Source organism: Cedecea sp. P7760 (assembly GCF_013386425.1).
Lineage (GTDB): Bacteria > Pseudomonadota > Gammaproteobacteria > Enterobacterales > Enterobacteriaceae > Cedecea > Cedecea selenatireducens.
In genome coordinates, this window is sequence record NZ_JACARU010000012.1 from 1 (window position 1) to 55,945 (window position 55,945).

The 55,945-nt window shown below is 54.5% G+C and carries 57 protein-coding genes, 1 pseudogene and 1 riboswitch (1 of these 59 cut by a window edge); of the genes and pseudogenes, 33 read left to right on the forward strand and 25 right to left on the reverse strand.

All coding sequences use genetic code 11. The annotated features are described in order from the left end of the window. Nucleotides 1-71 precede the first annotated feature (71 nt). On the reverse strand, nucleotides 72-1,250 hold the full coding sequence (gene purT, locus HX778_RS04810; protein WP_176981405.1) for a formate-dependent phosphoribosylglycinamide formyltransferase: 1,179 nt from the start codon (nucleotides 1,248-1,250) through the stop codon (nucleotides 72-74). A 136-nt stretch (nucleotides 1,251-1,386) separates the two neighbouring features. On the opposite strand from purT, the gene HX778_RS04815 reads away from it, so the two are divergent. From HX778_RS04815 to ptrB, 3 genes are all read left to right on the forward strand, one after another. Further along, nucleotides 1,387-1,737: a YebG family protein gene (locus HX778_RS04815; RefSeq protein ID WP_176981406.1), complete on the forward strand. Its 351-nt coding sequence runs from the start codon at nucleotides 1,387-1,389 to the stop codon at nucleotides 1,735-1,737. A gap of 119 nt (nucleotides 1,738-1,856) precedes the next feature. Continuing rightward, nucleotides 1,857-2,534 (forward strand): tellurite resistance TerB family protein, encoded by a 678-nt coding sequence (locus HX778_RS04820; protein ID WP_038481860.1) that lies wholly within the window; start codon nucleotides 1,857-1,859, stop codon nucleotides 2,532-2,534. A 123-nt stretch (nucleotides 2,535-2,657) separates the two neighbouring features. Further along, entirely contained in the window at nucleotides 2,658-4,715 is a 2,058-nt protein-coding gene (gene ptrB, locus HX778_RS04825) for an oligopeptidase B (RefSeq protein WP_176981432.1), read from the forward strand. Here ptrB and exoX read toward each other — a convergent pair. Together exoX and HX778_RS04835 are read right to left on the reverse strand one after the other, a co-directional pair. After that, a complete protein-coding gene (gene exoX / locus HX778_RS04830) occupies nucleotides 4,712-5,383 on the reverse strand; it encodes an exodeoxyribonuclease X (protein WP_038481862.1) in 672 nt (223 codons plus the stop codon). The two genes, ptrB and exoX, sit on opposite strands and share 4 nt — an antisense overlap. Before the next feature lie 143 nt (nucleotides 5,384-5,526). After that, nucleotides 5,527-5,757, reverse strand: coding sequence for a DNA polymerase III subunit theta (locus HX778_RS04835; protein ID WP_167549833.1), 231 nt, complete (start codon nucleotides 5,755-5,757; stop codon nucleotides 5,527-5,529). A gap of 141 nt (nucleotides 5,758-5,898) precedes the next feature. On the opposite strand from HX778_RS04835, the gene yobA reads away from it, so the two are divergent. The 6 genes from yobA to HX778_RS04865 all read left to right on the forward strand — a co-directional run bounded on the left by yobA (nucleotide 5,899) and on the right by HX778_RS04865 (nucleotide 11,615). Next, entirely contained in the window at nucleotides 5,899-6,273 is a 375-nt protein-coding gene (gene yobA / locus HX778_RS04840; protein ID WP_038481868.1) for a CopC domain-containing protein YobA, read from the forward strand. A 5-nt stretch (nucleotides 6,274-6,278) separates the two neighbouring features. Next, the gene (gene copD, locus HX778_RS04845; protein ID WP_038481871.1) at nucleotides 6,279-7,154 is read left to right on the forward strand and encodes a copper homeostasis membrane protein CopD; all 876 of its coding nucleotides are present in this window, start codon (nucleotides 6,279-6,281) and stop codon (nucleotides 7,152-7,154) included. A gap of 28 nt (nucleotides 7,155-7,182) precedes the next feature. Further along, complete coding sequence (locus HX778_RS04850; protein ID WP_038481874.1) at nucleotides 7,183-7,527, forward strand: YebY family protein; 345 nt, start codon at nucleotides 7,183-7,185, stop codon at nucleotides 7,525-7,527. 540 nt (nucleotides 7,528-8,067) lie between these two features. Further along, nucleotides 8,068-9,564 carry a SulP family inorganic anion transporter gene (locus HX778_RS04855; protein ID WP_176981407.1) on the forward strand — a complete coding sequence of 499 codons (1,497 nt, stop codon included), beginning with the start codon at nucleotides 8,068-8,070 and terminating at the stop codon, nucleotides 9,562-9,564. 255 nt (nucleotides 9,565-9,819) lie between these two features. Then, nucleotides 9,820-11,067 (forward strand): MFS transporter, encoded by a 1,248-nt coding sequence (locus HX778_RS04860; protein WP_176981408.1) that lies wholly within the window; start codon nucleotides 9,820-9,822, stop codon nucleotides 11,065-11,067. A gap of 14 nt (nucleotides 11,068-11,081) precedes the next feature. Next, nucleotides 11,082-11,615 (forward strand): GNAT family N-acetyltransferase, encoded by a 534-nt coding sequence (locus HX778_RS04865; protein ID WP_176981409.1) that lies wholly within the window; start codon nucleotides 11,082-11,084, stop codon nucleotides 11,613-11,615. 17 nt (nucleotides 11,616-11,632) lie between these two features. Here the strand turns inward: HX778_RS04865 and HX778_RS04870 are convergent, their stop codons facing one another. From HX778_RS04870 to yebS, 5 genes are all read right to left on the reverse strand, one after another. Then, nucleotides 11,633-11,824 carry a YebW family protein gene (locus HX778_RS04870; RefSeq protein ID WP_176981410.1) on the reverse strand — a complete coding sequence of 64 codons (192 nt, stop codon included), beginning with the start codon at nucleotides 11,822-11,824 and terminating at the stop codon, nucleotides 11,633-11,635. Between the two features lie 239 nt (nucleotides 11,825-12,063). Then, nucleotides 12,064-12,303 carry a YebV family protein gene (locus tag HX778_RS04875; RefSeq protein ID WP_038482028.1) on the reverse strand — a complete coding sequence of 80 codons (240 nt, stop codon included), beginning with the start codon at nucleotides 12,301-12,303 and terminating at the stop codon, nucleotides 12,064-12,066. Between the two features lie 105 nt (nucleotides 12,304-12,408). Then, nucleotides 12,409-13,857: a 16S rRNA (cytosine(1407)-C(5))-methyltransferase RsmF gene (gene rsmF, locus HX778_RS04880; RefSeq protein WP_176981411.1), complete on the reverse strand. Its 1,449-nt coding sequence runs from the start codon at nucleotides 13,855-13,857 to the stop codon at nucleotides 12,409-12,411. 79 nt (nucleotides 13,858-13,936) lie between these two features. Then, nucleotides 13,937-16,570: a PqiB family protein gene (locus HX778_RS04885; RefSeq protein ID WP_038482034.1), complete on the reverse strand. Its 2,634-nt coding sequence runs from the start codon at nucleotides 16,568-16,570 to the stop codon at nucleotides 13,937-13,939. Then, on the reverse strand, nucleotides 16,539-17,783 hold the full coding sequence (gene yebS, locus HX778_RS04890) for a membrane integrity lipid transport subunit YebS (protein WP_370527347.1): 1,245 nt from the start codon (nucleotides 17,781-17,783) through the stop codon (nucleotides 16,539-16,541). Before yebS ends, HX778_RS04885 begins: the two co-directional genes overlap by 32 nt. A 146-nt stretch (nucleotides 17,784-17,929) precedes the next feature. Between yebS and HX778_RS04895 the strand changes: the two genes are divergently transcribed. From HX778_RS04895 to htpX, 4 genes are all read left to right on the forward strand, one after another. Continuing rightward, entirely contained in the window at nucleotides 17,930-18,418 is a 489-nt protein-coding gene (locus tag HX778_RS04895) for a GAF domain-containing protein (RefSeq protein ID WP_038482040.1), read from the forward strand. A 104-nt stretch (nucleotides 18,419-18,522) separates the two neighbouring features. After that, on the forward strand, nucleotides 18,523-19,206 hold the full coding sequence (proQ, locus tag HX778_RS04900) for an RNA chaperone ProQ (RefSeq protein ID WP_038482043.1): 684 nt from the start codon (nucleotides 18,523-18,525) through the stop codon (nucleotides 19,204-19,206). A gap of 20 nt (nucleotides 19,207-19,226) precedes the next feature. After that, nucleotides 19,227-21,275, forward strand: coding sequence for a carboxy terminal-processing peptidase (prc, locus tag HX778_RS04905; protein WP_038482046.1), 2,049 nt, complete (start codon nucleotides 19,227-19,229; stop codon nucleotides 21,273-21,275). A gap of 194 nt (nucleotides 21,276-21,469) precedes the next feature. Continuing rightward, the gene (gene htpX, locus HX778_RS04910) at nucleotides 21,470-22,351 is read left to right on the forward strand and encodes a protease HtpX (protein ID WP_038483477.1); all 882 of its coding nucleotides are present in this window, start codon (nucleotides 21,470-21,472) and stop codon (nucleotides 22,349-22,351) included. 45 nt (nucleotides 22,352-22,396) lie between these two features. Here htpX and HX778_RS04915 read toward each other — a convergent pair whose 3' ends face one another. Then, the gene (locus tag HX778_RS04915) at nucleotides 22,397-23,770 is read right to left on the reverse strand and encodes an MFS transporter (RefSeq protein WP_176981412.1); all 1,374 of its coding nucleotides are present in this window, start codon (nucleotides 23,768-23,770) and stop codon (nucleotides 22,397-22,399) included. Between the two features lie 175 nt (nucleotides 23,771-23,945). Here HX778_RS04915 and kdgR point away from each other — a divergent pair, with 175 nt between their 5' ends. Further along, on the forward strand, nucleotides 23,946-24,737 hold the full coding sequence (gene kdgR, locus HX778_RS04920) for a DNA-binding transcriptional regulator KdgR (protein WP_176981413.1): 792 nt from the start codon (nucleotides 23,946-23,948) through the stop codon (nucleotides 24,735-24,737). Between the two features lie 40 nt (nucleotides 24,738-24,777). On the opposite strand, the gene HX778_RS04925 is transcribed toward kdgR, so the two are convergent. Next, nucleotides 24,778-25,017 (reverse strand): YobH family protein, encoded by a 240-nt coding sequence (locus HX778_RS04925; protein WP_038483480.1) that lies wholly within the window; start codon nucleotides 25,015-25,017, stop codon nucleotides 24,778-24,780. Nucleotides 25,018-25,176: 159 nt separating this feature from the next. On the opposite strand from HX778_RS04925, the gene mgrB reads away from it, so the two are divergent. The 7 genes and pseudogenes from mgrB to rlmA all read left to right on the forward strand — a co-directional run bounded on the left by mgrB (nucleotide 25,177) and on the right by rlmA (nucleotide 29,849). Continuing rightward, on the forward strand, nucleotides 25,177-25,320 hold the full coding sequence (gene mgrB, locus HX778_RS04930) for a PhoP/PhoQ regulator MgrB (protein WP_008454016.1): 144 nt from the start codon (nucleotides 25,177-25,179) through the stop codon (nucleotides 25,318-25,320). A 54-nt stretch (nucleotides 25,321-25,374) separates the two neighbouring features. Continuing rightward, nucleotides 25,375-25,656, forward strand: a complete 282-nt coding sequence (locus HX778_RS04935; protein WP_176981414.1) for a YebO family protein — start codon at nucleotides 25,375-25,377, stop codon at nucleotides 25,654-25,656. Nucleotides 25,657-25,672: 16 nt separating this feature from the next. After that, nucleotides 25,673-26,668, forward strand: coding sequence for an MBL fold metallo-hydrolase (locus tag HX778_RS04940; protein WP_176981415.1), 996 nt, complete (start codon nucleotides 25,673-25,675; stop codon nucleotides 26,666-26,668). Between the two features lie 551 nt (nucleotides 26,669-27,219). Then, nucleotides 27,220-27,363, forward strand: a complete 144-nt coding sequence (locus HX778_RS04945; protein ID WP_008454022.1) for a DUF2627 domain-containing protein — start codon at nucleotides 27,220-27,222, stop codon at nucleotides 27,361-27,363. A 12-nt stretch (nucleotides 27,364-27,375) separates the two neighbouring features. After that, nucleotides 27,376-27,585: a transcription antiterminator/RNA stability regulator CspE gene (gene cspE, locus HX778_RS04950; RefSeq protein ID WP_001062678.1), complete on the forward strand. Its 210-nt coding sequence runs from the start codon at nucleotides 27,376-27,378 to the stop codon at nucleotides 27,583-27,585. 3 nt (nucleotides 27,586-27,588) lie between these two features. Next, a pseudogene (gene ftsI / locus HX778_RS04955) lies at nucleotides 27,589-28,983 on the forward strand (peptidoglycan glycosyltransferase FtsI); the annotation flags it as partial. Nucleotides 28,984-29,045: 62 nt separating this feature from the next. Continuing rightward, entirely contained in the window at nucleotides 29,046-29,849 is an 804-nt protein-coding gene (gene rlmA, locus HX778_RS04960) for a 23S rRNA (guanine(745)-N(1))-methyltransferase (RefSeq protein ID WP_176981416.1), read from the forward strand. On the opposite strand, the gene mntP is transcribed toward rlmA, so the two are convergent. From mntP to manX, 5 genes are all read right to left on the reverse strand, one after another. Beyond that, nucleotides 29,850-30,422 carry a manganese efflux pump MntP gene (mntP, locus tag HX778_RS04965; RefSeq protein ID WP_038482077.1) on the reverse strand — a complete coding sequence of 191 codons (573 nt, stop codon included), beginning with the start codon at nucleotides 30,420-30,422 and terminating at the stop codon, nucleotides 29,850-29,852. A 6-nt stretch (nucleotides 30,423-30,428) separates the two neighbouring features. Then, a riboswitch (yybP-ykoY riboswitch) is annotated at nucleotides 30,429-30,617 on the reverse strand. Between the two features lie 198 nt (nucleotides 30,618-30,815). Beyond that, nucleotides 30,816-31,274 carry a DUF986 family protein gene (locus tag HX778_RS04970; protein ID WP_176981417.1) on the reverse strand — a complete coding sequence of 153 codons (459 nt, stop codon included), beginning with the start codon at nucleotides 31,272-31,274 and terminating at the stop codon, nucleotides 30,816-30,818. A 60-nt stretch (nucleotides 31,275-31,334) separates the two neighbouring features. Then, on the reverse strand, nucleotides 31,335-32,186 hold the full coding sequence (locus tag HX778_RS04975) for a PTS mannose transporter subunit IID (RefSeq protein WP_038482083.1): 852 nt from the start codon (nucleotides 32,184-32,186) through the stop codon (nucleotides 31,335-31,337). 12 nt (nucleotides 32,187-32,198) lie between these two features. Beyond that, nucleotides 32,199-32,999 (reverse strand): PTS mannose/fructose/sorbose transporter subunit IIC, encoded by an 801-nt coding sequence (locus HX778_RS04980; protein ID WP_038482086.1) that lies wholly within the window; start codon nucleotides 32,997-32,999, stop codon nucleotides 32,199-32,201. Between the two features lie 63 nt (nucleotides 33,000-33,062). After that, complete coding sequence (gene manX, locus HX778_RS04985) at nucleotides 33,063-34,025, reverse strand: PTS mannose transporter subunit IIAB (RefSeq protein ID WP_038482089.1); 963 nt, start codon at nucleotides 34,023-34,025, stop codon at nucleotides 33,063-33,065. A 475-nt stretch (nucleotides 34,026-34,500) separates the two neighbouring features. Here manX and yoaE point away from each other — a divergent pair, with 475 nt between their 5' ends. After that, nucleotides 34,501-36,063: a CNNM family cation transport protein YoaE gene (gene yoaE, locus HX778_RS04990; protein ID WP_176981418.1), complete on the forward strand. Its 1,563-nt coding sequence runs from the start codon at nucleotides 34,501-34,503 to the stop codon at nucleotides 36,061-36,063. A 1-nt stretch (nucleotide 36,064) separates the two neighbouring features. Here yoaE and HX778_RS04995 read toward each other — a convergent pair whose 3' ends face one another. The 4 genes from HX778_RS04995 to pabB form a co-directional block, all read right to left on the reverse strand. Next, nucleotides 36,065-37,663 carry an EAL domain-containing protein gene (locus HX778_RS04995; protein WP_176981419.1) on the reverse strand — a complete coding sequence of 533 codons (1,599 nt, stop codon included), beginning with the start codon at nucleotides 37,661-37,663 and terminating at the stop codon, nucleotides 36,065-36,067. Nucleotides 37,664-38,007: 344 nt separating this feature from the next. After that, nucleotides 38,008-39,372 (reverse strand): L-serine ammonia-lyase, encoded by a 1,365-nt coding sequence (gene sdaA, locus HX778_RS05000; protein ID WP_038482098.1) that lies wholly within the window; start codon nucleotides 39,370-39,372, stop codon nucleotides 38,008-38,010. A 183-nt stretch (nucleotides 39,373-39,555) separates the two neighbouring features. Further along, complete coding sequence (locus tag HX778_RS05005; protein WP_038482101.1) at nucleotides 39,556-40,152, reverse strand: CoA pyrophosphatase; 597 nt, start codon at nucleotides 40,150-40,152, stop codon at nucleotides 39,556-39,558. Nucleotides 40,153-40,155: 3 nt separating this feature from the next. Next, nucleotides 40,156-41,523, reverse strand: a complete 1,368-nt coding sequence (gene pabB, locus HX778_RS05010; RefSeq protein WP_176981420.1) for an aminodeoxychorismate synthase component 1 — start codon at nucleotides 41,521-41,523, stop codon at nucleotides 40,156-40,158. A 62-nt stretch (nucleotides 41,524-41,585) separates the two neighbouring features. On the opposite strand from pabB, the gene HX778_RS05015 reads away from it, so the two are divergent. Then, nucleotides 41,586-41,786 (forward strand): YoaH family protein, encoded by a 201-nt coding sequence (locus tag HX778_RS05015; RefSeq protein ID WP_038482107.1) that lies wholly within the window; start codon nucleotides 41,586-41,588, stop codon nucleotides 41,784-41,786. Between the two features lie 21 nt (nucleotides 41,787-41,807). On the opposite strand, the gene HX778_RS05020 is transcribed toward HX778_RS05015, so the two are convergent. Continuing rightward, nucleotides 41,808-42,152 (reverse strand): RidA family protein, encoded by a 345-nt coding sequence (locus tag HX778_RS05020; RefSeq protein WP_038482110.1) that lies wholly within the window; start codon nucleotides 42,150-42,152, stop codon nucleotides 41,808-41,810. A 128-nt stretch (nucleotides 42,153-42,280) separates the two neighbouring features. On the opposite strand from HX778_RS05020, the gene HX778_RS05025 reads away from it, so the two are divergent. From HX778_RS05025 to rnd, 5 genes are all read left to right on the forward strand, one after another. After that, the gene (locus HX778_RS05025) at nucleotides 42,281-44,191 is read left to right on the forward strand and encodes an ATP-dependent DNA helicase (RefSeq protein ID WP_038482113.1); all 1,911 of its coding nucleotides are present in this window, start codon (nucleotides 42,281-42,283) and stop codon (nucleotides 44,189-44,191) included. Nucleotides 44,192-44,259: 68 nt separating this feature from the next. Next, on the forward strand, nucleotides 44,260-44,955 hold the full coding sequence (tsaB, locus tag HX778_RS05030; RefSeq protein ID WP_176981421.1) for a tRNA (adenosine(37)-N6)-threonylcarbamoyltransferase complex dimerization subunit type 1 TsaB: 696 nt from the start codon (nucleotides 44,260-44,262) through the stop codon (nucleotides 44,953-44,955). 42 nt (nucleotides 44,956-44,997) lie between these two features. After that, nucleotides 44,998-45,588 (forward strand): Slp family lipoprotein, encoded by a 591-nt coding sequence (locus HX778_RS05035; RefSeq protein ID WP_038482119.1) that lies wholly within the window; start codon nucleotides 44,998-45,000, stop codon nucleotides 45,586-45,588. Nucleotides 45,589-45,788: 200 nt separating this feature from the next. Next, nucleotides 45,789-47,474, forward strand: coding sequence for a long-chain-fatty-acid--CoA ligase FadD (gene fadD, locus HX778_RS05040; RefSeq protein ID WP_176981422.1), 1,686 nt, complete (start codon nucleotides 45,789-45,791; stop codon nucleotides 47,472-47,474). Between the two features lie 69 nt (nucleotides 47,475-47,543). Continuing rightward, nucleotides 47,544-48,665, forward strand: a complete 1,122-nt coding sequence (gene rnd / locus HX778_RS05045; protein ID WP_176981423.1) for a ribonuclease D — start codon at nucleotides 47,544-47,546, stop codon at nucleotides 48,663-48,665. Nucleotides 48,666-48,807: 142 nt separating this feature from the next. Here the strand turns inward: rnd and minE are convergent, their stop codons facing one another. From minE to minC, 3 genes are read right to left on the reverse strand one after another with little or no spacing between them, the layout of a single operon-like run. Beyond that, the gene (minE, locus tag HX778_RS05050) at nucleotides 48,808-49,083 is read right to left on the reverse strand and encodes a cell division topological specificity factor MinE (RefSeq protein ID WP_008454068.1); all 276 of its coding nucleotides are present in this window, start codon (nucleotides 49,081-49,083) and stop codon (nucleotides 48,808-48,810) included. A 3-nt stretch (nucleotides 49,084-49,086) separates the two neighbouring features. Then, the gene (gene minD, locus HX778_RS05055) at nucleotides 49,087-49,899 is read right to left on the reverse strand and encodes a septum site-determining protein MinD (RefSeq protein ID WP_176981424.1); all 813 of its coding nucleotides are present in this window, start codon (nucleotides 49,897-49,899) and stop codon (nucleotides 49,087-49,089) included. Between the two features lie 24 nt (nucleotides 49,900-49,923). Beyond that, a complete protein-coding gene (gene minC, locus HX778_RS05060; protein WP_038482134.1) occupies nucleotides 49,924-50,634 on the reverse strand; it encodes a septum site-determining protein MinC in 711 nt (236 codons plus the stop codon). Between the two features lie 126 nt (nucleotides 50,635-50,760). Between minC and HX778_RS05065 the strand changes: the two genes are divergently transcribed. The 5 genes from HX778_RS05065 (at nucleotide 50,761) to HX778_RS05085 (ending at nucleotide 54,029) form a co-directional block, all read left to right on the forward strand. Next, entirely contained in the window at nucleotides 50,761-51,036 is a 276-nt protein-coding gene (locus HX778_RS05065) for a YcgL domain-containing protein (RefSeq protein ID WP_038482137.1), read from the forward strand. A gap of 75 nt (nucleotides 51,037-51,111) precedes the next feature. Next, on the forward strand, nucleotides 51,112-52,239 hold the full coding sequence (locus HX778_RS05070; RefSeq protein WP_176981425.1) for a lytic transglycosylase domain-containing protein: 1,128 nt from the start codon (nucleotides 51,112-51,114) through the stop codon (nucleotides 52,237-52,239). Nucleotides 52,240-52,262: 23 nt separating this feature from the next. Then, a complete protein-coding gene (locus tag HX778_RS05075) occupies nucleotides 52,263-52,922 on the forward strand; it encodes a fumarylacetoacetate hydrolase family protein (protein WP_176981426.1) in 660 nt (219 codons plus the stop codon). Nucleotides 52,923-53,010: 88 nt separating this feature from the next. Then, on the forward strand, nucleotides 53,011-53,457 hold the full coding sequence (locus HX778_RS05080) for a YcgN family cysteine cluster protein (RefSeq protein WP_016536875.1): 447 nt from the start codon (nucleotides 53,011-53,013) through the stop codon (nucleotides 53,455-53,457). Nucleotides 53,458-53,789: 332 nt separating this feature from the next. Next, a complete protein-coding gene (locus tag HX778_RS05085) occupies nucleotides 53,790-54,029 on the forward strand; it encodes a DUF333 domain-containing protein (RefSeq protein WP_176981427.1) in 240 nt (79 codons plus the stop codon). A 48-nt stretch (nucleotides 54,030-54,077) separates the two neighbouring features. Here HX778_RS05085 and dsbB read toward each other — a convergent pair whose 3' ends face one another. Beyond that, nucleotides 54,078-54,608, reverse strand: coding sequence for a disulfide bond formation protein DsbB (gene dsbB / locus HX778_RS05090; RefSeq protein ID WP_038482151.1), 531 nt, complete (start codon nucleotides 54,606-54,608; stop codon nucleotides 54,078-54,080). A 145-nt stretch (nucleotides 54,609-54,753) separates the two neighbouring features. Further along, a protein-coding gene (nhaB, locus tag HX778_RS05095) for a sodium/proton antiporter NhaB (RefSeq protein WP_176981428.1) crosses the window boundary here: on the reverse strand, nucleotides 54,754-55,945 show its 3' portion. 374 nt of this gene lie beyond the right edge of the window; the window shows 1,192 of its 1,566 coding nt (coding positions 375-1,566); the start codon falls outside the window, past its right edge; it ends in the stop codon at nucleotides 54,754-54,756.

A 55,945-nucleotide genomic window follows, 5' to 3' on the forward strand; every position in this document is an offset into this window, starting at 1 on the left:
ACTTTTGGGGTGCAGTCCAGTTTAGCGGGGCTCAATGATTAAATTGCTCTCACCTGGGGGCGATTTTTTTTTTAGCCTTCTACCTTCACCTGCGCGGCAGATGCCACGGCGCGGGCGATAGCTTCATCGACGTTGTTCCCGGTTGCCAGCGCCACGCCCATACGGCGTTTACCGGCGATTTCCGGCTTGCCAAACAGGCGAACCTGTAAACCCCCGCCCAGCGCAGCGCCCACGTTGCTGAACTTAACGTTGTCGCTATGCAGTTCGGGCAGGATCACCGCCGACGCAGCCGGACCATACTGGCGAATCTCTCCGACGGGCAGGCCGAGGAAGGCGCGAACGTGCAGGGCAAACTCAGAGAGATCCTGCGAAATCAGCGTCACCATGCCGGTATCGTGCGGGCGAGGGGAGACTTCGCTGAAAATCACCTCATCACCGCAAACGAACAGCTCAACGCCAAACAGACCGTGGCCGCCCAGCGCGGTGACCACTTTCTCCGCAATCTCTTTCGATCTTGCCAGCGCGATATCGCTCATCTGCTGTGGCTGCCATGACTCGCGGTAGTCGCCATCTTCCTGACGGTGGCCTATAGGCGCACAGAAATGCACGCCGTCGACGGCGCTGATGGTCAGCAGGGTGATTTCAAAATCAAAATTGACCACGCCTTCAACGATCACGCGGCCTTTACCGGCGCGCCCGCCAAGCTGCGCGTACTCCCATGCTTTCGCCAACTGGTCGGCGGTGCGAATAAAGCTTTGGCCTTTACCGGATGAACTCATCACCGGTTTGACAATACAAGGCAGGCCAATCTCCTGGACGGCCTGCTGGAAAGCCTCTTCGCTATCGGCAAAGCGGTAGGAGGAGGTTGGCAGCTGAAGCTCTTCTGCGGCCAGGCGGCGAATACCTTCGCGGTTCATGGTCAGCTTAGTCGCACGAGCGCAGGGCACCACGCGCTGACCCTGCGCTTCAAGTTCCAGCAGGGCATCGGTGGCAATGGCTTCAATTTCAGGAACGATAAAATCGGGCATTTCGGCGGCGACGATCGCTTTTAATGCAGCGGCATCCAGCATATTGATGACATGGCTGCGGTGCGCAACGTGCATCGCAGGGGCATTCGCATAGCGGTCAACGGCGATAACTTCAACCCCGAGACGCTGACATTCAATGGCCACTTCTTTACCCAATTCACCGGAACCCAGCAGCATAACTCGCGTAGCTGCCGGGCGCAGAGCTGTTCCCAACGTTGACATGTGATTTAGCCTTAACAAAGAAAAAGACCGCGGCAGTATAAACGAAAACGTTTGCGTTGGCAGCGGCTTTACGGCTTGTGTGATAAAATGATTGGCGATATACTGGATAAATAAACAGGTAAAACGGAGCTGCAAAATGGCGGTCGAGATTAAATACGTGGTGGTGAGAGAGGGACAAGAAAAAATGGCCTTTGCCAGTAAAAAGGACGCTGACGCTTACGACAAAATGCTGGATCTGGCCGAAGTGCTTGGCGAATGGCTGCAGCAAAGCCCGCTTACGCTTGAGGAAGGGCAAAACGATACCCTGGCAATGTGGATGGCGGAAAACAAGGATCTGCTGGCGGGCGTGCTGAAAAACGGCAAGCTACCGGAGCCACAGTTAAATCCGGCTGAGCCTGAAACAGAAGCTACTGAGGCTGAGCAAGCGCCGGCTGCGGAAGATAACGTCAGCGAACACCCTGGACGTAAACGGACTAAAGCAGCGTAATTTTTGCTGCATGCGCCGGGCCGCCGGCGCTATTCTTTTCCCATCTTTAGCGCTGACCGACGTTTCTTGACGTCCCGTGACCTACTCTCGACGAGTTAAGCCAACAAAAGGTACCCGTCATGAATAACTGGTTACAGCAGCTTCAGTCTTTACTGGGGCAATCTACCTCCTCCCAACACTCTTCGCAGCCTGCGGCCGGTGCTGGCCCGGAAGGGCTTAGCAAGCTTCTGGTGCCGGGGGCGCTGGGCGGATTAGCCGGGTTACTGCTGGCAAGCAAATCCTCGCGCAAACTGCTAACTAAATACGGCACCAGCGCCTTATTGGTTGGCGGCGGGGCCGTCGCCGGTAGCGTGCTATGGAACAAATACAAAGAGCGGGTTCGCCAGAATCAGCCTGCTACTGCGGGTTATAGCGAGCCGCACTCGTCGGTTGATGTTCGAACTGAACGGCTGATCACGGCTTTGGTCTTTGCCGCCAAAAGCGACGGCCATATTGACGCGAAGGAGCGTCAGTTTATCGAACAGCAGCTGCGTGAAGTGGGCATCGAGGGTGAAGGCAAAGCGCTGGTCGAGCGGGCCATCGACAGGCCTTTAGATCCACAGCTGCTTGCTCAGGGCGTTAGAAACGAGGAAGAGGCGCTGGAGATTTATTACCTGAGCTGCACCGCCATCGATATCGATCACTTTATGGAGCGCAGCTATCTGAGCGCGTTGGGTGATGCGTTAAACATTCCTCAGGATGTCCGGGCAGGCATCGAGCAGGATCTTCAGCAGCAAAAACAGGCGCTCCCGGTTTAATCCCTCTGATTCCCAATCTGCCGGGTTCTGCCCGGCTTTTTCTTTTAATCCTTCAGGTTCCGCTTGCAAGCTCGGCTGAATTTGCCACCCTTACTGGGTGTTAAACGGAAAATGTTGAAAGTGATGCCACCCAAAGCCAAAAAAATTCCTCACGCTATGACGCTTCATGGCGATACCCGCCTGGATAACTACTATTGGCTACGTGATGATGACCGTGCCGATCCCGAAGTCCTGGCGTACCTCGAACTGGAAAACGACTACGGCAAAAAAATCATGGAGAGCCAGCGAGCCCTGCAGGATCAATTGCTCAAAGAGATGATAGCTCGTGTTCCACCTCACGATGTTTCTGCGCCCTATGTGAAAAACGGCTTCCGCTACCGTCAGGTTTACGAGAAGGGAAATGAGTACGCGATTTATCAACGGCAGTCTGCGGTTCGCGAAGAGTGGGAGGGCTGGGAAGTTCTGCTGGATGCCAACCAGCGCGCCGCCCACAGCGAGTTCTACACCATGGGCGGGCTTGCTATCACGCCGGATAATACCGTTATGGCGCTGGCGGAGGATTACCTGTCTCGCCGCCAGTTTGGTCTGCGCCTGCGCAATTTAAAAACCGGAAACTGGTATCCTGAGCTGCTTGAAAACGTCTCGACCAGTTTTGTCTGGGCAAATGACTCCGTCACGCTTTACTACGTGCGAAAACACCCCAAAACCTTGCTGCCTTATCAGGTCTGGCGGCACACGCCTGGCCACCCGGTTGCCGACGATCAACTGGTGTATGAAGAGAAAGATGACGCTTTTTACGTCAGCCTGCATAAAACGACCTCGCAGCATTTTGTTGTCATCCATCTTGCCAGCGCGACGACGAGTGAGGTTTTGTTGCTGGATGCAGAGCTTGCTGACGCCGAGCCTCACGTGTTTACGCCTCGCCGGAAAGATCATGAATATACGGTCGATCACTATCAGCACGGTTTCTACATTCGCTCTAACAAAGACGGCAAAAATTTCGGTCTTTACCGCAGCACCGTCCGGGATGAGAAGCAGTGGGAAACGCTTATTGCCGCGCGGGAGCAGGTCATGCTCGAGGACTTCACGCTGTTTCGCGACTGGCTGGTGGTTGAAGAGCGACAGCAGGGGCTAACCAGCCTGCGCCAGATTAATCGCCATACGCGCGAGTCCACCGGTATTGCTTTTGACGATCCGGCCTATGTCACCTGGCTTGGCTACAATCCCGAGCCCGAAACTTCTCACTTGCGTTACGGCTACTCCTCAATGACTACGCCGGATACGCTCTTCGAGCTGGATATGGACAGCGGTGAACGGAAGGTCATCAAACAAACCCATGTTGCCGGTTTTGAGGCCAGCAACTACCGCAGTGAACATCTGTGGGTGACGGCCAGGGATGGGGTGCAGGTGCCGGTTTCGCTGGTTTACCACCGCAAGCATTTTCGCCGGGGGAAAAGTCCTCTGCTGGTCTATGGCTACGGGTCTTACGGCAGCAGCATGGATGCGGATTTCAGCGGCAGCCGTTTGAGCCTGCTGGACAGAGGTTTTGTGTATGCGATAGCCCACGTTCGCGGCGGCGGCGAGCTGGGGCAGCAGTGGTACGAAGACGGTAAGTACCTGAAAAAAAATAATACCTTTAACGACTACCTGGACGTGTGTGACGAGCTGCCTAAGCAGGGCTATGGCGATGCGAAATTGCTTTATGGCATGGGCGGGAGCGCAGGCGGCCTGCTGATGGGGACGGCAATCAATCTGCGTCCTGAATTATTCCATGGCGTGGTGGCTCAGGTGCCGTTTGTCGATGTTGTGACGACGATGCTTGATGAGTCGATCCCGCTCACAACCGGTGAATTTGAAGAGTGGGGCAATCCTCAGGACGAAGAGTATTATCACTACATGAAGCAATACAGCCCTTACGACCAGGTTCACGAGCAGGCTTATCCTCATCTGCTGGTGACGACCGGGCTGCATGATTCACAGGTGCAGTACTGGGAGCCCGCGAAGTGGGTCGCCAAATTGCGAGACTACAAGCGGGGCGATACGCTATTGCTGCTTTGCACGGACATGGACTCCGGGCACGGCGGCAAGTCGGGGCGCTTTAAAGCTTACGAAGGCGTGGCGCTGGAGTTTGCTTTCCTGATAGCCCTGGCGCAGGGGACGCTGCCAGGGCGGGCACACTAGTCAGCCGCGTTGGCGGCAAGATAATGTTTTAAGGTCATACGAAGATCCGGCGTTAGCTCCTTGATGTTGTTGAGCATCCAGCGCAGATAACCCGGATCGTCTTCGGCGATTTCCGCGATAGGCTTACCGCGGTATTTACCAAACATCATAGTGGTCACCAGCGCCGGACGGCCGGTTATCGTGACCATTTCTTCCGGCGTCCAGCCGGACACGTCCATAATTCTTAACAACAGGGCTGCGGTGATATAGCAGTCGAACAACGCTCGGTGATGATGCAGCCCGGCGGGCGTGTCCACGTGCAGCTTCAGCGACTTATACAGGCCCATGTTACTGTATTTAATGCCCGGCCATAGGCGACGCGCCAGCTTCACGGTACAAATCCAGTCTCCCTGCATTTCAGGCAGCATGCGGCTATCAAAGCTGGCGTTGTGCGCAACATAATAACGGCTACCGTGATAGCGGGGGATCACGTCTTCAATCCAGGGTTTATCGGCCACCATCTCTTCGGTAATTTTATGGATGGCCATCGCCTGATGGCTAATCGGGCGGTCTGGGCGAACAAGGTCGCTCATCGGGTTCACAATCTGGCCGTCGAGGATATCGACCGACGCCACTTCCACCACGCCACCCTGCAATCCACAGGTTTCCGTATCTATAATGCGCAGCATTTCGGGCTCCGTTAACAGGCTTCAGGCACTAGCGTAAAGCAATGAACTTGTCATGCCAACCTCTTGTTCCGACGGATGGGCTAAAGCTAGTGGTGAACTGAGCAGGAATTACTTTTATAAGCAGCGAGGGCAATATTAAGCTTTTATTTTTGCTTCGGTTCGTACGGCAAGCGGGATAAATTTACCGACGCCAGACGATGGGCAATCAGCCTTTCACGAAACCAGCCGCGAAGATGCTCCGGCTGTTCACGCTCTACCATTTCAGCCACGACGGGCATGTTATAGCGCTCTTTAAACGCAACCCCGGCGGCGGCGAGATCGACGTTAACTTTATCCATTTCTTCCTGGGGTAAATCGGCGAGATTGTAGCTCATCATATCCTCCTGCAATGTCAGCGCAGAAGTTACTGTTTTGCGCCCCGGATGACAAGTAACAATAGCTTTTCCCGTCTCGACTTGATAACGGGCCGGGGTTATCCTTTCCGCCTTATCACATAACAAAAAGGAATAGTTAATATGGCGTTCATCTCCTCCCGCATCGCAACCGTCGCGGCATTTGTCGCTGCTATGGCCGTTTCTCCAGCCGTTTTCGCTCACGCTCACCTGAAGCAACAGTCTCCGGCCGCTGATTCTGCCGTGACCACGTCCCCACAGGCGCTGACCCTGAGCTTCTCCGAAGGCGTTGAGCCTGGCTTCAGCGGCGTGGCCGTGACTGGCCCGCAGAAATCAGCGGTGAAGACCGGGAAAGTGAAGGTTGCCGAAGCCGACAATAAACAGCTGATTGTGCCGGTAGAAGAGGCCTTAAAGCCGGGTGACTATTCTGTTGACTGGCATGTCGTGTCGGTCGACGGGCACAAAACCAAGGGTAACTATCACTTCTCCGTGAAGTAAGCGCCATGCTGTCGGCGTTTTACATCGCGCTGCGTTTTGTCCATTTCACCGCATTGATGGTGCTGCTTGGCAGCGCCATCTGCTGTTCACTGCTGGCTCCGCAACGGTTTAAACCCATTCTTGTACGCCGACTCAGGGCGCAGTGGCGGCCTGCCGTTTGGCTGTCGCTGGTCAGCGCTTGCCTGCTGTTTATGGCCCAGGCCGGGCTAATGGGCGACGGCTGGCGCGACGTGATTTCCCCGGACGTATGGCAGGCTGTACTGTCCACCCGCTTTGGATCCGTCTGGATATGGCAGCTGTTGCTGGCCGTGGTGACGCTGGCGGTGGTGCTTATTGGGCCACGCGCGATGCAGGGATTGCTGCTGCTGTTTGCCGCCGCACAGCTGATCGTTCTGGCCGGAGTAGGGCACGCCGCGATGCATGATGGCGCCCTTGGCGCGTTCCAGCGTATCAACCACGCCATTCACCTGCTGAGCGCGGCCTGGTGGGTTGGGGGCCTGCTTCCGCTGTTGGTGTGTATGCATATGGCGCACAAGCCGCGCTGGCGCGGCCCGGCAATTACGGCGATGATGCGCTTTTCACGCTACGGGCACCTTGCCGTGGCGGCGGTGCTGGTGACCGGGGTTGTTAACAGCCTGCTGATTCTGGGCTGGTCGCTGCCGCTGGAAAGCGGCTATTTACGATTACTGGCGCTGAAGGCTGGGCTGGTGCTGGTGATGGTGACGCTGGCGCTGATCAATCGCTATATGCTGGTACCTCGTTTTGACGCTGCGCAAGCCGGGGCGCAGCGGCGCTTTATTCAGCTGACCTGGCTGGAAGTGATTTTGTCGGTAGCGGTACTGCTGCTTGTCAGCATATTCGCCACCTGGGAGCCGTTCTGACGGCACAAATTGGTTATATGAGAGACTCATGAAAAAGAGCATTTTGACTTTACTGCTGCTGGCCTGCGCGGGCTCTGCGCTGGCTGCCCCGCAAATTATCACCGTTAGTCGGTTTGAGGTGGGTAAAGACAATTGGGCATTCAACCGTGAAGAGGTGATGCTGAGCTGCAGGGCGGGGAATGCGCTGTTTGCCATCAACCCAAGCACCCTGATGCAGTATCCGTTGAACGCCATTGCCGAACAGCAGATTAAGAGCGGTAAAACGAGCGGGCAGCCTATTAGCGTGATTCAGGTCGACGATCCGCAGCATCCTGGCCAGAAGATGAGTCTCGAACCCTTCATTGAACGTGCGCAAAAGCTGTGTAGCGAATAAAAACCACACAAATTTTTATCATAAAAAACAGCAATAGCCTCAACGGGATATTGCTGTTTTTGCATAAACAGTCACCTGAAACGCGGCTTTTTTCTGACCACTTTTGTTGCGGACTGGAAAACCTGCGTCGGTAATCTATTCTTAAGAGGCAAGGCGACTTAGCCTGCATTAATGCCAACTTTTAGCGCACGGCTCTCTCCCAAGAGCCATTTCCCTGGACCGAATACAGGAATCGTGTTCGGTCTTTTTTTTATTCGGGAACTCGTCAGCCCGCTTGCGCGTAAAGCGTTTCCCATAACGCTTTGGCTCGACCAGTGCGCTAAAACCATACCACACCTTGATAGCTCGCCGTCCAGCGTTTTTTGCTTAATTTGTTAATTATTTGTTGCGCAAACGACGGGGTCAGGCCATGGCTGGCCTGTAACAGGTGATGTCGGTCACAAAAATTCGCATCAGTATGGCGACAAGGCTACAATTCCGGCCTCTTTGACCGCGTTCCGTGAGAGACGCGGCATCCATGACAATAAGCCTGCATCCACTATGACAAATCAAACCGAGCCTGCCGCTCAACATGCCCACGAGAATAGCCTGCGCGCCGTGCTCCGTTCACCCCGGCTGTTCCAGCGCGAAGTGCTTGCCGGGGTCGTAACCGCGCTGGCGCTGATCCCCGAAGTTATCTCCTTTTCGCTGATTGCGGGCGTCGACCCGAAAGTCAGCCTGATCGCCTCCATCGTGCTCTGTTTTGCCATGTCTGTCCTGGGCGGCCGCCCGGCGATGGTCACCGCCGCGGCAGGATCGGTAGCTTTGGTGATTGGGCCGATGGTTCACCAGTACGGCATCGGCTATATCCTGCCTGCGGTGGTGCTGGCCGGGGCGATCCAAATCCTGTTCGGCGTGACCGGGCTGGCGCGTATGATGCGTTATATACCGCTTTCGGTGATGACCGGTTTTGTTAACGCCCTGGGCATACTTATTTTCTTCGCTCAGGTGCCTCATGTCTGGGGGCAATCGCCGTTGGTTTGGGGGCTGTTTGCCGTGACGCTTAGCGTGGTGGTGCTGCTGCCGAAGGTGCTGAAATCAGTGCCTTCACCGCTGGTGGCTATCGTGCTGGTGACCGGCCTGAGTGCTGCCATGGGCTGGACGTTGCCGACGGTCGGCGACAGTGGGCCAATGAAGGCAGGGTTGCCTGGATTAACGGAGCTAATGGTGCCGCTGAACCTTGAGACGCTGCAAATTATCTGGCCCTGTGCGCTGAGTATTGCCTTCGTTGGGCTGATGGAATCGCTGCTGACCGCGAAGCTGGTGGATGACCTGACCGACACGCCGTCCAGTAAGCGCCGTGAGTGCTGGGGGCTTGGCGTTTCAAATATCTTCGCCGGTTTTTATGGCGGTATTGCCGGCTGCGCAATGATCGGGCAAACCATCGTTAACGTCGAGCTGGGAAGAGGGCGTACGCGGCTTTCGACGGTGGCGGCTGCGCTGGTGTTATTGCTATTGGTGACCGCGCTGAGCGAGGTGATGGCCAAAATCCCAATGGTGGTGCTGGCCGGGATTATGATGATTGTGGCGGTGAAAACGTTGAACTGGCACAGCATCTCGCCCGCCACGCTGCGACGCATGCCGCTTCCGGAAACGCTGGTGATGCTCACCACCGTCGCCGTAACGGTTTATACCGATAACCTGGCGCTTGGCGTGCTCGGCGGCGCTATCTTCGCGATGATGCTGTTTGCTCGCCGCATCGCCCACGTAGTGCGCGCCGAACGGCAGCTTGCTGAGGATGGGAGCGAAGTGACTTACCTGGTGCGCGGGCCGCTGTTCTTCGCCAGCAGTAATGACCTCGTGGAACATTTTCACTATGCCGACGATCCGCCGCGGGTGATTATCGATCTTACCTATGCGCAAATTTGGGATGCCTCCACCGTTGCCGTGCTCGACGCCATTGAAACGCGTTATCAACGTTACCAGACGCGCGTTGAGATTGTTGGCCTGGATACCCACAGCGCGGATTTCCATCAACGATTGAGCGGCAAACTTTAGTCTTTTTTCCGGCAGCGTCAGGCTGCCGGCTACTGCCGATCTCTCTCAGCATGAAATGCCGCTTTTTGAGCGCGCGATCACAATTTCCCACTACTTTACGCTGCCCGGCTGGCTGTTTAAATTATAAGCTGGGGAAATAAACATTTCTGCAACATTTCCGTTGCCAGCCATTACGGAATAACTTATTACTATTTAACCGCTTAGTGATATTGAGCGGCCCCGCCTCCACAATAACGATAAATAACAGGACACTTTATGACGACAAACGATGCCGTCCGGGAGGACGCTGCGCGCGGTTTTTGGCCGACGGTCAAAACCTTCCCGGCGACGGTGATTGCGCTGCTGTTTTTCACCCTGGTCATCCGCTTCAGCTATTTTATGGCCTGGCCGTTTATGACGGTGATCATGACCCGTAATTACCATCTTTCGCCTATCTCGGTTGGGATAGCGATGACCAGTAGCGCGCTTTTAGCCGTAATGCTGGGGATGTATGGCGGACAGCTGTCGGATAAATTAGGCCGCCGGGGCGTGCTTTCCCTTGGCTGCGCGCTGTCGTTCGTGGGATATGCGCTGCTCGGGCTGGCGACAGGAATGACGTTGTTTATCATTGGCCTGATGATCGTTGGCGTCTGTTTTGCGTGGGTTGAGCCGCCAACTCGTGCCCTGATGAGTGACCTCCTGGGCGATCGCCGTCGCCGCGCCCTGGCGCTGCAGATTCGTTACTATCTGGTGAACGTCGCGGCGGTTACCGGGCCGGTGGTCGGCATTGCTTTTGGGCTGACGTCGCAAAAAGGGACGTTCGTGATAACCGCCATCAGCTATTTGCCGCTGCTGGTTTATACCTTACTGTTTATTCCTGCCGGAAAGCTGGTGGCCAATGGAAGCGAACATAAATCGGCAGTGAGATTGCGCGACGTTATGCTGATTATCGCTCGCGATAAACTGTTTGTCGCGGCACTGTTGTGCAGCACGTTGTGCGCCGTGGTCTTCGTTCATTATGAATCCGTGGTGCCGCTTTATTTGCTGACCCTGGACGCGGAAGCCGCGGTGAAACTGATTACGCTGATTCTGGTGTCCAACGCCTGTACGGTGTTGATAGCCCAGCTGTTCCTGGTTCGCTTTCTGGCGCAGGTTAGCCTGCCTGACCGTATTTTGCTGGGTGGCGCTATTTTTGCGATTTCACAGCTTCTGTTCTGGTCCGTGCGGACGCCGGATGCGCTGCTATGGGTGAGCGTCACGATTATTTTCAGCATCGGTGAGGCGATTCTGTTGCCTAACCTGAATATCCTGTTGGATCAGCTTGCGCCGGATGAGCACCGGGGAGCTTATCTTGGGGCTTCTACGCTGACCACGCTGGGCGTTGCGCTGGGGCCGCTGATTGGCGGTGTAATGCTGACCCTGACGGGAGCCGGCGTCTTTTTGGCCACAATGCTGTTTAGCCTGCTGCTGTGCGCTATTATCTACGCCTGCAAATCCGGCCTTACACAACGATTACAAGAGTAAAACTGAGCGGAGTCATGATGGTTACTGAAGCACCACGCCTTGAAACGGAACGCCTCGTTCTACGCCACTTCACGCTGAGCGACTACGAGGCGCTGGTCGCCTGCTGGGCCGATCCGGAAATGGTCAAATTTATCGGCGGCGGGAAGCCGCAGGACGGCGAGATGAGCTGGGGACGGCTGATGCGCTACATCGGCCACTGGCAGGCGCTGGGCTATGGCTACTGGGCTTTGTTTGAGAAACAGAGTGGGCGATTTGTCGGTTCGTTCGGTTTCCAGGAAGCTAAACGCAACCTCACGCCAGCGCTGGAGCACCCTGAGGCGGGCTGGTCGCTGATTCCGGCCGTACACGGTAAAGGGTATGCGGCTGAAGCGCTCAGCGCGGTTTTAGGCTGGGCGGATGAAAACTTCGACGGGCCGGTGTGCTGCATTATCGACGACGGTAATCAACGTTCCATTGGGCTGGCGGAACGTTTCGGCTTTGTTTTCCAGCACTATGTGGAGTACCACGGTAAACCGATCAGAATGTTGGTGCGCCCGCTTAGCCGCTAGTCTTCACTGGCTCCTGCTCAGAAGTCGCTGTACTGCCGGGCAGGCTGCCAGAACCCATCGATAAAATCTTCTACCGGGTAACATCCACCGTGGCGCATGCGCTGTTCACTCATCGCGCTCAGGCACTGGCGTTCGCTGGTAAACACCTCAAGCACCAAATCGTCGCAGCCGCCGTCCAGGTAACAAACAAATAAAACCAAAGCAAACATTAGCGCCTCAGAACCGCTTCGTTTGGTTTAAGTGTAGGGGAGCAAAAGGGAGTGGGGGAAATAAATAATCCGTCCCGTGGACGGAGAACGTGCTGGCAAAAATCATTGATTTAAATAATGCACTTTGGTCTAAGAAAACAATGAATGATGTTCTCTGGTTTACTCCAAACAGCTGAAAACCACGTTTTTCGGCTGTTTGTCATCTATGTAACCCGTCTCGTGGACGGGTTCATCTTGAGTTATGCAAGACGCATCACCCAGGCATCACGGTGCTGGTCGTAATGTTGTAGGTAAAGGACGGAGTGTTCGCCGTCCAGCACGGCGGGAATCGAGGTTTCGTCATCCCAGGCATCAAGCTGCATGCACAGGTCAGGGTCGGACTTGCAGGGGATGCTTAACGTTCGATCCCCCTGTTGTTCACCGTGTAATTCGGCATCGTCAATTTCGAAGATGCCGATCCGGACGTTGGTTTTTGTCATCTTTGGCTCCTTGTTATCTGCGGCAGGTGGTATGACCAGTAGGTCACCCCATTTTCAGCGTAGTCAAGGCAGCACAAATTGCCAACTTAAAACGTGCTTATTTCTTCAGCCAGCCTGCGGCGCGGCGAAAAGCTTGCCGTCACGGACCAGCTCTCTCGGATAGCTGTTCTTCAGGCGTGAGCCGACTTTACGCGCGAGGCCAAGCGGTTGCCCCTGGAAAGTGACAACAACCTCATCACGTGACGGTGTCACTTCTGGGTAGATATCTCGCCCACGGTACCACTCTTCGGCCTCTGCTTCGCTCAGCGGGAAACAAAGCGAGTTGTCACTTTTTACCAACGCGACCACGGCTTCATGCTGCCAGCGGAAGCCTTTGTTGTGCTGTTCGGCAAGCTTCAGGCCAATACGGGAGAAACGAACTTTGCCGATAAGGGGTTCTATTTCGGTCGGGAACAGCCAGATTTCTTTATCACGCTGCCACAGACGGAGTTCATCGCCCCAGGTAAGACCCGATTTTTCCGCGGCGGCGGTGACTTCTGCCGCCGATTTTCCCTTCATAGGCACGAAGGGGAATTTTCCCACTTTATAGCCGGGAGCTGGAAGCGGCTCGATGGAGGCCGTTTTGCGTAAACGTGCGACGAAAAAGCCTTCACAGTCGTAAATCTGCGGGAAGACGTGCAGGAAGCCTTCCGGCGTCAGCGCGCGAGCTGCTTCAGGGAAAAGCTCGTCGAGAGGCGCAATTTCTACCGCGTCCGGCCAGGTATCCAGCAGCCACTGGCAGATTTCCTGATTTTCCTGGCGATTAAGCGTGCAGGTTGAGTAGACCAGGGTGCCGCCTGGGCGCAGAGCGTGAAAAGCGCTTTCGATCAGTTCACGTTGGGTATTGGCTATCTCAGCCGTGCTTTCAGGTGACCAGTTGCGCAGGGCGTCCGGATCTTTACGCACCACGCCTTCGCCCGAGCAGGGCGCATCCAGCAGAATGGCGTCGAAGGATTCCGGCAAGGCGGCACCAAATACGCGGCCGTCAAAATGGGTAAGTGCCACGTTGCTGATACCGCAACGGCTGATGTTTGCGTGCAGGACTTTCACCCGGCTGGCAGAGTATTCGTTCGCCAGAATTGCGCCAGTATTACCCATACGAGCGGCTATCTGGGTCGTTTTTGAGCCTGGGGCGGCGGCGACGTCCATCACGCGCTGCGGTTCATTGCCGTCGGCAAACAGGGCGGCGACGGGCAGCATCGAGCTGGCTTCCTGAATGTAGAACAGGCCGCTCAGGTGTTCGGCCGTACTGCCCAGCGGCAGGGTTTCTTCATCATCTCGCTCAATCCAGAAACCTTCTGCACACCACGGCACCGGCGTCAGGCGCCAGTGATAAGGGGCGACGAGCGTGAGAAACTCGGCCACGGAGATCTTCAGCGTATTTACGCGCAGGCTGCGGCGCAGCGGCAGCTGGCAGTATTCGATAAAGCTTTCCAGCGTCTGGTCTGCGGGAAGCGCATCGCGAATAGCGTCGAGGAAAGGTTGCGGAAGATAAACGGCAGTAGATTGAGCCATGAAAAACGCCCCTGGAAAAATTAAGGGGCGCAGTTTAACACGGAATTGCCCGGGCGGCGCACCGCTCCGGGCTTGAGGGTTAGCGTGGCAGGGCGGTTCCCCACTGGCGCCACTCTTTCGGCTCGCTTTCCAGCAGCAGGAAGTGTTTGCCCGTTTCGGCCTTCGGCGAGAGCGGGATCCCCGGTGGGGTGGCAAACGCAATGCCGCCGCGAATAAACTGGTTAAAGGTCCCGGTTTTGACCACGCCACCGGTTAAGCCAAAGTCCAGGCTGTAGCCGGAAGCCAGCCAGAATACCGAACTCTCACGCACCAGATGCTGGTAGCGCTTGCTGATGCGCAGGCCAACCATTACGCGATCTGAGAGGTTGCCAAGCGTCATGCCGGTCACCGTACCAACTTCAATCCCTCGGAACAGCACCGGAGTGCCGATGCTCAGAGAACCGGCTTCCGGCACCTCGAGCACGATGTTCAGGCCGTCGGAATAACGGGAGTCGGTGATTGACGCCTCCTGTAGCTCGAAATCACGGCGTGGGTTGCCGTTGCCTGGCTCAACGTTGATGTAAGGCTGGAAAATCGTATCAAGATGATCGACGCCCGCCGCCGAGATTTGCGGCGTCACAACGGAGAAGCGGGTGCCGCCCCGTGCAAAGGTGGAAACATATTCCGGGTACAGGACCGCCTTCGCCTCAACTTCGTTACGCGACTGCGTCAGGTTCAGCGACTCAAGCTGACCAATATCGATACCCAGATAGCGGATTGGCATGCCTGCTGAAAGCTTCCCGGCATCAAACGTGTGCAGCGTTATCTGGCTGCCTACCGCCCGCGCTGCGGTTTCTGAAGCATAAAGTACGCGTTTTTCGCCTTTGACCTGGCCCACGCTCGCACCGCTCATATTGTCAAAGCTGATGGCACCTTTCAGGGCACGAGAAAGCGGAGAAGCCTGAACGGTAAGCCCGCTGCCGTTAAGCTGCACGCGCGCACCGCCTTCAGCCCAGAACACGGTGTTTGGCGTCAGCAGCTTGCGGTATTCCGGCTTGATATGTACATCAATATCAAAGTTATTGGCGCGAGGGCGAATGGAGATAATTTCCCCCACCTGGAATTTGCGGTACAGCACCACGGAGCCTGTCTGGATATCGGGCAGGCTGGAGGCGGTGAGCGTTAAGGTGGTGGTGGGGATGTCGCTCAGGCTGTTTTCGATGGCCTTTTCCATGTTGGCGTAAAGCGGATAGCTGCTTTTCATCTCGCCTTTGCTGCCCGGCAACACGCGGATACCGCCGTTTACCCATTCACTGGCGCTGGCACCAAGTAACTCAACGCCGTCCATGCCGAGCTTCACGTCAATGCGGCTGTTGACGACAAACTTGCTGTCGCCCTGCAGCAGGTGGCGATACTGCGGTTCAATGGCAACGGAGAAGGTGACACCCTTCGCCGACAGATTGCGCTCGACCACCTGGCCGATTTGTATTCCGTGCAGGATAATGGGCTGCCCGGCGTCGATGCCGTAGCTCTCCGGCGCGCTCAGGGAAAGCGTCAGCACGTCAGGCTGCTGTAGCGGCGTTTTGTCGCTTGGTACTACGGTAAATTTAGCCTGCGGCTCGCCCTCGCCTGGAACGAGCTCAAAAGTGCTGCCCGTCAGCAGGCTACTGATGCTCGGATTATCGAGCGAGATTTTAGGGCTGCGTAGCTCGATACGCGTTCCACTGCGCATCAGGCTAACAACGCCAGGGTCTACGGTCATCTCACCGGTGACGGCGCCGCCTGGGTTAAGGTTTAGCTTAGTTAATGAGCCAACTTCCAGCCCCTGATACATCAGCTTTGTCGAGCCAGCCTTGAGGCCATCGCCGCTCGGGAGGTCAAGATTAATGATGACGCCGCGCTGGCTGTGGGCCAGGTCTTCATACAGCCCAAATTCGTCATCCGCTTTTGCGGGGGCAGAGTTATCGGGGGAGTCGAAGGCTATCGCACCATTCACCAGGGCTGCCAGGCTTTCAAGCTGAACTTTCGCCCCGCTCAGGCCTACATCCGCCTTAACGCCGGACACGTTCCAGAAGCGGCTGCCTTTTTTCACCAGGTTCGTGAAGCGGCGATCGATCAGCACGTCGACGGTCACGCCCTGTTTGTTCTGATTGATGGCGTAGTCGTACACGCGGCCAACCGGAATCTTACGGAAATAGACCAGCGAACCGCTGTTCAACGAGCCCAGATCCGGGGCATGCAGGTGTATCATCAACTCGCCGTTATCAAGGCGATATTTAGGCTGGGTATCGAGCGCGGTGAAATGATCGCTCGGCTCGCCTTTGCCCGGCATCATGCCGATATAGTTCCCGCCAACCAGTGCATCAAGCCCGGATACGCCGGCGAGAGAGGCCTTCGGCGTGACCAGCCAGAACTGAGTATCCTCCCGCAAAGCGTCCTTCATGTCGCTTTTGATGCTGACTTTGACTTCGATTTTACGCAGATCGTCGCTCAGGCTAATGTTCTGCACGGTACCGACTTCAACCCCCTGGTAACGCACGGGCGTACGGCCGGCAACAATGCCGTCGGCAGAGATAAAATCGATGGTAACGGTGTTACCGCGCTCCTGATAAGTCGTCCAGATCAGCCAGCCGGCGATCAGCAACGCAATAATAGGTAACAGCCAGAAAGGGGAGATCCGGCGTTTTGTTTTAATTCGCGCCTCAGTCGGTGAAGCGGGCGTTTCCTGACTCATGTGCGTCCCAAAGTAGTCGGCTATCCAGCCATTCGACGGCAAGAATAGTTAATATAACCGCCGCGCCAAAGAAGACCGCGGCGGGACCCATCGTAAAAGCTAACAGCTGGTCACGATTAACCAGTGACATCATCAATGCAATGACAAACAGATCGAGCATAGACCAGCGGCCAATCCAGGTGACAAAGCGCAGCAGCAAAATACGGGTTCTTAGTCCCTGCTGGCATTTGAAATGAATGCTGATAAGAAGCGTAATCAATACAATAACTTTAGTAAACGGCACCAGGATACTGGCAATAAATACCACCGCGGCGACGGCAATATTGCTGTGCGCCAGAGAGATAATGCCCGACATAATGGTGTCTTCCTGGCGTGCTCCGTTCACGTAGATAATCGAAATAGGCAGCAGGTTAGCCGGCAGCAGAAAGACCAGGGAAGCAATCAGCGCCGCCCAGGATTTTTGTAAGCTTTGTTTACGGCGATGGTACAGCGGCACGTGGCAACGAGGGCAGCGGCCTCGCTCGTCCGGCACGCCGGTGAAATGGCAGCCGAGGCAAACTCGCAGCTGGGCGTTAAAGGCGCGCGCCGGGCGCTGCGGATAGAAACGCTCCCAAAGCTGCTCAATATTCAGGTGGATCATCGTCAGCAGGCTCAGGACCACCAGAACGATAAAGGCGATGAGGCCTGGACCTGGCTGTATAAAAGCGTACTCGCGAACCTTAATACAGGCCACGCCAATCCCCACCAGGTAGATATCCAGCATTACCCATTCTTTGAGCTTATCCAGCATCAGCAGCACCGGGCGAAGGTTCATCCCCAGAATGTTGCCAAAACAAAGGTAAGCGATAGCCGCGACCAGCGTCGCCGGGGCGCCGACAACGCAGAAGAGCACCACGGCGGCGGTAAGCACGTCCCCCTGGCTCGCCATCTGCCAGATCCCCTGCATAACGTTCGCATCAATCTTTGAACCCAGCAGATAAATGCGCAGCAGCGGATCGGAGAAGGCGACCGGCATCAGCACCAGCATCGCCACGGCCATTGCCCCCAGGCGAGTTAATGACCAGTCGCGGCCATTGTGTACTTTTGCCTCACAGCAGGGGCAGTAGGCGCTTTGTGTCGATTTGACCGGCGGCAGTGAGAAAAGGGTATCGCATTGGGGACAACGCTGATAACGTGCCTGAGGCAGGGCCTGACTAATGGCGTGTATTTTCATAGTGCGTCGTAAGCCGGGAGCATTGTTATCTGAATTATTCATTTAGCCTATCGTAATTCATAAAATGATACACCTTGTGGCACGGCGCATTTAATGCTTATTTTAGTATGCTACGAAGTAAAGTAAGACAACATAACGGTTATTTAATGAACAAAGAACAATTTTACGCGGATCTCAACCGCGATTTTAGTGCGTTAATGGCAGGTGAAACCAGCTTCCTCGCAACGCTGGCAAATACCAGTGCTTTGCTGTTTGAACGTCTGGACGGTGTTAACTGGGCAGGATTCTATCTTCTTGAGGCACAAACGCTAGTCCTGGGACCCTTCCAGGGCAAAATAGCCTGCGTGCGTATTCCTGTAGGTAAGGGCGTATGCGGTACTGCTGTCTCCACAGGAACGATCCAACGTGTCGAAGACGTGCACGCCTTTGATGGGCATATCGCCTGCGATGCAGCCAGCAATTCTGAAATCGTTTTGCCGTTGACGGTTGATGGTCAGACGATCGGCGTCCTGGATATCGACAGCACCGAGTACGGCCGTTTTTCAGAAGAAGACGAAATCGGTTTAAAAACCTTGGTTTCGCGGCTTTCAGACGTGCTAAGCGGCACTGATTTTAAAAAATTCTTCCCTCGATAGCATGATAAGCAACGGATAACGTGGCATTTAGCGATGGCGTCATTATAATGTCGCCTGTTCATGCCTGCGACTTATTGGCAACTCCGTTGTAATCAGGAAATTTCATGGAAAATCAACCTAAGTTGAATAGTAGTAAAGAAGTCATCGCATTTTTGGCCGAGCGTTTTCCACGCTGTTTTAGCGCTGAAGGTGAAGCCCGTCCGTTGAAGATTGGTATCTTCCAGGATTTAGTTTCTCGTGTTGAAGGCGAAATGAGCCTCAGCAAAACTCAGCTTCGCTCGGCATTACGCCTTTATACATCAAGCTGGCGTTACCTGTACGGCATCAAAGCTGGCGCGACTCGCGTAGATCTTGATGGCAACCCGTGCGGTGAGCTGGACGAACAGCATGTAGAACATGCTCGCCAGCAGCTTGAGGAAGCAAAAGCCCGCGTTCAGGCCCAGCGCGCTGAACAGCAGGCGAAGAAACGCGAAGCAGCCGCCGCCGCTGGCGGAACGGAAGAGGCTCCGCGCCGCGAACGTAAACCTCGCCCGGCCGCAGCACCTCGTCGTAAAGAAGCCGCTGAGCGCAAACCTCGGACGGAAAAACCGGCACCTAAGGCACCTCGCGAAGAGCGTCGAACCCCGGTTACGGATATTACCGCTCTGCAGGTTGGACAGGCCATTAAAGTTAAAGCCGGTAACAACGCAATGGATGCTACCGTACTGGAAATTACCAAAGATGGCGTCCGTGTACAGCTGACTTCTGGTATGGCAATGATCGTACGCGCAGAACACTTGCAGTTCTGAAACGGAGGCCTGACTCAGGCATGAACAAACTCTTTAAGCTTACGGCTATCGCCAGCCTGCTGTTCGTGGCAGGCAGTGCCCTGGCCCTGGACAACATTACTCGTGCTGACCAGATTCCGCAGTTGAAGGAAGAAGCTCAGCACGCAACCGTAAGCGAGCGCGTGACGTCTCGCTTTACGCGCTCGCACTACCGTCAGTTCGATCTTGACGCTAACTTCTCGGCAAAAATCTTCGATCGCTACCTGAACCTGCTGGACTACAGCCATAACGTGCTGCTGGCAAGTGACGTTGCGCAATTTGCCGCGAAGAAAGGGCAGATTGGTGACGAGCTGCGTAGCGGTAAGCTCGACGTATTTTATGATTTATACAATCTGGGTCAGAAGCGCCGTTTTGAACGCTATCAGTACGCGTTGAAGGTGCTGGCGAAGCCAATGGACTTCACCGGCAACGACACCATTAATCTGGATCGCAGCAAGTCGCCGTGGCCGACAAGCGTTGATGAGCTGGACAAGCTCTGGGACGCAAAAGTTAAGTACGACGAGCTGAGCCTGAAGCTGGCCGGTAAAACCGAGCAGGAAATTCGTGAAACGCTGACCAAACGCTATCAGTTTGCGATCCGCCGTCTGGCGCAAAGCAACAGCGAAGATGTGTTCTCGCTGGCGATGACCGCGTTTGCGCATGAGATAGATCCTCACACCAACTATCTTTCCCCGCGCAGCACCGAACAGTTCAACACCGAAATGAGCCTTTCTCTGGAAGGCATCGGCGCGGTTCTGCAGATGGACGATGACTACACGCTGATCAATTCGATGGTTGCGGGCGGTCCTGCGGCGAAAAGCAAGGCCATTACCGTAGGCGATCGCATCGTTGGCGTAGGCCAGACGGGCAAACCGATGGTTGACGTTATCGGCTGGCGTCTGGACGACGTCGTGGCGCTGATTAAAGGGCCAAAAGGCAGCAAAGTTCGCCTTGAGATCCTGCCTGCGGGCAAAGGGACCAAAACGCGTACCGTGACGCTGACCCGTGAGCGTATCCGTCTGGAAGACCGTGCGGTCAAAATGTCGGTGAAAACGGTCGGTAAAGATAAAGTCGGCGTGCTGGATATTCCTGGCTTCTACGTTGGCCTCACCGATGACGTGAAGGTTCAGCTGCAGAAGCTGGAAAAACAGAACGTCAAGAGCGTGATTATCGATCTGCGTTCTAACGGCGGCGGCGCGTTGACCGAAGCGGTTTCTCTGTCCGGCCTGTTTATCCCAAGTGGTCCGGTAGTTCAAGTTCGCGACAACAACGGTAAAGTCCGTGAAGATAGCGATACCGACGGCGTGGTTTACTACAAAGGCCCGCTGGTCGTGCTGGTTGACCGCTTTAGCGCCTCGGCCTCTGAAATCTTTGCTGCGGCAATGCAGGATTACGGCCGTGCGCTGATTGTCGGCGAGCCGACCTTCGGGAAAGGCACCGTCCAGCAGTATCGCTCTCTGAACCGCATCTACGATCAGATGCTGCGCCCTGAGTGGCCAGCGCTGGGGTCCGTGCAGTACACCATTCAGAAGTTCTACCGCATCAACGGCGGCAGTACCCAGCGTAAAGGTGTAACTCCAGACATCATGATGCCGACCGGGACCGAGCAAACGGAAACCGGTGAGAAGTTCGAAGACAATGCGTTGCCTTGGGACAGCATCAATGCGGCGACCTACGTGAAGACCGGTGATTTAACGCCGTTCGAGCCGGAGCTGCTGAAGCTGCATCAGGAGCGCATCGCAAAAGATCCGGAGTTCCAGTACATCATGAAGGACATTGCGCGTTTCAATGCCCTGAAAGAAAAACGTAATATCGTTTCCCTCAATTACGCCCAGCGCGAAAAAGAGAATCAGGAAGACGATGCTACGCGCCTGGCCCGAATCAACGATCGCTTCAAACGTGAAGGCAAAGCGCCGATTAAGAAACTCGACGACCTGCCGAAGGACTATCAGGAAGCCGATCCGTATCTGGACGAAACGGTTCACATTGCCGTCGACCTGGCCGGCATAGAGCAGGACAGGCCGGCGGAGCAGCCGGCTCCGGCGAAATAACTCTCCCGGATGGGCACCCGAAACGGTGCCCATTTTTTTACCTGTCTCCAGCGATGTAAGACAAATGCATACAAAATGTAAAGTTATGTATTATTAATCACTTGGCGGCGTCAGATGCTTGAAAATAGGCGGCGCGCCCCTACGATGTTGTGGAGCGCAAAGAGCGTGTTTTTAACCGAGGTAAAAAGAAAATTATGATGCGTATCGGGCTTTTCCTGCTGACCAACCTTGCGGTAATGGTCGTTTTCGGGCTGGTGCTAAGCCTGACGGGGATCCAGTCAAGCAGCGTTCAGGGTCTGATGATCATGGCGGTGCTGTTTGGCTTTGGCGGCTCAATTATTTCCCTGCTGATGTCAAAATGGATGGCGTTACGTTCAGTAGGCGGTGAGGTGATTGAGCAGCCTCGTAACGAAACTGAGCGCTGGTTAATCGAAACCGTGCGCCAGCAGTCGCAGCAGGCGGGGATCGCGATGCCGCAGGTGGCGATTTATCATGCGCCGGACATCAATGCGTTTGCTACCGGGGCGCGACGTAACGCTTCTCTGGTGGCGGTCAGCACGGGTCTGTTGCAGAACATGAGCCGTGACGAAGCCGAAGCGGTTATCGCCCACGAAATTAGCCACATCGCCAACGGCGACATGGTGACGATGACCCTGATTCAGGGCGTGGTGAACACCTTCGTTATCTTTATTTCCCGCATCATCGCTCAGGTAGCTTCCGGCTTCCTGTCCGGGAACCGTGATGAAAACGAAAGCAGCAACGGTAACCCGCTGATTTACTTTGCGGTCGCTACGGTGCTGGAGCTGGTGTTTGGTATTCTGGCGAGCATCATCACCATGTGGTTCTCACGTCACCGTGAATTCCACGCCGATGCCGGTTCTGCGAAACTGGTGGGTCGCGAGAAGATGATTGCTGCGCTGCAGCGTCTGAAAACCAGCTATGAGCCGCAGGAAGCCAGCAGCATGATGGCGTTTTGCATTAACGGTAAGGCTAAGTCAATGAGCGAACTGTTCATGACCCACCCGCCGCTGGACAAACGTATCGAAGCGCTGCGCAGCGGTGAATACCTGAAGTAACGGGAACATTGAACTGAAAAAGCGTGCCCTCGCGGCACGCTTTTTTTATGCCTGTACCCGAGGCTGGGACATTCTGAGCCCGCTGACAACGGCGGCCACGGTGGCAAAGATCCCCGCCAGTATCAGCGAGGCATGGGTGCCGCTCGCGCCAAACAGGTTAAACATTAGCGCCACCAGCGCGGCCCCGCAGCTTTGGCCCAGCAGGCGGGCGGTGCCCAACATGCCGCTGGCACCTCCGCTGCGATGACGGGGCGCGGATGAGATAATGGTGTGGTTGTTTGGCGACTGGAAAAGGCCAAAGCCTGCGCCACAAAGCACCATACGCCAGATGATGTTGATATCGGACGGATCGTGCGGCAGCATTGCCAAAGCAAAAAGGCCGCAGGCCATCACGAAAAGCCCCACGGCACCCATCAGGCCGGCGTGAACCCGCTCGATCAGGTAGCCCGCCAGCGGAGCCATCACCATGGTCGCCAGCGGCCACGGCGTTAACAGCAGCCCGGTTTCAACTTCACTCCGCCCCAGCACGGTTTGCATAAAAAAGGGCAGGGAGACCAGCGCCAGCATCTGGGCGCCAAACGAGCATATTGAGGTGCCGATAGACAGCGAAAAAATCGGGATCCTCAGCAGGTCAACCGGCAGCAGCGGGAACGGAAGGCGCAGCTGGCGACGAATAAAGAAATAGCCGATTATCACCAGCGCGGCCAGCTCACCAATAATGACTGAGCCAGGCTGGCCTTGCGAAAAGCCGCTGATAGCCGAAATCAGCAGGCCGAAGGTCAGGGCGTTCATTATCGCGCTCGGAATATCAAAGCGTTGACCCTGAGATTTCTGCTGATTAGGCGGCAAATAGCGCAGGGCCAAAACCAGCGAAACAATGCCAATCGGCACGTTGATCAAAAACAGCCATTGCCAGGAAGCGACGGAAAGGATCGCCGCGGCAACGGTAGGGCCAGCGGCTGAGGAAACGGCCACGATAAACGAATTGACGCCCATACCCCGGCCAAGAAAACGCTGAGGGTAAATAAGGCGAATCAACGCGGTGTTGACGCTCATCAGCGCCGCACCGCCAAATCCCTGCAGCACACGGGCAAACGTCAACATTGGCAGAGAGGTTGAGGTGGCGCAAAACAGCGACGTCAGGCAGAACAGCACCAGGCCGCACTGATAGATACGACGGTAGCCAAAAATATCGCCGAGAAATGAAAGTGACAGCAGCGAAACGATGATCGCTATCTGATAGGCGTTAACCACCCAAATAGACTCCGCCGGGCTGGCGTTTAAATCATGAGCAATGGTAGGCAGGGCGACGTTAGCGATAGCGCCGTCCAGAACGGCCATCATAATGCCGAGCGCGATGGTGAGAATGGCACCATAACGTTGAGGCGCAGGTAAGCCGTCGGACACGAATTTATCCATACTTGAAATGTGCTGTCTGAAGTCGTTAGGAGGGTAATGATTTTATCATCAATTAATCTCGTGAATGCCGCAGATTTGTAACGAATCAGCAGGCTTTAATTGCGGCTCCCGCGGGGCATCCATATACTAAAAAGCAGTTCCGATTTTTATAAAACAACAACGCCCGAGGTGATACATGGCACTCTCAGATCCCGATAAACAACCCGATTCAGTTTCTTCCGTGCTGAAAGTTTTCGGCATCTTGCAGGCGCTTGGTGAGGAAAAAGAAATTGGAATAACCGAACTGTCTCAGCGAGTGATGATGTCCAAAAGCACCGTGTATCGCTTTTTGCAGACCATGAAATCCTTAGGCTATGTTTCTCAGGAAGAGGAGTCGGAAAAATATGCGCTCACGCTGAAGCTTTTTGAGCTGGGCAGCGGCGCGCTGCAAAACGTCGACCTCATCCGTAGCGCGGATTTACAGATGCGCGAACTGTCCCGGCTGACCAGAGAAGCCATTCACCTCGGCGCGCTGGACGAAAGCAGCATTGTTTATATTCATAAAATTGACTCGCTCTATAATCTAAGAATGTACTCCCGCGTAGGGCGTCGCAATCCGCTTTACAGCACGGCTATTGGCAAGGTATTGCTGGCGTGGCGGGAGCGCGGGGAGGTTCTGGATATTCTCGGCGACGTTGAATACGTCCGCAGCACGGAACGCACTATCGTCAGCACTGAAGCGCTTCTCCCGGTGCTTGAGCAGGTTCGTAAACAGGGTTACGGGGAAGATAACGAAGAGCAGGAAGAGGGCATCCGCTGCGTAGCGGTGCCGGTGTTCGATCGTTTTGGTGTGGTCATTGCTGGAATGAGCATTTCATTCCCAACGTTACGCTACACTGAGGAAGGGCTGGCTGAATACGTGAAGATTCTGCATGAGGCAGCCCGCACGCTGTCACGGCAGATGGGCTACCATCACTATCCTTTCTGATTCGTGAAAGCGGGCCGCGTAAAGCCACGGCCAGGTCTGTCTACCCATTATCAATAGTTTTATCGACTTTACGCAGCAGCGGGCAGTCGGTCAGGCCAATAATCCCGCTGTCGGTATGAATAAACTGTGCAGTCACGGTATTACGTGCCGTGAGGTACTTACACTGCAGTCCTAGCCCGGCTGCATTTTCTTTGCTGCCAATCAACACGCCGTACCCGGAGAGCAATAAACCTGTCCAGACGATGGCGATAACAATTACCGTACGAATAATCACGCGCATACTTACCTCAAACATCAATCAATCTTTGTAGCAAGCTTATCCTGGATTACAGATGTCACAATCTGATGATTCTGAAATGAAAAAGCAGGAAACGTTACTTATGGTTTAGTTGGATAGTGGTAAATTATCGAAATTCTATGGTCAAGAGGTGGCGTTGTAGTGAGAAAGTACAGATGGGTGATTGTTTTAGTGATTGTGGTTACCTGCCTGCTGTTATGGACTCAAATGATAAATGTGATGTGCGACCAGGATGTGCAATTTTTCAGCGGCATTTGTACCATTAATAAATTTATCCCCTGGTAGTGATGCTTCTCTCTCTGCCTCAGGTGTAGAATGCATTTTTTTTGAGGTGGTAAGATGAACGAAATGGGTTTTAGCGCTCTGAATATCATGCCGCTGGCTATCTCGCTGGTGACGTTGATTGTGGGCCTTGTATTGTGGTTTTTTGTGAACCGTTCCAGCAGCCGTGCAAACGATCAGATTGCCTTGCTTGAAGAGCTGGTGGATTTACAAAAGCGTCAAAACGCTTTGCTGCGCCGTCTGTGTGAAGCAAACGAACCGGAGTCGGAGCAAAAACCGGCTGTGGCTGCGCAAGAAGATAATGACGACGACTTTGTGCGTCTGGTAGCTGAACGCTAAACAGGCTGGAGGTGGGATGAGCTGGAAAAACCCCTGGTACAACCCGCAATTATCCCACCATCTGCCCGACGGATTTCGCAATGCGGAACCGGCTGTACGGCAGCCCGGCGACGTCAAACGGTGGCGTCAGGAGCGTAAAGCGCAGCAGCTCCCGCATCCTCCCGTCGAAGGGTATTCAACGTTTATTGAACGCTGGTGGCAGCGCGCAGACCTGAGCGGCAGCGATGACCGCGTGTGGTGGCTGGGGCATGCCAGTTTGTTACTGCGGCTCCATGGCTACTTTTTACTGACCGACCCCGTTTTTTCTCGCCGTGCATCCCCCGTTTCTTTTGCTGGACCCTCCCGGCGCACCGAAGTGCCAATCGATCTTAAACAGCTCCCCCGGCTGGATGCGGTACTTATTTCACATAACCATTACGACCATCTGGACAGCAAAACCGTACGCAGGTTGGTCAAACGTTTCCCGGACGTGCATTTTTTCGTGCCGCTTGGCCTGAAGGCGTGGTTCAGCAAGCGTGGAATAGAGCAGGTGACGGAGCTGGACTGGTGGCAAAGCTTTAACTGGTGCGGCATGGTTTTCACCGCCGTGCCGGCCCGCCACTGGAGTATGCGAACTTTTTGGGATCGTAATCGCTCGCTGTGGTGCGGCTGGGTTGTCGAGCACGGCTCGCTGCGCTTTTGGTTCAGCGGCGATTCCGGTTACACCGAGTCTCTGGCAGAGATCTCCCGGCGATTAGGTCCGTTTGATATGGCGGCATTGCCTATCGGCGCCTATGAACCTCGCTGGTTTATGGGGGATCACCATATGGATCCTCAGCAGGCCGTTGCGCTATGGCAAAAGATGGGCAAACCCACGACGATTCCTATTCACTGGGGAGTATTTGAACTTGCCGATGAGTCGCTCGATAAACCGCCCCGGGAATTGCGTGAGGCATTGGATGAGCAGGGGGAAAGCGATGATGTGTTTTCTCCGCTGCGTATTGGTCAAAGTTTGCCCTTAACGAAAAAATAAGAATTTATTATTATCACTTCTTGTGATGATTCTATTTCTATTTGTGTCCATTAAATCAGCGGTCAGTCTCTCTTTTAATTCATCGAAACGTTTTTATTGCCTTATCCTGGGGCAATTTGTCATTAAACTTTCATTATTTTGGTGCATTATAATCGGTCTGCTGTACAAGCTTTATTCTGCAGTGCATTTAAAAGGCCATGGCGAAAGCCGTTATCCTGACGTCCTGACTGGCCTTAGGTTAATTTGTGCATAGATATGCATAAAAAATCATAAAGATATATCCTCAAAAGTGGATTTTATTAAACGGATATCTGGACGAAAAGTAAGGTTTACGCTAAGGTTCCAAAGTTGCCGGAATGTTGTTGAAACACAATCTCTTGCGGTAACTTTACGTGGCGAAAATTTACGTCAATAAGCGCAGATTACTTTCTTAAAGTAATCGTGTAATTTTCTGAATCTGTGCGGCAGATCGACACATGCTTAAAAATGGCTTGCCATTGTTTACGTTGTGTGTGATAACACGTTGGGTTAAACGAGGTACAGTTCTGTTTATGTGTGGCATTTTCAGTAAAGAAGACCTGAGTAAACACGTTGTCGTTGAATACCGCTTCTCTGCCGAGCCTTATATTAGTGCCTCATGCAGTAATGTCTCTGTTTTATCTAAGTTATGCCTGCGGGCGAAGAATACAATCTAAGGAATTTGCAAAATGGCAAAGATTAAAGGTCAAGTTAAGTGGTTCAACGAGTCTAAAGGTTTTGGTTTCATTACTCCAGCTGACGGCAGCAAAGATGTATTCGTACACTTCTCTGCAATCCAGGGTAACGGCTTCAAAACTCTGGCTGAAGGCCAGAACGTTGAATTCGAAATCCAGGACGGCCAGAAAGGCCCTGCTGCAGTTAACGTGACTGCCATCTAATTTGCCGCTCGTATTCACAGCAACGAACGCGGCCGTTTTATCTATCTCGCTCGGCAGCTGGATCCCCAACAGGCACAGTACATCGACAAACTGAATATTCCCGGCATCGCGCTGCGCGATGAATCACGTCGTTTTTATCCCGCCGGGCGGGTGGGTGCCAACCTGATTGGCTTCACCAACATTGACGATCAGGGTATTGAGGGCATCGAGAAAAGCTTTAACCAGCAGCTCACCGGCAAAGAAGGTGAACGTCTGGTGCGTAAAGACCGCTATGGTCACGTGGTAGAAAATATTACCGAGAACCCGGCCAGTCCCGCGCACAATATTCAACTCAGTATCGATGAACGGCTGCAAACCGTCACCGAAGACGCGCTGAGCAACGCCGTGTCGTGGAACAAAGCAGAATCCGGTGCGGCGGTGGTTATCGACGTACAAACCGGTGAAGTGCTGGCGATGGCCAACTATCCCACCTTTAACCCGAACAATCGTGAGGATGCCACGCTTGATGACTTCCGTAACCGTGCAATAAGCGACACCTTCGAACCCGGCTCTACGGTAAAACCGATGGTGGTGATGACGGCTCTGCAGCAGGGAATAGTCCGGCCGGACAGCGTGATTGATACCCATCCGTTTACGCTTGACGGGCACCATATCCGCGACGTTGGTTTTTATCCGCAGCTGACGCTGACCGGGGTGCTGCAAAAATCAAGCGATACCGGGGTTTCACGCCTTTCGCTGGCGATGCCAGTCCAGCATATCTGGGATACCTACCATAAATTTGGTTTCGGCGTGCCAACGTCAATTGGGCTGACGGGGGAAAGTCGTGGCCTGCTGCCGGTACGTCAGCGCTGGGGCGAGCTGGACAGAGCGACTTTTGCGTTTGGCTATGGCCTGATGGTAACGCCGCTCCAGCTTGCTCACGTCTATGCGACTATCGGCAGCTTTGGTATTTCCCGCCCACTCTCCATCACGCGTGTTGATCCGCCGGTCGAAGGGCAGAGAGTCATGCCGGAAGAGATTGTTCATGAAGTGGAACACATGATGGAAAGCGTCGCGCTGCCCGGCGGCGGCGGTGTTAAGGCTGCGGTGCATGGCTACCGCGTGGCGGTGAAAACAGGGACGGCGAAAAAAATCGGCCCGGATGGTAAATATGTCGATCAGTACATTGCCTATACGGCAGGCGTGGCCCCGGCCAGCAATCCTCGCTATGCGCTGGTGGTGGTGATTAACGATCCTTCAAACGGTAAATACTACGGCGGTGCGGTGTCGGCCCCCGTGTTCAGCCAGATCATGGGAGATGTTTTACGCCTCGAAAATATTGAGCCCGACGGGCTGCCGGCCGGAGACAACAGCATGATGGTGTTGAACAAAATGGAGAATGACCACGCCGCCATGTAGCGGTTTCGCAAAAGGGGCGTTTGGCGTTACACTTGCGCCCTTTATTGCCTCCGGAGTTCTCTATGTCCTGGCTTTGCCCACTCTGCCATACCGTGCTTGCCGCTGGCGCGAACGGTTATCGCTGCCCCCAGGGGCATCAATTTGATGTAGCCAAAGAAGGCTATGTTAATTTGCTGCCCGTTCAGCATAAACGTTCGAAAGATCCGGGTGACAGCGCGGAAATGATGCAGGCTCGCCGGGCTTTTCTCGACGCCGGGCACTACCAGCCTCTGCGGGATGCTATTTGCCAGATTTTAAAGACGATAACGCCTTCTGCATTACTGGATATTGGCTGTGGTGAGGGCTATTACACGGCGGGATTTGCTGGCGTGGTGGCAGAGAAGGGCGGAGAGACCAGGGGGCTGGATGTTTCAAAAGTCGCTATTCGCTACGCGGCGAAACGCTACCGTGAAGTTAAATTCTGCGTGGCATCCAGCCACCGCCTGCCGTTTGCCGATGAAAGCATGGATGCGATTGTGCGCATTTTTGCTCCCTGCAAGGCCGAAGAGTTGGCGAGAGTGGTGAAGCATGGCGGCGTGGTGATTACCGCCACGCCTGGACCACGCCATTTGATGCAGCTCAAAGGGCTGATTTACCAGGATATCGTATTACACAGCGAAGAAGTGGAAGCTATGCCGGGCTTTACCCTGCAGCAAACGCTGCAGCCGGGCTGGACAATGAGCCTGCGCGGCGATGAAGCCGCAGCCCTGCTGCAAATGACGCCGTTCGCCTGGCGCGCCCGCCCGGAAGTATGGGAAGCGTTGAAGGCAGAAACGGCGTTTAGCTGTGAAACAGATTTTGTAGTACGGGTCTGGCAGCGCGATTAATCAGTTAAACGCGGTGAAATGGCTGTACATAATCTGGCAGCCAATGCCTATCAGGACAATACCGCCGAGGATCTCGGCGCGTTTCCCCAGTATCGGGCCGATAAAGCGGCCTACCATAATACCCAACGTTGACATGATTGCCGTCGCGCAGCCGATGGCTAACGCCGTCTGAATAATATTGACCTGCAGGAAGGCAAGGCCGACGCCCACGGCCATCGCATCGAGGCTGGTGGCAATCGCAGTGGTGACCAGCAGCCAGAAGCCGTGGCGATGAATTTTTGGCGCTTCTTCCTGCCCTGCGCCACGGAAGCCTTCCAGCACCATACGCCCGCCGAGGAACACCAGCAGGATAAATGCGACCCAGTGGTTCCATTCCAGCACGACCTGGCTTGCCAGCAGACCAAGTCCCCAGCCGATAAGCGGAGTAATCGCTTCGATAACGCCAAAAATAAGGCCGATACGAAGGGCTTCGGAAAATTTAGGTTTATGGAGCGTGGCACCTTTACCGATGGAAGCGGCGAAAGCATCCATGGACATGCCGAAAGCAAGAAGAATAGTGGCGGAGAGATTCATCATATTGCCTCAGTTGGGGATATCCATATACACGCAAACCATCCCCAACTTTACGATGGCGCGTGCCTATGGTCTCGCCTACTCAGAACTCTGAGGCGTACATGCCACGTTAATCTCAAGGACGGATATAACGAGTATGTTGACATGTACATTTCTGCCTATGGCAGAAATCGGCTACTCCCCAACGACGGGCGCAACCTTAACATATTTTTTTAAATTAAAACAATCTTTGAATTCTATTTTTTATCGTCATTTATTGATAACGATTTGCATTTAACTGCATATGCAAAGGAAACGTTAAAATAAAGCCGCACAAATCTTAAGAAATAGCATAGGCTATGTTTTTAATGGCGAAAAATAAGCCACAAATATAGACATTGCTATAATTGTAACTTATTGAGTTGCAACCATTAACTTGTAGATTTTTTCGAGATCATCAATATTCTTTACCCGAATCAATAAGCGCCGCTGTTCTAATTGCAGCACCAGCACGCCGTCCTCGGATAAATTCATCTCTTTAATACGGTTATATTCCACCCAAACATTGGCGAAGAAAAAACCATGGCTTTTGAACAAAATCTTAGGCTGCCTGAACCACGACAGATAAATGGCCATCAATGCCAGAGCAGATAATAACCATGTGGTCAGCGGGGTACCGTGAGAGGTGATGTTGTTGTAGATGAGGATGCCGATGAGAAAGACAAAGATGGCGCTGTCGACACGGTTGCGGCGAAGCAGGGGGATTTTAAGCAGGGTTTTGCCCTTCAACTTGTCCATCAAGAACTCATCGTAAACCGCAAAAGCCAGCAGCAGCGCGATGAAAACAACCAGCACGACATCCGTCAGCGTCATGAAACCTCCCGTTAAAGATAAAAAAACCGGGGGCTAAGTGCCCCCGGTTATCACAACAAATTACAGGCCCAGCAGGCCGATAGCGTAACCCACAATACCGATGACGAAGAAGCCCATGATTATCCACAGCGCGTTGACCTTTTTGCGCAGCAGCCACATACAGGCGAAGGTCAGCAGCAGCGGGACCAGGCCCGGCATCAGCTGGTCAAGGATAGTCTGTACGGTAGTAACCTTAACGGCCCCGGTCTGGTCGGTGATTTTTGACACCACCAGCGGGATGTTAACGTGCGTCCACTTGTTAACCAGTGCCCCCATGACAAAGAGGCCGAGAATGGACGCCCCTTCCGTCAGTTTCTGCAGGAAGCCGCCGCCCATATCCTTAACGATATCGACCCCTTTGCGATAGCCATAGGCCACGCCATAGTAGCGGGTCAGCAGGCGCACGGCGTTGAACAGGATGAAGAACAGCAGTGGCCCAAGCAGGCTACCGCTCATCGCGATACCCGCGCCCAGGGCAGCAAAGACCGGACGTACGGTACCCCAGAAAATAGGGTCACCCACGCCTGCCAGCGGCCCCATCAGGCCAACCTTGATGCCGTTTATCGCACCGTCGTCAATCGCTGCGCCGTTAGCACGCTGCTCTTCCATCGCCAGCGTAACGCCAAGCACCGGGGCGGCAACGTAAGGGTGGGTGTTAAAGAACTCCAGGTGACGCTTGATGGCCTGACGGCGTTCTTCGTTGTTTTCCGGGTACAGTCGTTTGATAACCGGCACCATACAGAAACAGAAGCCTAACGCCTGCATACGCTCGAAGTTCCATGAACCCTGGAACAGGTTTGAACGCAGGAATACGCCACGGATATCACTCTGGGTGATTTTCTTCTCAGTCGCTAATTTAGTGGAATCAACCATTTCGCTCACCTGTTAGTCCAGTTCGTTATCAAGATCGTTAGCGGCAGAAGCCTGGGCCGGCGCGCCAGCGCTACGGTTATATTTAGGGCTCAGCTGGATGTAGAGGATGGCCATAACTGCGCCAATCACGCCCAGTGCCACCAGGTTGAAGTTGGTGAACGCCGCGGTAACGAAACCGAGGTAGAAGAACGGCATCAGGTAGCCCGCACGCATCATGTTGATGACCATTGCGTAACCCACTACCACGATCATGCCGCCGGCGATGTTCAGGCCGCTGGTGACCACTTCAGGAATGGCGTTCAGCATGTTCTGAACTTCACTGGTGCCTACGGAGATGGCGACGATAACCGCTGGAATCGCGATACGCATTGCCTGCAGGAACAGAGAAGAAACGTGGATCCAGGACAGCGCCGTCAGGTTGCCGTTGTTGGCGGCCTTATCCGCTGCGTGCTGGAAGCCCACGGTAATGGTACGAACGATAATGGTCAGTACCTGGCCCGCGGCGGCAAGTGGAATCGCCAGCGCGATACCCGCCCCGATGCTTTGGTGCCCGGCGATAACCAGGATGGTAGAGATAATTGAGGCGAGGGCGGCATCAGGCGCCACGGCGGCACCGATGTTCATCCAGCCCAGGGCAATCATTTCCAGCGTACCGCCGATGATGATGCCGGTTTTCATGTCGCCGAGTACGGCGCCGATTAAAGTACAGGCGATAAGCGGACGGTGGAACTGAAATTCATCGAGCACCGACTCCATACCGGCGATACAGGCTACGACAAACACCAGCACAATCTGAAGAGTGGTAATCTCCATTGTACTTCTCCTATTGACGATGACTTATGTGTGAAATCTGAGCAATATTATTAGTGATGACAATCATTTAACTTTAGCGATCAGATCCATCATTTTCAGTTTTTGATCTGTAGACACTTTCCGCGCTTCGAGCTCAATACCGCGGTCATTCAGTTTTTTGAAAGCTTCGATATCTTTTTCATCTACGGAAATAGCGTTGTTGACCTGGGTTTTGCCCTGGCGGAACGCCATACCGCCGATGTTAACGGAGGTGATTTTTACGCCGCCTTCGACGATACGCTCCACGTCGGTTGGGTTGGTGAACAGCAACATCACGCGGTCGCCGGCATATTTAGGGTTGTTGTAAACGCGGATCATTTTCGCGACATCCACGACGTGTGCGGTAACGCCCGGCGGTGCGACCTGAGTCAGCAGAGTTTTACGGACCGTGTCCGCCGCCACTTCGTCGCTAACGACGATGATGCGGGTGACGTTGGTTTCTTTCGTCCAGCGGGTAGCAACCTGGCCATGAATTAAGCGGTCGTCGATACGTGCCAGACCGATATTCATGTAGTCGTTTGGCCCCATCGGTTTGGCCGGTGCTGCGGCTTTCGGCACGGCGGCGACAGCAGGTGCTGCTTTTTCTACCGGTTTGGCCTTCAGCGCCTTCACGCCTTCACGGCCGGTTTCTACCGCGTGTGCGACCAGATCGTCGAAGGTAGGGTTGTCGTCACGCGACATCAGGGTTTCGACCAGCATCGGGATATTGACCCCGGCGACCACTTCGTAATGTTCTTTATCAACAACGATACGGCTTGCTGCATTGAATGGACTGCCACCCCAGGTATCCACGAGGAATAACACGCCTTTGCTGGTGTCCAGTTTCTCCAGCTGTGCGTTATATTTCTCGATCAGGGTTTCAGCATTTTCACCCGGGACGAAATCTATCCAGCCAACGTTTTCTTGTTCGCCTAATAGCATTTCGGCGGTTTTCAGCAATTGTTCCGCTGCCCAGCCATGTGTGCCTATGACAATAGCAATAGTCACTTGCTACCTCCTGTTTTTGTCATTACAACACCCCTCGAAGGGTGCGGTGGTGTATCGGTCTCGGTTTTAGCGAATCGATTCAGATAACACGTTCAAAGTAGAACAAACTATTTGCCGGAATTATTTTAGACAGTGAAAAAATAATTTATGTGATGAAGATCCGTAATTTAACTTTGTCACTAATTCAAACAATTACGCTGTAAAATATGGTCATCGGAAGTTGCAAAAAAATTGCAAAGTCAGGTAAATCTTTGCCAAAGCCCGGTTTCCTTTGATAATGTTAGCGTCCGATTCACTTTCAGGAGTAGCGGGCAGTAGCCCACCCTATGGACCGTCACCGACGTCTTTTCACTGCCGGGATGCCTAAATCCCCCCTTCTCAGCGGCGTTTCGCACCCGCAAATACGATTCACTAGCTATTTTGCGTCCGTTACTCACGGAATGCAGATTTTCTGCGCCCAGGACGGGAGTCTGACATGGAACTGTTAATGGACCCGCAAATCTGGGCGGGTTTACTCACGCTTGTGGTGCTGGAAATCGTACTGGGTATTGATAACCTGGTCTTTATTGCCATTCTGGCGGACAAACTGCCGCCGAAACAGCGCGATAAGGCTCGACTGATCGGCCTGTCGCTGGCGCTGATTATGCGACTGGCGCTGCTGTCGCTGATCTCGTGGCTTGTCACGCTTACGGCGCCGCTGTTCAGCGTTGCTGACTTCACGTTCTCGGGCCGCGACCTGATTATGCTGCTGGGGGGTATCTTCCTGCTGTTTAAAGCCACAACGGAGCTGCACGAGCGCCTTGAAAACCGCCAGCACGACGACGGGCACGGTAAAGGCTATGCCAGCTTCTGGGTGGTGGTATTGCAGATTGTAGTGCTGGACGCCGTGTTCTCGCTGGATGCGGTAATTACCGCCGTGGGGATGGTAAACCATCTGCCTGTCATGATGGCTGCGGTCGTCATTGCGATGGGCGTTATGCTGCTGGCCTCCAAGCCGCTGACCAATTTTGTCAACCAGCATCCGACGGTGGTTGTGCTCTGTCTGAGCTTCCTGCTGATGATTGGTTTGAGCCTGGTCGCGGAAGGTTTTGGCTTCCACATTCCGAAAGGCTACCTGTACGCGGCCATCGGTTTCTCGATAATCATCGAGCTGTTTAACCAGATCGCCCGTCGTAACTTTATTCGTCATCAGTCTCGCCAGCCGCTACGCGCCCGTACCGCCGATGCGATTCTGCGCATGATGAGCGGCAAACGTCAGGAGCGTACGCAGCACAGCGAAGACAGCAAAGCGATGAGGCCTATTGAGGCCGAATCTTTCGCCGAAGAAGAGCGCTACATGATTAACGGCGTGCTGACCCTGGCGTCACGTTCACTGCGCAGCATCATGACGCCACGCGGGGAGATCTCCTGGGTTGATGCTATGAAAAGCGTCTCTGAGATCCGCGCGGAGCTGCTGGAGTCCCCGCACAGCCTGTTCCCGGTATGCCGTGGTGAACTGGATGAAATCATCGGCGTAGTGCGTGCGAAAGAGCTGCTGGTGGCGCTGGACGAAGGCGCTGACGTGGCGGCGATTGCCGCGCAGTCTCCGGCCATTGTGGTGCCGGAAACGCTGGACCCGATCAACCTGCTTGGCGTGCTGCGTCGGGCCCGCGGCAGCTTCGTTATCGTGAACAACGAATTTGGCGTGGTACAGGGCCTGGTCACGCCGCTGGACGTGCTGGAAGCGATTGCCGGTGAATTCCCGGATGCGGACGAAACCCCAGAGATAGTGCGTGACGGTGAAGGCTGGCTGGTGAAAGGTTCCACCGATCTTCATGCGCTTCAGCAGCGTCTGGACATTCATCGCCTGATGCACGACGAACAGGACATCGCCTCTATTGCGGGCCTGGTGATTTCGGTGAACGGCCATATCCCTAAAGTGGGAGACGTTATCGAAGTGCCGCCGCTGCGTATTCAGATAGTTGAAGCGAATGATTACCGGGTCGATTTGGTTCGCGTGGAGAAAGAACGCTCTCCACACGAGGACGAAGAAGAGTAATTCAGCGCGCAGGGAAGACCGGGATAGCCCGGTCTTCATGGCGAGGGGGCGGCGGCATGTTGCCCTCGAGCCAGTGAGCAAAATCCCTCAGCGGCATGGGTTTTGCGTATAAAAAGCCCTGCAACACCGCCACACCGTTACGCCTTAGATACTCTGCCTGCTCCTGCGTTTCCACCCCTTCAGCCACCAGATCGATATCCAGCCTTTGCCCAAGGGCAATAATAATATCCGTCACCGTAGAGTTAACCGCATCGGTACCGATAGCGGCGGTAAAGGATTTGTCTATTTTCAGCACATTGGGATTCAGCGTCTCGAGATAGGCGAGCGAGCTGTGCCCGGTGCCGAAATCATCGATAGCCAGGTCAATACCGAGCCTGTGTAGCTCCTGAACCACGCTGTGATCCATCGCGGGCAGGGCGTTACGCTCGGTGAGCTCAAGCGTCAGTTTTTGCTTCGGCGTCGCCGGGAACCAGTAGCGTTTCAGGTCGCGAATAATCGCGCCGTCGTGGAAGTGGCTGGCGGCAACGTTCAGGCCAATGTGAAACCCTGGCGTTTTAGGGAATATCTCAAGGTGGCGTACGGTTTCATCCAGCACAAATCGCGTGAGCGGGGCGATTTGCTGCTGCTGCTCCGCCAGGGGAATAAATACCTCCGGTGAAATCCAGCCCTGCCTCGGGTTATTCCAGCGCAGCAGCAGCTCCACGCCAACGCATTCTAAATTTCGGGCGCTGACCAGCGGCTGGCAAAAGACTTCAAATTCCCGGGCGGCAAGGCCGAGGTTGATTTCCCAGGAGAAGCTCATGCGGTTGGCGGTGGCGAGCCAGGCAATGTAGCCCACCAGCATGCTGAGCAGTAAGGCCAGCGGGAGCTGCGACGGCAGGTTTTGCAGCGTCAGCTGGTCGGCGGAAGGCCCGATTGCGGTGATGGAGTAAGGGTAAAGTTTTGAAGCCGTTTGCTGAGAAACCTGATCCTCATCCGGAACGATCTTAGCCTGCAGGCCCGAGCCGTATTCCAGATGATCGTTGCCAACGTTAAGCACCGCGCGTGTCACCCAGGGGTGCTCCGGTTTTAGCAACAGGCTGGTGAGCATCTGGATATTAATAATCTGCATAACGCCATCACGCGTTTCGCCTGGCTGCGGGCGCCAGAAAATCAGTACCGGAGTGCCTTTTAACAGCGAGCTGTCACGCGATAAAAAGAGCAAAGGGTCGGGCGAAGGCAGGCGGGTATGGAGCTGATGAATTCCCACATCGCGGCTGCCATAAATACTGGAGCAATAAAGAACGCCGTCCTGGATTAAGCCAATGGCGCGCACCGTTTGCATTTTTGCCGCGTGCTCGCGGATTTTTAATTGGGCATCGGCGCAGGAGGTGCCGATAAGCTGCATGATGTCGTCGCTGACGGTATTAAGCGGGGCGAGAAGTGTATCAAGGGTATTTATAACTCTTTGATTAAACTGAGCTACGCGTTGTTCGTTAAGGTTTCGTTCGGTCGTGTACCTGACGCTAAGCGTGACGATTAAAACTAAAATGGCGAGTACGGCGCAGACAATAACTCGCCTGCGGCGATAGTCAGAAATAATCCGCTGTGCCGTTTGCATCCCTGTTTCCCTGTTTCTCGCCGCAAGAAGTGAGGCGTAACGTTATCATCAAAGTGTAGTGGGATATCAGGGTGGCAAAAAAATAAAAAAAGATAAGATAAAAAAGCGGCGCCGAGACTGCTGACAAAGTTAATTGCTCTAAAAAAGTCCGAACCCAGGTCTACTAAAAACAATGAATAATGTTCTCTGGTTTGCTCCAAACAGTCGAAAACCACGTTTTTCGGCTGTTTGTCATCAATCTGAGCGCCGCATAAGCGGCGCCGAATGTGGCTTATATTTCTGATTTAAGGCTGGATGAGCGGGAGTATTGGTCTCTTGCTCCCCGACTTTCTGGCAACTTATTCTTAATCACACTGAACCTTAATCGCCAGGCCGCCTCGCGATGTTTCGCGGTATTTGGCGTTCATGTCTTTGCCTGTCTCATACATCGTTTCAATGACTTTATCGAGCGAAACGCGTGGCGCGCTGGTACGGCGCATCGCCATGCGGGTAGCGTTGATTGCTTTAACCGAGGCAATGGCATTACGTTCGATACAAGGCACCTGAACCTGCCCGGCGACCGGGTCACAGGTCAGGCCAAGGTTGTGCTCCATGCCGATTTCCGCAGCGATGCAAACCTGCTCAGGGGCCGCGCCCATAATTTCCGCAAGGCCCGCGGCCGCCATCGAACAGGCAACGCCAACTTCGCCCTGGCAGCCGACTTCCGCCCCGGAGATTGAGGCGTTCATTTTGTAGAGCACGCCGATGGCACCGGAAGCCAGGAAATAACGAATCCAGGTGTCTGGCGTGACCGGCTCGATAAAGTGGTCGTAGTAGGCCAATACTGCCGGAACAATCCCGCAGGCGCCGTTGGTTGGGGCCGTAACGACGCGCCCACCGGCGGCGTTCTCTTCGTTCACCGCCAGCGCAAACATGTTCACCCAGTCAACCACGTTCATCGGGTCGCTGGAGAGCTTGTCGCTGGACACCAGCATACGGCGCAGGGCAGATGCACGACGCGGTACTCGCAGCGGGCCAGGCAGCACGCCTTCGGTGTTTACGCCCCGGTCGATACAGGCGCGCATGGTCTGCCAGATGTTGGCGAAGTAATCTTCGATTTCCTGGCGGCTGTGCAGCGCCAGTTCGTTCTGCATCACCATGCCGGACACGGACAGCCCGGTGTCCTTACAGTGCTGCAGCATTTCCTGGGCGGAGTTGAACGGATAAGGCACGGAAACTTCGTTTACCGAATCTTTCCCGAAATGCTCTTCGTCAACGATAAAACCGCCGCCGATGGAGTAGTAGGTTTTGCTGTAGATCTCTTTGTCGCCGTTGTAGGCGTGGATCTGCATGCCGTTTTCATGCAACGGCAGGTTATCGCTGCGAAAACGCATGCCGTTATCCTGCGGGAAATCGACTTCATGGCGGCCCTGAGCGATAAGCAGACGACCACGAGTTTCTACGTCGCGGATAAAGGCTGGAATGGCATCGATATCAACGTTATCCGGCTGGTTGCCCGCCAGACCCATGATAATCGCGATATCGGTGTGGTGGCCTTTCCCCGTCAGGGAAAGGGAACCGTAGACGTCCACCGCAATACGGGTGGTGCTGTCCAGCAGCCCTTGTTCGATCAGTGCGTCGACAAACTGTTTCCCGGCCTTCATTGGCCCGACGGTATGGGAGCTGGATGGCCCGATGCCGACCTTGAACATGTCGAATATGCTAATCACGCTAAAACTCCTCTGATAGCACCCTGTTTCATGGAACATGATGCTTTGAAATGGCTAAGCGCTAGTTTAAAAATTTATTGGTTCCACCAGGAAACTATTCACATGAATTAAACTAATGCTTAACCATAAACCACCTAATAGCAGATGATTTATGGCCTTTATGGTTATTAAATATAGCCATTTTCAGCGTTTTAAACTGTCGTCTGGATCGCTATCTACCTGTAAAGAAAGTTCCCGAATTATGCCCGCCGTCATACCCCAGACAAAATAACGTTGATACCAGGATAGCCACACGCGGTGCGCGTTGCCGCGGCGATGGATGTCTAAAGGATGGTAGCGTCCGAGGCGAAGCGCTTCGGCAAGCGGCATCTCAAAGACCGCCGACACTTCATCTTCGCTGGCGCGCCACGGTAAATCGGGTGGAATAATGCCGACAATGGGCGTTACCTGGAAACCGGTCACGCTGTCCACCGGGGGAAGGGTGCCGATAACGTCGACACACTCTGGCGGAATGGCGACTTCTTCCTGAGCCTCGCGCAATGCGGCGGCAATCAGCGAACTGTCGGTGTCGTCTACCGCCCCGCCGGGGAAGGCCACCTGGCCCGCGTGTTTACGCAGCATGATGGAACGCTGGGTGAGTAAAAGCCCCGGCTGAGGCCGACGCACTATCGGTACCAGTACCGCCGCCTGACGTTTGTTGCTGACAGGGCCGCTTTCAGTAGGGCGCAGCAGTTGAAAGCGGGTGAGGAAATCATTCAGCGTCAGGGACGAACCGACCATGCATTAACTCTCCAGTAGGGGCAAAATACGATTAACTTTGTCAAAAGTTTCCTGATATTCCGCCGCTTCGTTACTGTCGGCGACGATCCCGCCGCCGGCAGAACAGTATAATTTTCCGCCTTCAGCGGTCAGCGTGCGGATGGTGATGCTGGTATCCATATTGCCGCAGAAGCTAATGTAGCCGATACTGCCGCACCATGCGTTGCGCCTCTGTGGCTCCAGCTCTTCGATAATCTCCATTGCCCGCACTTTGGGCGCGCCGGTAATCGACCCCCCGGGGAAGGTGGCCTGCAGGAGATCGCAGGCGCTGAGGGTTTCGGGAAGCTCAGCGGTAATCGTGCTCACCAGATGATGAACCGCAGGGAACGGCTCGACCACGAAAAGCTCAGGCACTTTGACGCTGCCCGGTACCGCCACGCGGCCAATATCGTTGCGCAGCAAATCAACAATCATCAGATTTTCTGCGCGGTCTTTAGCTGAGTTTGCCAGCCGGTTTGCCTGTGCGGCATCGGCTTCAGGCGTTGCCAGACGCGGCAGGGTGCCCTTAATCGGCCGGGTCTGGATTTGCTTGCCTTCAAGCAGCACGAAGCGTTCCGGGGAAAGGCTAAGAATGCAGCTTTCAGGCAGTCTGAGGAAGGCGCTGAACGGCGCGCGGTTTGCCTGATTAAGCCGCTCGAATGCCTGCCATTCATCACCTTCATAGCTGGCGCTGAAGCGCTGGGCAAGATTGACCTGGTAACAGTCTCCATTGCTTAAATAAGCCTGAATCTGGCAGAATTTCTCACCGTAAGCTTCGCGCGACATATTGGAATGCCATTCGCTGGTCAGCCTGAAAGGTTGGGCAGGCTGGCGTGGTTTCAACGCCTCAAGCCAGGCCAGACGAGACTCGATGTCTCCGCAGCAGACCAGCGTCAGGCGCTCAAGCTGATGGTCTGCAATCAGCGCCCAGTCATAAATACCCACGGCCATATCCGGGGTGGTTAAATCCTGCTCCGTCGTCACGGGTAATGTTTCAAAACGTCGCCCCAAATCGTAGCCAAATAAACCCAGCGCGCCGCCGCAGAAGGGGAAATCAGATTGGGACTGTGCGAGAAAACCAAAGCTGTTCAGCGTATTTTGTAGCAGCTCAAGCGGGCAATCTTCGTGATGCGACAGATTGCCGTCGCGCTCAATAATCGTTTCCTGCCCGCGCGTGACCAGCGTAGCCAGCGGATTGGCGACCATAATGTCGAAACGGTTATGAGGGTGATCGGCAAACCCGGAATGGAGCAGCATGGCCCAGGGCTGGCCCGAAACAGGGCGAAAATAGTGCTGAACGGCATCGGGCTGCCAGCTGAGTTCGTAAAAATCGGGGGTAGCTATAACATTCATCTTGGTAGCATCGTCTGGAGCAGAGTAAAGTAGCGGCTCCAGCACTGTAACAGGAGTTCGATATGATTTCAGGATTACCGGCGCTTAGCCACGAGCAGCAGCAGCAGGCCGTCGAGCGTATTCACGAACTGATGGCAAACGGCATGAGCAGCGGCGAAGCCATCGCCCTGGTGGCCAGTGAGATCCGTGCCTCGCACACCGGCGGTAACATCGTCGCACGCTTTGAAGATGAAGACGACGAAGAAGAAGACCCGCAGGACTAGCCGGGCCTCAACGGCTTTGCGTTACACGGCGGCGATGATTTTGATTTCCACTTTGTAACGCGGGTTCATCAGTTTAGCCTGTACGGTGCAGCGTACCGGCGCTTTACCCGCCACAACCCACTCATCCCACGCTTTATTCATTGCCGCAAAATCCTCGCCGTCCGGCAGGAAAATAGTCGCATCCAGAATGCGGGTCTTATCGCTGCCAAGCTCGGCCAGCAGGGTGTCAATTTGCTCAAGGGTATTTGCCGTCTGCTGGTAAGCGTCGGCATCCAGGTTTTCAGGCACGCCGGTGTAGTACACGGTCTGGTTATGGATAACAGCATCAGACCAGCGAGCTTCGGGTTTAATACGCGCAATACTCATGACAACTCCTTAACAACAAACGATATGTGCGGCACAGACTGCCATAATCCGCTGCCCGGTTCCACCGGCTTGCTGGATAAACCTGGCCAGGGCTGACATAATCACTGGCAATTTAACCAGGGGGTAACGTGACGGACGATTTTGCAGCAGACGGCCAACTGGCTCAGGTCATTCCCGGTTTCAGGCCGCGTGAGGCGCAGCGTGAAATGGCAGAGGCGGTCACCAGGGCCATTAAAGCCGGCGGCGAGCTGGTGGTAGAAGCCGGTACCGGTACGGGGAAAACGTATGCCTACCTTGCCCCCGCCCTGCGTTCGGGCAAAAAAGTGATTATCTCTACCGGCTCAAAGGCGCTGCAGGATCAGCTGTTTTCCCGCGATCTGCCGACTATCTCCCGGGCGCTGAAATTTACCGGCCGCGTGGCGCTGCTGAAGGGACGCTCTAACTACCTTTGCCTGGAAAGACTTGAACAGCAGTCGCTGGCCGGCGGCGACTTGCCCGTGCAGGCACTAAGCGACGTGGTACATCTGCGCGGCTGGGCCAGCGAAACCGTCGACGGTGATATCAGCACCTGCGCTTCTGTCGCCGAAGACTCCACCGTCTGGCCGATGGTTACCAGCACCAACGACAACTGTCTGGGCCAGGATTGCCCGCAGTATCAGGACTGTTTCGTGGTGAAAGCGCGTAAAAAGGCAATGGATGCTGACGTGGTGGTGGTGAACCATCATCTCTATCTGGCCGATATGGTGGTGAAAGAGAGTGGCTTCGCGGAGCTGATCCCCGAGGCCGAAGTGACGATTTTCGATGAAGCTCATCAGATCCCCGATATCGCCAGCCAGTATTTTGGTCAGTCTATCTCCAGCCGCCAACTGCTCGACCTCGCCAAAGACATCTCTATTGCTTACCGGACAGAAGTTAGGGATGTGCAACAGCTGCAAAAAAGCGCCGACAGCCTCGCTCAGCGCACGCAGGATTTTCGCCTGCAAATAGGCGACCCGGGCTACCGTGGCAACCTGCGTGAGCTGCTCGCGGACGCCAATATTCAGCGTTCTTTGCTGCTGCTCGATGACGCGCTGGAGCTGTGTTACGACGTGGCGAAGCTTTCCCTTGGGCGCTCTGCGCTTTTGGACGCTGCTTTTGAACGGGCGGTGATTTACCGTGGACGCATCAAGCGGCTGAAAGAGATCAATCAGCCGGGGTACAGCTACTGGTACGAATGTAACGCCCGCCATTTCACACTAGCCCTGACGCCGCTGTCCGTGGCAGACAAGTTTAAGGAAGCTATCCGTGAAAAAGCGGGCTGCTGGGTCTTCACCTCGGCGACCCTCGCGGTGAATGACAAAATGAGCCATTTCACCGAACGGCTGGGCATCGACGAGGCAGAAACGCTGCTGCTGGCAAGCCCGTTTGACTACGCTAAGCAGGCGCTGCTCTGCGTGCCGCGAGGGCTGCCAACGCCAAACCAGCCGCACGCAGGCCGCCATCTGGCCAATTTGCTGCGCCCGCTCATTGAAGCCAATAACGGGCGCTGCTTTATGCTTTGTACCTCCCACGCCATGATGCGCGACCTGGCCGAGCAGTTCCGCGCCACCATGACGCTCCCGGTGCTGCTGCAGGGCGAAACCAGCAAAGGCCAGCTGTTGCAGCAGTTTGTTGAGGCCGGTAATGCCCTGCTGGTGGCGACCAGCAGCTTCTGGGAAGGCGTTGACGTTCGCGGTGATACGCTCTCACTGGTCATCATCGACAAACTGCCCTTTACCTCACCGGACGATCCGCTGCTGAAGGCTCGAATGGAAGATTGCCGCATTCGTGGCGGCGATCCGTTTGACGATGTCCAGCTGCCGGATGCGGTCATCACCCTCAAGCAGGGCGTCGGCAGACTCATTCGCGACGTGGAGGACCGGGGCGTGCTGGTTATCTGTGATAACCGGCTGGTGATGCGGCCTTATGGCGCTGTTTTCCTGAACAGCCTGCCGCCAACGCCGCGTACCCGGGATATAAATCGGGCAGTTGAGTTCCTCAGCGCCTCTGGCGCGCAGTAATTTGTGCCAGGCTATGGTATGATGCGCGCCGTTTTTTGACCTTATCTCCGCCAGAGGTTGGCAAGTCCATGCGAATTTTAGCCATCGATACCGCAACAGAAGCCTGTTCTGTTGCTCTGCAAAACGACGAGGCGTCCTACGCCCATTTCGAACTCTGCCCGCGCGAGCATACGCAAAGAATTTTGCCCATGGTGAGGGACATCCTGAACCAGGGCGAAATTACTTTGTCTGATGTGAACGCACTCGCCTACGGGCGTGGGCCGGGCAGTTTTACCGGCGTGCGAATTGGTATCGGCATTGCACAAGGGCTGGCGCTGGGCGCTGAGCTACCAATGATTGGTGTCTCAACGCTAGCGACGATGGCGCAGGGCGCATGGCGCCGTACCGGGGCAACCCGAGTCCTGGCCGCCATAGATGCTCGAATGGGCGAAGTCTACTGGGCCGAATATCAGCGTGACGAGCAGGGCGTGTGGCACGGCGAAGAAAGTGAAGCCGTCCTCAAGCCGGAAGACGTTACCGGTCGGTTGAAACAGCTTAGCGGCAGCTGGGCTACAGTCGGTACAGGCTGGCAGGCCTGGCCTGATATGGCGCAGGATAGCGGACTTCTGTTGCAGGACGGTGAAACCACGCTGCCCGAAGCAGAAGACATGCTGCCGCTGGCGCTGCAGGCTTTTAACGCCGGAAAAACCGTCGCCGTGGAACACGCTGAACCGGTCTACCTGCGCAATGAAGTGACCTGGAAAAAGCTTCCTGGCAGAGAGTAATACCCACCGCTCCGAACGGAGTGGAGGTTAAGGAGATGAGGTATGGCTGTTTGTAATGTCAAAAAATGCAGCTGGCTGCTTGCAGCCGCCGCGGCGTTGGTGCTGAGCGGCTGCGTGAGCGTGCCGGACGCCATCAAAGGAACCTCGGCGACGCCGCAGCAGGATCTGACGGTCGTCATGAATGCTCCCCAGCTTTACGTTGGGCAGGAAGCACGTTTTGGCGGCCGGGTGGTGAACGTGGATAACCTGAAGGGGAAAACCCGGCTGGAAATTGCCACCGTCAGCCTGGATGAAGGTGCCCGCCCGGCGCTGAATGAACCTTCTCACGGGCGTATTTATGCCGACGTGAACGGTTTCCTGGACCCGGTTGATTTTCGTAATCAGCTGGTCACCGTTGTGGGGCCAATCACCGGCACCGCAGAAGGTAAAATTGGCCAGACGCCGTATAAATTCATGACCATGCAGGCGACAGGGTATAAGCGCTGGAACGTGGTTCAGCAGGTCGTGATGCCGCCGCAGCCCATAGATCCGTGGTTCTGGGGCGGCCCATACCCGTACCGTCATCATTATGATATGTGGGGCGGCTGGTATAATCCGGGGCCCGCACAGGTACAAACCGTCGTAACCGAATAATCTGTTGTTTTTAAATATTTTCAAACAGCGGCCTGGCCGCTGTTTGTTTTTATCCAGGACGGATGAAAAAATTTAGTGATGCGCTTCGCAACCTTTAATCAGGCTAATTAATAAACTGGTACGCTGAGTTAATATTATGTTAACGAAATGTGTAGCCTGGGGTTGTGATGACGACAAATAATAATTTCAGAGGTGGATCCTTGAATAAGGTTTGGCTTAACCGCTACCCGGCCGACGTTGCGGCTGAAATAAATCCCGATCGCTATCAATCCCTGGTTGATATGTTTGAACAGGCCATCACTCGCTATGCCGATAAGCCTGCGTTTATCAATATGGGGGAGGTGATGACCTTCCGTAAGCTGGAAGAGCGCAGCCGTGCATTCGCCGCTTACCTCCAGCAGGGCCTGGGGCTGAAAAAAGGCGACCGCGTTGCGCTGATGATGCCCAACCTGCTGCAGTACCCGGTGGCGCTCTTTGGCATACTGCGTGCCGGAATGGTGGTGGTTAACGTTAACCCGCTTTATACCCCACGCGAGCTGGAGCACCAGCTGAACGACAGCGGCGCCAGCGCGATCGTCATCGTGTCGAACTTTGCCCACACGCTGGAAAAAGTGGTCGATAAAACCCAGGTGAAGCACGTGATCCTGACCCGCCTGGGAGACCAGATCTCCGGCCCGAAAGGCACGCTGGTTAACTTTGTCGTCAAATACATCAAGCGGCTGGTGCCTAAATACCATTTGCCAAACGCTATCTCCTTCCGCCGCGCGCTGCAAAGCGGCTACCGCATGCAGTACATCAAGCCTGAAATTATCAACGACGATTTGGCCTTCCTGCAGTACACCGGCGGCACGACCGGCGTGGCGAAGGGCGCGATGCTGACGCACCGCAACATGCTGGCCAACCTTGAGCAGGTGAGGGCGGCCTATAGCCCGCTGCTGCATGAAGGCAAGGAGCTGGTGGTCACCCCGCTGCCGCTCTATCATATTTTTGCCCTGACCATTAACTGCCTGCTGTTTATCGATATGGGCGGTCAGAACCTGCTGATTACCAACCCGCGCGACATTCCGGGCCTGGTAAAGGAACTGGCGAAATATCCTTTCACCGCCATGACCGCCGTGAACACGCTGTTTAACGCCTTGCTGAACAACAAAGAGTTCCAGCAGCTGGACTTCTCAAGCCTGCACCTCTCCGCGGGCGGCGGCATGCCGGTTCAGCACGCCGTGGCTGAACGTTGGGAAAAATTAACCGGGCGCTTCCTGCTGGAAGGCTACGGCCTGACGGAGTGCGCGCCGCTGGTCAGCGCGAATCCGCATGACATGGATTACCACAGCGGCTCTATTGGCCTGCCGGTGCCGTCTACCGATGTGAAGCTGATTGATGATGAAGGCAATGAGGTTCCTCCTGGCGAGCCCGGTGAGCTTTGCGTTAAAGGGCCTCAGGTGATGCTGGGCTACTGGCAGCGCCCGAAAGAGACCGATGAAATTCTGAAAGACGGCTGGCTGCGCACCGGCGACATTGCGGTGATGAACGACGAAGGCTTTATGAACATCGTTGACCGTAAAAAAGACATGATCCTCGTTTCCGGTTTTAACGTTTATCCCAACGAAATTGAAGACGTGGTGATGCAGAACGAAGGCGTGCTGGAAGTTGCGGCGGTTGGTGTGCCTGCCGGCGTAAGCGGTGAGCACGTCAAAATCTTCGTCGTGAAGAAGGACCCGGCCCTGACGGAAGAAGCGCTTATCGCCTTCTGCCGCCGCCAGTTAACCGGCTATAAAGTGCCGAAACTGATAGAATTCCGCACGGAATTGCCAAAATCCAACGTCGGGAAAATTTTACGACGAGAACTGCGTGACGAAGCGGGCAAGACAGGCAACAATAACGCCTGAGCTCCAAGTCACTCGTCCTGATGCCGGTTCGCCGGCATTTTTTATGGGCGCAACCTAAGAGAACTGAATTTGACTTACCAGATGATTACCACCGATGAAGGGCTGGCCGCCGTTTGCCAGGCCGCTCGTCAGTTCCCCGCGCTGGCGCTGGACACCGAATTTGTCCGTACGCGAACCTATTACCCGCAACTGGGGCTGATCCAGCTTTATGATGGCCAGCAGGCCTCGTTGATAGACCCGTTAGCTATTAGCGACTGGTCGCCGTTTAAAGCGCTGCTGCAGGACCCTGATACGGTTAAATACCTGCATGCCGGCAGCGAAGACCTCGAAGTCTTCCTGAACGCTTTTGGCATGCTGCCAGACCCGTTTATCGATACCCAAATTCTTGCGTCATTCACCGGGCGTCCGCTCTCCTGCGGCTTTGCGACTATCGTGGAGTCCTATACCGGCATCGCGCTGGATAAAAGCGAATCCCGCACTGACTGGCTGGCACGTCCGTTAACAGAGCGGCAGTGCGATTATGCGGCGGCAGACGTGCTCTATCTGCTGCCCATCGCTGAGAAGCTCATGGCCGAAACCGAAGCGGCCGGCTGGATCAACGCGGCTCTCGACGAGTGCCAGCTGATGTGTGCCCGTCGCCGTGACCAGCTTGACCCGGAAGAAGCCTGGCGCGAAATTGGCAATGCATGGCAGCTTCGCACCGGCCAGCTGGCCTGCCTCAAGAAGCTGGCCTCGTGGCGCCTGCGTAAAGCGCGTGAGCGGGATATGGCGGTGAATTTTGTCGTGCGCGAAGAGAACCTCTGGCAGGTGGCTCGCTATATGCCGGGATCGCTCGGGGAACTGGACGCTCTTGGTCTGAGCGGCAGCGAAATTCGTTTCCACGGTAAAGCGCTTATCGCGCTGGTCGCGGAGGCGCAGGCATTGCCCGAGAGCGAGCTGCCGCAGCCGCTGCAGAACCTGGTGGATATGCCGGGCTACCGCAAAGTCTTTAAGGCGATTAAAGCGCTGGTGCAGGAAGTGAGTGAGGCAAAAGGGCTGAGTGCAGAATTACTGGCATCGCGTCGCCAAATAAACCAGCTGTTAAACTGGCACTGGAAATTGAAACCTCAGCACGTTGAGCCGGAATTAATTAGCGGCTGGCGCGCCGAATTAATGGCAGAGGCGTTAACTAAACTGTTGGCAGAATACTAATAGTGTTTCGATACCTGGGAATAATTACAGTATTATTCTCAGAGTGAAATATATTGGCGGTAGGTCAACGAGAAAGATCTTAATAATCGTTAAGGCTTCGAGTAAAAATAAAACCCCCTGACATAAGCAGGGGGTTTTTTATTCACGCAGATTTACTGGCTTCTTCCGCTTCCGGGAGCGTGACGTTCAGCTCCAGAATCGAAATATCCCCATCTCGTTGCTCAAGCTGAACGCTGACCATTTCAGGATCGATTTGCACGTACTTGCAAATCACGTCGAGAATGTCTTTGCGCAGCTGAGGCAGGTAATGCGGTTCAGCATCGCTACGGCGACGCTCAGCAACGATAATCTGTAAACGCTCTTTCGCGATGTTGGCGGTGTTCTTTTTTCGTGACAGAAAAAAGTCGAGTAATGCCATAACTTATCCTCCGAACAGGCGTTTCAGGAAACCCTTCTTCTCTTCTTCAATGAAGCGGAAAGGGCGTTCTTCACCGAGCAGGCGTTCCACGGTATCGGCGTAGGCTTTGCCCGCGTCAGATTCACCGTCAAGAATAACCGGCTCGCCCTGGTTGGACGCGCGCAGCACCGACTGGTCTTCCGGGATAACCCCAACCAGAGGAATGCGCAGAATGTCGAGCACGTCTTCCATGCTCAGCATATCGCCCCGGTTGACGCGGCCAGGGTTGTAGTGGGTGAGCAATAAATGCTCTTTAATCGGGTCTTCGCCGTTTTCAGCGCGGCGTGATTTCGACGACAGAATGCCGAGAATACGGTCTGAGTCACGCACCGAGGAAACTTCCGGGTTGGTGGTGATAACCGCTTCGTCAGCAAAGTACAGCGCCATGAGCGCGCCGGTCTCGATGCCCGCGGGCGAGTCACAAACGATAAATTCGAAGTCCATGTTTTTCAGGTCTTCAAGCACCCTGGCCACGCCTTCGCGGGTCAGGGCGTCTTTATCGCGGGTTTGTGAAGCGGGCAGGATATAGAGCTGTTCGGTGCGTTTATCGCGGATAAGCGCCTGGTTCAGCGTGGCATCGCCCTGAATAACGTTGACGAAATCGTACACGACGCGGCGTTCGCAGCCCATGATCAGGTCAAGGTTACGCAGGCCAATATCGAAATCAATAACGACGGTTTTTCTTCCCTTTTGGGCCAGACCCGTGGCGATGGCCGCGCTGGACGTGGTCTTACCGACGCCCCCTTTACCCGATGTAACAACAATAATGCGTGCCATAAAGGATTTCCTTGTTAAAAGGGCTTAATACAAAGATTGAACGGAGAGCGCACCACCCGCCAGATTAAGGCGAGCCGCTTTTCCATAATAATCGGCTGGGATCTGCTCACTCAGCCAGTACTCGCCTGCTATAGAGACAAGCTCTGCTACCAGGTTAGTACAAAATATTTGCGCATCACGATCGCCGTTTGCACCAGCCAGCGCACGGCCACGCATCATGCCGTAAATATGAATATTACCATCTGCTATCAGTTCTGCACCGGCGCTGACGTGATTGGTCACAATCAAGTCACAGTTTGGCGCATAAATGCGCTGGCCGGAACGGACCGGGGTATCAATTAAACGCGTTTTTGTGACCGGGCTAACATCCGGCGCGGCAACGACCACGGGCTCAACGGGCGCGGCTTTCGGCGCTCTGGCAATCTTTTCTTTCCCTTCGGTCAGCAAGGGCAGGCCAGCACGCTCAATGTCAGCTTTTAACGCTTCATCTTTACAGCCGCTGATACCCACCACGCGCAGGCCGGTTGCGGTGACGGCCTGTTGTACTTTCTTCCAGTTGACGGAACCATCGAGACTGGCGACGTTAACGACCACCGGGGCATTCTTTAAGAATGCGGGAGCCTGGGCGATTTTATCTTCCAGTGCCTGGCGAATAACCTCAGGTTGTGCATCATGCAAATGAACCACAGATAAGGTAAAACTGCTGCCCTTTAACTCGATTGGCGTGTTTGACATCCTGGCCTTACTCAATTCAGTTTCAATCCCCACAATTGTGGGACGATATTCCGAAGTACACCAGGCATGTTATAGTCCAGCTTATATTCAGGCAAGCCACTCGCTGGCGAAAATAGAGTAAAAAAAATGTTTTGTGTGATCTACAGAAGTACCAAACGCGATCGGACTTATCTTTATGTCGAAAAAAAAGACGATTTCTCCAAAGTGCCGGAAGAACTGATGAAAGGCTTTGGTAAACCGGTGCTGTCGATGCTTCTGCCGCTGGATGGCAGCAAAAAACTGGCCAATGCCGATTTGGATAAAGTTAAACAGGCATTGGAAAATGAGGGGTATTATTTGCAGATCCCACCTCCGATAGAAAGTTTGCTGACCGTGCACCTGGAAAACAGTCCGAAAAAATAACTTTAGGACTGACGGTAAATCTTTTCCGGACATAAAGCCTGAAGATGTGCGAAACACATTATTATGGTAAAGACGATGAAATATTCAGCATTCAGGCCGATCATCAGCGCCTTAATACTCGTCAGTTTTACCGACTCCCTTGCTTATGCAGAGGCGGCTCCTGCGGCCGTCGCTGCATCTCAGACCAAACTCTCTGAAGCGACCACGCTTGCAGAGCAGGGGCGCGATCCCGCTGAATTTCCTGCCTATGTTGAACAATTAAAGAAAGAAGCCAGAGCTAAAGGCATCAGCCATGCCACGCTGGATAAGGCCTTTGCCAATATTCATTTTGTCGATCGGGTCATTAAATCTGACCGTAATCAGCTGGAAAAGAAAATTACGCTTGATGACTATTTAAAGCGTGTCATCACGCCGGCCAAAATTAAACAGGCCCGCAGCCTGGCTAAACAGCACCAGGCCGAACTGGAAAGGGTTAGTGCAAAAAGCGGTGTCCAAAGCCGTTACATTGTCGCCCTGTGGGCGATGGAGAGCAATTTCGGCAAACTTCAGGGCAAAGAAGATGTGATTTCTGCTCTGGCGACGCTGGCCTTTGAGGGACGTCGAGAAGCCTTTTTCACCAACGAGCTGATGGCGGCGCTGAAAATCATCCAGCGGGGTGACGTTAGCGCCTCACAGATGAAAGGTTCATGGGCGGGCGCGATGGGGCAAAATCAGTTTATGCCGAGTTCGCTGCTGCGCTACGGTAAAGACGGTGATGGCGACGGTAAAATTGATATCTGGAATAACACCCGCGATGTTTTTGCTTCCACGGCCAACTATCTGGCGATGGAAGGCTGGCAGCACGGCGGTGGCTGGGGCCTGGAAGTGAAGCTTCCGCCTGGCTTTAATCCTTCGCTTCTGGGCACAAAGCCAGGGCAAGGCAAGCGCGTGGCTCAATGGAAAAAATTGGGCGTTACCCTGCCCAACGGTTTACATCTCCCGGCATCGGCACAAAAAGGCTGGCTGGTGAAGCCAGACGATGGCCTGGGACGTTCGTTCCTGGTCTATAACAATTTTCGCACCCTGATGCACTGGAACCGCTCTTATTATTTCGCCATTAGCATCGGCAAGATGGCGGACGCTACGCGAATAAATAAGGCACGCTTAGAAACACTTCCCCGGTATTCAGCAGCTATTTTTTTATCTAGTATCAAAGGCAGTTAACACAAACGACACAGAGGAAAGGCATGTATCAACATCATAACTGGCAGGGTGCACTGCTGGATTTTCCGGTAAACAAGGTAGTCTGTGTTGGCAGCAACTATGCCAAACATATTAAAGAGATGGGCAGCGCGACGCCGGACGAACCGGTGGTGTTTATCAAGCCCGAGAGCGCATTGTGTGACATTCGCCAGCCGCTGGCGCTGCCGCAGGAGTTTGGCTCGGTACATCATGAAGTGGAGCTGGCTATCCTGATCGGCGCCACCCTTAAGCAGGCAAGCGAAGAGCACGTCCTTAAGGCGATTGCCGGTTATGGCGTTGCGCTGGATCTGACGCTGCGTGACCTGCAGGCTAAGCTGAAAAAAGCAGGCCAGCCGTGGGAAAAAGCGAAGGGCTTTGATAACTCATGCCCAATCTCCGGTTTTATCCCTGCGGCGCAGTTTACGCACGATCCGCAAAACACGCCTCTTGAGCTGAAAATCAACGGGGAAGTTCGCCAGCAGGGCAATACCGAAGATATGATCCACAAGATCGTGCCGCTGATTGCCTACATGAGCAAATTCTTCACCCTGCGTGCGGGAGATGTAATCCTTACCGGAACGCCGGAAGGCGTTGGCCCGCTGCACAGCGGCGATGAGCTGGAAGTGAGCTTTGCCGGCCACAGCCTGAACACGCGCGTTTTGTAAACAATTTGCCGCTTCAGGGCGGCAAAACTTGCATCCGGGAGTCAGACTGTTTATAAGGTGCGCTTAATTTTTAAATGCAGGAACCGTTATGACACCCACTCCTTTTTGGCAAAGTAAAACTCTCGACGAAATGAGCGACGCCGAGTGGGAGTCATTATGCGACGGCTGCGGTCAGTGCTGTCTGCACAAGCTGATGGACGAAGATACCGACGAGATCTACTTCACCAACGTCGCGTGTAAGCAGCTCAATATCAAAACCTGCCAGTGTAAGAACTACGTCCGCCGCTTTGAATATGAGCCGGACTGCATCAAGCTGACTCGTGATAACCTGCCTACCTTCGAGTGGCTGCCGCATACCTGTGCTTACCGTCTGCTTGCCGAAGGCAAACCGCTGCCGGAATGGCACCCGCTGATTACCGGCTCAAAAGCGGCAATGCACGGCGAACGTATTTCCGTGCGTCATATCGCGGTGAAAGAGTCGGAAGTTCGCGACTGGCAGGACCATATCCTTAACAAACCCGAGTGGGCGGACTAGCGCTTTTCGGTAATGCCTGGGGATGAAAATAAATCCTTCTTATAACTCATTTTGTGATAGGATGGATTTTCAATAACCAAAATAAGAGAGTTTTTATCCTGAATTTAATATTCCAGTGTCCGTCATGTGGCGGATCGCAGTATCGCACTTCCTCCTACGATGTCCGAGAATCAAATCCCCATGGCGCAGTCTGTATCTTTTGCAAATCCGCAATGCAGGTTTCCGCTCATCGTCCGTTAAATGCGACCTTCTCCGGTTTTAGCCCACTGGCGCAACAGTCTTTGGCTTCTGCTCAGCCGCGCTGCTAATATTCCTTCTTTAAAGGAGGAAAAATGCAAAAACTAACGACTATTATAGGCATACTGCTGCTCAGTGGCTGTGCGACCGCAGAGCGCGAAGCGCCGAAGCCACCGCATAGCGTGGGCATGGCAAACCCGGCATCGGTTTACTGCCTGGAGAAAGGTGGTAAATCAGTTAGCGTGAAAACGCCTGAAGGCGAAAGGGCTGACTGCCTGCTGCCGGGCGGAGAACGAATCGACGAATGGGCGCTTTACCGCCGCGATCATTCATAAAAAATAACCCACCGAGAGGTGGGTTATTGCTTTCCGTAATGCGCTAAATTAGCGGCCGAACAGGTCACGGCGTTTTGGTTTTAAGAACTGGGCAATCAGCACCAGCACCGCAATGACCAGCAACACGGCGAAGATCCCGAGCAGCCACTGCACCATATCCAGCGACAGGAATTCCCACTGACGAACGGAGCAGTCACCGCTAGCGACGAAGACCTGAGGCAGCCATTTGTCCAGCGGCAGCCAGCCTGGGAAACGGGCGAAGAAATCACAGGTCACGAACGGTGACGGGTGAAGCTGCAGCATGGTGTGGTCCCATGCCAGCTGAACGCCTTTCCCTGCGCTGTACAGCCAGATAGCCAGCGCGCCGTAGCGCAGAGGGCTTTTGGGGGCAATCGCACCCACCAGGCCCGCACCCATCACGCCAAACAGCGCGCAACGTTCATAAATACACATCACACAAGGTTTCAGCCCCATAACGTGCTGGAACCACAATGCCACCATCTCAAGCGCAAAGGCCGTAAAGGCCAGAAGCAGCCATGCGGTGCGCCCAAGAGAGCATTGGTTTAAATATCGCAACATAATCAGTTTCCCTGCAGCATGCGTAGAATCGGCAGTGTAAACCAATTCCCTTTTTGCGCCAGTAGCACAGATGAAAATAACGTACTAATCGGATGTTTATAAGGAAAAAATTTGTAACGGGAAGCGGACTTCCCGTCAAATTACCTTAGTGTGGTACAACCAGTGTGTCAGGCGTGGTTAACCAGCCGCTGGCAAGCATCCATTCGGTGGCGGGCACCAGCGTGTACTCAACGCAAAGCAGGCCCACAAGCGTCAGAACGAGGGTGTACGGGAGCGCCATAATAACCATTCGTCCGTAAGAGAGGCGAATCAGCGGCGCCAACGCAGAGGTCAGCAGGAACAGGAACGCCGCCTGGCCGTTAGGCGTCGCCACCGACGGCAGGTTAGTCCCGGTATTAATGGCTACCGCCAACAGCTCGAACTGTTTCATATCAATCGCGCCATGTTGCAGCGCGGTTTTCGCTTCGCTGATATAAACGGTGCCAACAAAGACGTTGTCAGAGATGGAAGAGAGCAGGCCGTTAAAGATGTAAAACAGCGACAGCTGGGCATGCGGGGAGGCATCCAGCACGTACTGAATTATCGGGCTAAACAAATGCTGATCGATGATCACCGCCACAATAGTGAAGAAAACGGTCAGCAGGGCGGTAAACGGCAGCGCTTCGGTAAAGGCCTTGCCAATCGCGTGCTCATCGGTCACGCCGCACAGCGAGGTCGCCAGAATAATCACCGACAGCCCAATAAGGCCGACTTCTGCCAGATGCAAAGCCAGGGCGACGATCAGCCAAACGCCGATCAGCGCCTGAATAAGCAGCTTCATTTTGTCCTGCTTCGTCCGTTTCTTCGCGCTTTCGGCATCGAAGTCATGCAGGATGCCGCGTACTTTTTCCGGCAACGTTTGCCCGTAACCAAGCACCTTAAAGCGCTCAAGAAGGACACAGGTTAGCAGGCCACAAATCAGCACCGGCACCGTTACCGGCATCATTCGCAGGAAGAAATCACCGAAATGCCAGCCGGCATTTTTAGCAATAATCAGGTTCTGCGGCTCGCCGACCATGGTCATCACGCCGCCGAGCGCGGTCCCCACGCCGGCGTGCATCATCAGGCTACGCAGGAAAGCGCGGAACTGCTCAAGGATCTCCCGGCTGTCGGTCTGAATATGGCTATCGTCCTGGACGTTGCCGTCATCCTGCGCCTCAGACGCCACGCGGTGATAGATGCTGTAGAAGCCAACGGCCACGCTGATAACCACTGCGACCACGGTTAAGGCATCGAGAAATGCGGAGAGAAACGCGGCGGCGACGCAAAAGGCCAGCGACAGCGCAATTTTTGAGCGA

Excerpts from the sequence above, each read along its gene's own strand:
- purT (WP_176981405.1), bottom strand. The coding sequence starts at position 1,250 with ATGTCAACGTTGGGAACAGCTCTGCGCCCGGCAGCTACGCGAGTTATG.
- HX778_RS04815 (WP_176981406.1), top strand. The coding sequence starts at position 1,387 with ATGGCGGTCGAGATTAAATACGTGGTGGTGAGAGAGGGACAAGAAAAA.
- HX778_RS04820 (WP_038481860.1), top strand. The coding sequence starts at position 1,857 with ATGAATAACTGGTTACAGCAGCTTCAGTCTTTACTGGGGCAATCTACC.
- ptrB (WP_176981432.1), top strand. The coding sequence starts at position 2,658 with ATGCCACCCAAAGCCAAAAAAATTCCTCACGCTATGACGCTTCATGGC.
- exoX (WP_038481862.1), bottom strand. The coding sequence starts at position 5,383 with ATGCTGCGCATTATAGATACGGAAACCTGTGGATTGCAGGGTGGCGTG.
- HX778_RS04835 (WP_167549833.1), bottom strand. The coding sequence starts at position 5,757 with ATGAGCTACAATCTCGCCGATTTACCCCAGGAAGAAATGGATAAAGTT.
- yobA (WP_038481868.1), top strand. The coding sequence starts at position 5,899 with ATGGCGTTCATCTCCTCCCGCATCGCAACCGTCGCGGCATTTGTCGCT.
- copD (WP_038481871.1), top strand. The coding sequence starts at position 6,279 with ATGCTGTCGGCGTTTTACATCGCGCTGCGTTTTGTCCATTTCACCGCA.
- HX778_RS04850 (WP_038481874.1), top strand. The coding sequence starts at position 7,183 with ATGAAAAAGAGCATTTTGACTTTACTGCTGCTGGCCTGCGCGGGCTCT.
- HX778_RS04855 (WP_176981407.1), top strand. The coding sequence starts at position 8,068 with ATGACAAATCAAACCGAGCCTGCCGCTCAACATGCCCACGAGAATAGC.
- HX778_RS04860 (WP_176981408.1), top strand. The coding sequence starts at position 9,820 with ATGACGACAAACGATGCCGTCCGGGAGGACGCTGCGCGCGGTTTTTGG.
- HX778_RS04865 (WP_176981409.1), top strand. The coding sequence starts at position 11,082 with ATGATGGTTACTGAAGCACCACGCCTTGAAACGGAACGCCTCGTTCTA.
- HX778_RS04870 (WP_176981410.1), bottom strand. The coding sequence starts at position 11,824 with ATGTTTGCTTTGGTTTTATTTGTTTGTTACCTGGACGGCGGCTGCGAC.
- HX778_RS04875 (WP_038482028.1), bottom strand. The coding sequence starts at position 12,303 with ATGACAAAAACCAACGTCCGGATCGGCATCTTCGAAATTGACGATGCC.
- rsmF (WP_176981411.1), bottom strand. The coding sequence starts at position 13,857 with ATGGCTCAATCTACTGCCGTTTATCTTCCGCAACCTTTCCTCGACGCT.
- HX778_RS04885 (WP_038482034.1), bottom strand. The coding sequence starts at position 16,570 with ATGAGTCAGGAAACGCCCGCTTCACCGACTGAGGCGCGAATTAAAACA.
- yebS (WP_370527347.1), bottom strand. The coding sequence starts at position 17,783 with ATGAAAATACACGCCATTAGTCAGGCCCTGCCTCAGGCACGTTATCAG.
- HX778_RS04895 (WP_038482040.1), top strand. The coding sequence starts at position 17,930 with ATGAACAAAGAACAATTTTACGCGGATCTCAACCGCGATTTTAGTGCG.
- proQ (WP_038482043.1), top strand. The coding sequence starts at position 18,523 with ATGGAAAATCAACCTAAGTTGAATAGTAGTAAAGAAGTCATCGCATTT.
- prc (WP_038482046.1), top strand. The coding sequence starts at position 19,227 with ATGAACAAACTCTTTAAGCTTACGGCTATCGCCAGCCTGCTGTTCGTG.
- htpX (WP_038483477.1), top strand. The coding sequence starts at position 21,470 with ATGATGCGTATCGGGCTTTTCCTGCTGACCAACCTTGCGGTAATGGTC.
- HX778_RS04915 (WP_176981412.1), bottom strand. The coding sequence starts at position 23,770 with ATGGATAAATTCGTGTCCGACGGCTTACCTGCGCCTCAACGTTATGGT.
- kdgR (WP_176981413.1), top strand. The coding sequence starts at position 23,946 with ATGGCACTCTCAGATCCCGATAAACAACCCGATTCAGTTTCTTCCGTG.
- HX778_RS04925 (WP_038483480.1), bottom strand. The coding sequence starts at position 25,017 with ATGCGCGTGATTATTCGTACGGTAATTGTTATCGCCATCGTCTGGACA.
- HX778_RS04935 (WP_176981414.1), top strand. The coding sequence starts at position 25,375 with ATGAACGAAATGGGTTTTAGCGCTCTGAATATCATGCCGCTGGCTATC.
- HX778_RS04940 (WP_176981415.1), top strand. The coding sequence starts at position 25,673 with ATGAGCTGGAAAAACCCCTGGTACAACCCGCAATTATCCCACCATCTG.
- HX778_RS04945 (WP_008454022.1), top strand. The coding sequence starts at position 27,220 with ATGTGTGGCATTTTCAGTAAAGAAGACCTGAGTAAACACGTTGTCGTT.
- cspE (WP_001062678.1), top strand. The coding sequence starts at position 27,376 with ATGGCAAAGATTAAAGGTCAAGTTAAGTGGTTCAACGAGTCTAAAGGT.
- rlmA (WP_176981416.1), top strand. The coding sequence starts at position 29,046 with ATGTCCTGGCTTTGCCCACTCTGCCATACCGTGCTTGCCGCTGGCGCG.
- mntP (WP_038482077.1), bottom strand. The coding sequence starts at position 30,422 with ATGAATCTCTCCGCCACTATTCTTCTTGCTTTCGGCATGTCCATGGAT.
- HX778_RS04970 (WP_176981417.1), bottom strand. The coding sequence starts at position 31,274 with ATGACGCTGACGGATGTCGTGCTGGTTGTTTTCATCGCGCTGCTGCTG.
- HX778_RS04975 (WP_038482083.1), bottom strand. The coding sequence starts at position 32,186 with ATGGTTGATTCCACTAAATTAGCGACTGAGAAGAAAATCACCCAGAGT.
- HX778_RS04980 (WP_038482086.1), bottom strand. The coding sequence starts at position 32,999 with ATGGAGATTACCACTCTTCAGATTGTGCTGGTGTTTGTCGTAGCCTGT.
- yoaE (WP_176981418.1), top strand. The coding sequence starts at position 34,501 with ATGGAACTGTTAATGGACCCGCAAATCTGGGCGGGTTTACTCACGCTT.
- HX778_RS04995 (WP_176981419.1), bottom strand. The coding sequence starts at position 37,663 with ATGCAAACGGCACAGCGGATTATTTCTGACTATCGCCGCAGGCGAGTT.
- HX778_RS05005 (WP_038482101.1), bottom strand. The coding sequence starts at position 40,152 with ATGGTCGGTTCGTCCCTGACGCTGAATGATTTCCTCACCCGCTTTCAA.
- pabB (WP_176981420.1), bottom strand. The coding sequence starts at position 41,523 with ATGAATGTTATAGCTACCCCCGATTTTTACGAACTCAGCTGGCAGCCC.
- HX778_RS05015 (WP_038482107.1), top strand. The coding sequence starts at position 41,586 with ATGATTTCAGGATTACCGGCGCTTAGCCACGAGCAGCAGCAGCAGGCC.
- HX778_RS05020 (WP_038482110.1), bottom strand. The coding sequence starts at position 42,152 with ATGAGTATTGCGCGTATTAAACCCGAAGCTCGCTGGTCTGATGCTGTT.
- tsaB (WP_176981421.1), top strand. The coding sequence starts at position 44,260 with ATGCGAATTTTAGCCATCGATACCGCAACAGAAGCCTGTTCTGTTGCT.
- HX778_RS05035 (WP_038482119.1), top strand. The coding sequence starts at position 44,998 with ATGGCTGTTTGTAATGTCAAAAAATGCAGCTGGCTGCTTGCAGCCGCC.
- minE (WP_008454068.1), bottom strand. The coding sequence starts at position 49,083 with ATGGCATTACTCGACTTTTTTCTGTCACGAAAAAAGAACACCGCCAAC.
- minD (WP_176981424.1), bottom strand. The coding sequence starts at position 49,899 with ATGGCACGCATTATTGTTGTTACATCGGGTAAAGGGGGCGTCGGTAAG.
- minC (WP_038482134.1), bottom strand. The coding sequence starts at position 50,634 with ATGTCAAACACGCCAATCGAGTTAAAGGGCAGCAGTTTTACCTTATCT.
- HX778_RS05065 (WP_038482137.1), top strand. The coding sequence starts at position 50,761 with ATGTTTTGTGTGATCTACAGAAGTACCAAACGCGATCGGACTTATCTT.
- HX778_RS05070 (WP_176981425.1), top strand. The coding sequence starts at position 51,112 with ATGAAATATTCAGCATTCAGGCCGATCATCAGCGCCTTAATACTCGTC.
- HX778_RS05075 (WP_176981426.1), top strand. The coding sequence starts at position 52,263 with ATGTATCAACATCATAACTGGCAGGGTGCACTGCTGGATTTTCCGGTA.
- HX778_RS05080 (WP_016536875.1), top strand. The coding sequence starts at position 53,011 with ATGACACCCACTCCTTTTTGGCAAAGTAAAACTCTCGACGAAATGAGC.
- HX778_RS05085 (WP_176981427.1), top strand. The coding sequence starts at position 53,790 with ATGCAAAAACTAACGACTATTATAGGCATACTGCTGCTCAGTGGCTGT.
- dsbB (WP_038482151.1), bottom strand. The coding sequence starts at position 54,608 with ATGTTGCGATATTTAAACCAATGCTCTCTTGGGCGCACCGCATGGCTG.